We start from the raw sequence: 43,786 nt of genomic DNA, 5'->3' as shown, positions 1-43,786 counted from the left end.
TTGCAACTTCAACCACTTGCGCTTCCGATCTCTCGTTAGCGGGAGGCGAATTCTACAGCGTTAGTCGCTGCTGTCAACACCTCTTTTTCTCCGCTTTCGACCGAGAAGATCGAGCCGTCAATAAGGCGACAACATCATGCCCTACCAACTCCTTCTGGCTTCGATAAACTGAAGCGTAACCGCTGTCGAAAACTGCGTAACTCGTTGTTTACCAAGGAGTTTTCCGTTTCGACTGCGCCGGAAGTGGGGCGAATTATAGACGTCCAGGATCTGCCGTCAACCTCTAATTTCACATTTCTGTCATATCGGTCAAAACAGCCCGAAAACACAAAGGCCGACCTCAAGAGGTCGGCCTTCTGCCCTTCTACTTACAAGCTAGGGAATGCGAATTGCGAAGCTTCATGGCTTGCCCGTTGCGGCCAGCGCTGGGTAATAGCCTTGCGACGCGTATAGAACCGCACGCCATCCGGGCCATAAGCATGCAGATCGCCGAACAGCGAACGCTTCCAGCCGCCAAAGCTGTGATACGCCACTGGCACCGGCAACGGTACGTTGACGCCGACCATACCCACTTCGATCTCATCGCAGAACAACCGCGCCGCTTCCCCATCACGGGTAAAGATGCAGGTGCCATTGCCATACTCGTGATCATTGATCAGTTGCATCGCCTCTTCCAGGCTGTTGACCCGGACGACGCACAGCACCGGCCCGAAGATCTCTTCTTTATAGATGCGCATCTCTGGCGTGACGTTATCGAACAAGCAGCCACCCAGGAAGAAGCCGTCCTCATGACCGGCCACGCTCAGACCACGACCGTCCACCACCAGCTTCGCACCGGCGGTTACGCCGTCTTCAACATAACCGCTGACCTTGTCCCGCGCCTGACCGGTGACCAGAGGCCCCATGTCCAGGCCACAAGTTGTACCAGCGCCGATTTTCAGTGCCTTGATCTGCGGTGTCAGTTTGGCCACCAACGCATCCGCCACCTGGTCACCGACACACACGGCCACCGAAATCGCCATGCAGCGCTCACCGCACGAACCGTAAGCGGCGCCCATCAACGCGCTGACCGCGTTATCCAGATCCGCATCCGGCATCAATACCGCATGGTTCTTCGCCCCGCCCAGCGCCTGGACGCGTTTGCCGCGCTTGGTGCCTTCGGCGTAGATGTATTCGGCAATCGGCGTCGAACCGACGAAGCTCAACGCTTTGACTTCCGGCGCTTCAATCAGTGCGTCCACTGCGGCCTTGTCGCCATGCACCACACTCAGCACGCCTTTCGGCAGGCCGGCTTCCAGTAACAATTGAGCGATCAGCAGCGTGGAGCTTGGATCGCGCTCGGACGGCTTGAGGATAAAGCAGTTGCCACAGACGATCGCCAACGGATACATCCACAGCGGCACCATGGCCGGGAAGTTGAACGGGGTAATGCCGGCCACTACGCCCAATGGCTGAAAATCCGACCAGGCATCGATGTTCGGCCCGACATTACGGCTGTACTCACCCTTGAGGATTTCTGGTGCCGCGCACGCGAACTCGACGTTCTCGATCCCGCGCTTCAATTCACCGGCAGCATCTTCCAGGGTCTTGCCGTGTTCTTCGCTGATCAGTTGTGCGATGCGGGATTCGTTCTGTTCCAGCAGTTGCTTGAAACGGAACATCACCTGAGCGCGCTTGGCCGCTGGCGTATTGCGCCAGGCCGGGAACGCAGCCTTGGCCGAGTCGATGGCTTTCTGAATGGTTTCGCGGCTGGCCAACGGCAGCTTGTGGATAACCTGGCCGGTGGACGGGTTGAACACATCGGCCGTGCGACCGTCTTCGGTCACCAGTTCGCCATTGATCAAATGCGGGATGAGGCTCATGCGGGGCTCCTGAAATTGTCCACAGGCGTCCTTTGAAAGGACGCCTTTATATAGAAGAGGGAATCAGTCGATCTTGTTCAGCACTTCGCCGACTGCATCGAACAGACGATCAAGGTCCTGCGGCTTGCTGTTGAAGGTTGGGCCGAACTGCAGGGTGTCGCCGCCGAAGCGCACGTAGAACCCGGCTTTCCACAGCGCCATGCCAGCTTCGAACGGACGCACGATGGCATCGCCGTCGCGAGGTGCAATCTGGATCGCACCGGCTAACCCGTAGTTGCGAATGTCGATGACGTTCTTGCTGCCCTTCACACCGTGCAGTGCGTTTTCGAAATGCGGTGCGACTTCGGCCACGCTCTGCACCAGGTTTTCCTTTTGCAGCAGGTCGAGTGCCGCCAGGCCTGCGGCGCAAGCCACCGGGTGCGCGGAATAGGTGTAGCCGTGCGGGAATTCCACCGCGTACTCAGGCGTCGCCTGGTTCATGAAGGTCTGGTAGATCTCGGAGCTGGCAATCACCGCGCCCATCGGGATCGCGCCGTTGGTGACTTGCTTGGCAATACACATCAGGTCCGGAGTGACACCAAAGCTGTCGGCACCGAACATCGAACCGGTACGACCGAAACCGGTGATCACTTCGTCGAACACCAGCAGGATGTTGTGCTGATCGCAGATCTCGCGCAGACGTTTGAGGTAACCCTGCGGTGGAACCAGCACGCCAGCGGAGCCGGCCAATGGCTCGACGAATACCGCTGCGATGTTCGAGGCATCGTGCAGTTCGATCAACTTGAGCAATTCATCCGCCAGCGCGATACCACCCTGCTCCGGCATGCCACGAGTGAAAGCATTGCTCGCCAACAAGGTGTGCGGCAGATGATCGACATCCATCATCGCCTGACCGAACAGTTTGCGGTTGCCGTTCACGCCGCCGAGGCTGGTGCCGGCGATGTTCACGCCGTGATAACCACGAGCGCGGCCGATCATCTTGGTCTTGGTCGCCTGGCCTTTCAGGCGCCAGTAGGCACGCACCATTTTCACCGCGGTATCTGCACATTCGGAACCCGAATCGGTGAAGAACACGTGATTCAGATTGCCCGGGGTCAGGTCGGTGATTTTCTCGGCCAACTGGAACGACAGCGGGTGACCGTACTGGAAGCCCGGCGAGTAATCGAGAGTGCCCAATTGCTTGGCCACCGCCTCCTGGATTTCCTTGCGGGTGTGCCCGGCGCCGCAGGTCCACAGACCCGAGAGCGAATCGTAGACCTTGCGGCCCTTGTCGTCTGTCAGCCAACTGCCCTCGGCCGCCACGATCAGGCGCGGGTCGCGCTGGAAATTGCGGTTCGCGGTGTAGGGCATCCAGTGAGCGTCAAGCTTGAGCTGGCTGGCCAGGGAAGTCGGGGCGTTTTCAGGCACGTTCATGGGCAAAACCTCGCAGGGCAAAATAAGCGGCGTGGAGATCAAAAGCGTTCTTGCAGCTAAATTGCCACGGGGATAAAGTCGATGAAATCCAACTTTTCTAACCTTCAGTCAGACCCGGACTAAACTATGAGTACCCGTCGCCCCGATCCGCTGGCGCAAGTCAGCGACTTTGATATCCGCCTGCTGCGGATTTTTCGCAGCGTGGTGGAGTGCGGCGGCTTCTCCGCGGCGGAATCGGTGCTGGGTATCGGTCGCTCGGCCATCAGCCAGCAAATGAGCGATCTGGAGCAACGCCTGGGGCTGCGCCTGTGCCAGCGAGGTCGCGCGGGGTTTTCCCTGACCGAAGAAGGCCGTGAGGTCTACCAATCTGCGTTGCAGCTATTAAGTGCGCTGGAAAGTTTCCGCACCGAGGTCAACGGCCTGCACCAACACTTGCGCGGCGAATTAACCATCGGCCTGACCGACAACCTGGTCACCCTGCCCCACATGCGCATCACCCACGCCCTGGCCCAATTGAAGGAACGCGGCCCCGACGTGCAGATCCAGATCCGCATGATCGCGCCCAATGAAGTCGAACAAGGCGTGCTCGACGGTCGCTTGCATGTCGGCGTAGTGCCGCAAGCCAGCGCGTTGTCGGGGCTGGAATATCAACCGCTCTACAGCGAACGTTCGTTGCTGTACTGCGCGGTCGGCCATCCGTTGTTCTATGTCGACGATAAACAACTGGACGATGAGCGCCTCAACAGCCAGGACGCCATCGCCCCGACATTCCGTTTGCCCGCCGAGATCCAGGCTCATTACCAGGCGCTCAATTGCACCGCCAGTGCGTCGGATCGCGAGGGCATGGCCTTTCTGATCCTGACCGGGCGCTACATTGGTTACCTGCCGGATCACTACGCCAGCCTCTGGGTGCAGCAAGGCCGTTTGCGCGCACTGAAACCCAAGGCACGTTTTTATGACCTGAGCCTGGCATCGGTTACACGCAAGGGCCGTCGCCCGCATCTGGTTCTGGAGAGTTTTTTGGAGAGTCTGGCGGCTACTCGCTGAAAGCTTGTGGGAGCGGTGCCCAAGGTTTTATCGCCATAGGACTTGTCTGAGGCCCGTGGGTGCGCTATCAACGCATCTGGTTGCACCCATCTACCTGTTCGGAAGTGCCTATGACCTTTGAAGTCCCAGCCCACGGCGGCAAACCCGCCGGCCGCATTCGTCAGAAGAACGAAGAGACCATCATCAAAGCCGCCGAAGACGAGTTCGCCCGTCACGGGTTCAAAGGCACCAGCATGAACACCATCGCGCAAAAAGCCGGGTTGCCCAAAGCGAATCTGCATTACTACTTCACCAACAAACTAGGTTTGTACGTGGCGGTGCTGAGTAACATCCTTGAATTGTGGGACAGCACCTTCAATACCCTGACCGTCGAGGACGATCCGGCAGAAGCATTGACGCGATACATTCGCGCAAAAATGGAATTCTCCCGGCGCCAGCCACAAGCTTCGCGGGTCTTCGCCATGGAGGTCATCAGCGGCGGTGATTGCCTGACCGAGCATTTCAACCAGGACTACCGCACCTGGTTTCAAGGTCGGGCCGCGGTGTTCCAGGCGTGGATCGACGCCGGCAAAATGGACCCGATCGACCCGGTGCACCTGATTTTCCTGCTGTGGGGCAGCACCCAGCATTACGCCGACTTTGCCACGCAGATCTGCCGTGTCACCGGGCGCACCAAGTTGACCAAGCAAGACATGGAAGACGCCGGCAGCAACCTGATTCGCATTATTCTCAAAGGCTGCGGCCTGACGCCGGCTATTTAAGACACCCATGCCTTTTACCCTCAGCGGTTTTTGCGAATACCGCGAAGAGATTCGCAAAAGCCGCTTCATCGCCCTCGCCGCGCCGATCGCCAGCGCAGCCGATGCCCAGGCGTTCATCGAGCAACACAGTGATTTGAACGCCTCGCACAATTGCTGGGCCTGGAAGCTCGGCGATCAATACCGCAGCACTGACGATGGCGAACCCGGTGGCACCGCTGGCCGGCCGATCCTTGCGGCGATTGAAGCGCAGGATTGCGATCAGGTCGCGGTCGTGGTGATCCGCTGGTATGGCGGCATCCAGTTGGGCACCGGCGGCCTCGCCCGAGCGTATGGCGGCAGTGCCAACAAATGCCTGCAAGGGGCACCGAAAGTCGAGTTGATCAGTCGGGTGCCGGTCAGTTGTGCCTGTGCATTTGGCGAGTTGGCGTTGGTGAAGCTTCGGGTCGCGGAGCTGGGTGGTTTGGTGGTGGAGGAAACCTTCACGGCCAATGGTGTGGAACTGCAATTGGCGATTGGCGACGGGCAGATAAGTACGCTGCAAACGCAGCTGGCGGACTTAAGTCGCGGGCGTATTTTGTTGCAGCGTTAAGATCAAAAGATCGCAACCTTCGGCAGCTCTACGCGCCTATGGGCGCTGCGATTTTTTGGGGCACCCCGATTTTCTTTGCTCTCGACACTTGCCCACATCTGCTGTGCACCCGGCTGTGGATAACCTGAGCACATTCTGCTGTAACCCTTCTGTCATGCGGCTTTGCGGGCTTTGCTCATTTTTCGTCCAACTCGCCATCCGCGACGTTTATTCCACGTAAAAACAATCAGTTAGAGTGGTTTATCGCCATTAGAAGAAAGCCCCTCGGTGCTTATGCCCACACGGTCGGCTTGCGCACAGATACTGTGGAACAAGCTGTGGATAACCCGTTCATGGCTGGCGCAGCCCCATGCCTGACAATGCCTGCAGCTTATTGCTCGTTTTTTGACCAATTGATCGCGCGCAAAACCGGAGCCTGATCCAAAACCTTGCCCTCAAGTGGTGCCTCTCCAGGAGTTGGTAGAGGTCGAGGCAGCGTCCGCAACGGCTGTGCCAACAGGCTTTTGCCGATTTCCTGACTCAATGGCCAGGAAATTGCTTTATCCACAGGCATATCCTTTTGCGACCCGAGCCTGTCATGTCCAACCCTGCGCCTCCCCCCGATCAAACACCCCGCCTGCAATTGCGCAGAATCAGCAAACGTTATCCCGGTTGCCTGGCCAACGATGCCATCGACTTGAGCATTGCGCCCGGTGAAATCCACGCCCTGCTCGGCGAAAACGGTGCGGGCAAAAGTACCCTGATGAAGATCATCTACGGCGTCACACACGCCGACTCAGGGGAGATGATCTGGCAGGGCCAGCGCGTGACCATGCGCAATCCGGCCCAGGCCCGCAGCCTCGGGATCGGCATGGTGTTCCAGCATTTCTCGCTGTTCGAAACCCTGAGCGTGGCGCAGAACATCGCCTTGGCGATGGGCGCTGCGGCCGGTACGCCGAAGCAGCTTGAACCGAAAATCCGCGAGGTGTCCCAACGCTATGGCATGGCGCTGGAACCGGAGCGACTGGTCCACAGCCTGTCCATCGGCGAGCGTCAGCGGGTGGAAATCATTCGCTGCCTGATGCAGGACATCCGCCTGCTGATTCTCGATGAACCGACGTCGGTACTGACCCCGCAAGAGGCCGACGAATTGTTCATCACGTTGCGCCGACTGGCCGCCGAGGGCTGCAGCATTCTGTTCATCAGCCACAAGCTCGGCGAAGTGCGCGCGCTGTGCCACAGCGCCACGGTGTTGCGCGGCGGACGAGTGGCCGGGCATTGCGTGCCGGCCGAGTGTTCGGACCGGCAACTGGCGCAGTTGATGGTCGGTGAAGCCGCTGAGCTGATTACTGACTATCCGAAGGTCAGGGGGGCTGACGCGTTTCTGAACGTGACTGGATTGTCCTGGCACAACCCGGACCCGTTCGGCTGCTCGCTCAAGGACATTGATCTCGAGGTGCGCAGCGGTGAAATCGTCGGTATCGCCGGGGTGGCCGGCAATGGCCAGGATGAGTTGCTGGCCTTGCTCAGCGGTGAAGAACAGCTACCGAGGAATGACGGCGCTACGATCTGTTTCGCCGGGCAACCGGTGGCGCACCTGCGGCCGGATGCACGACGCAAACTCGGCCTGGCCTTCGTCCCCGCCGAGCGTCTGGGCCATGGCGCGGTACCGGAACTGAGCCTGGCGGATAACGCCCTGCTCACCGCATTTCAACAAGGGCTGGTCAGCAATGGATTGATCCAGCGCAGCAAAGTCGAGGCACTGGCCGAAGACATCATCCGCCGCTTCGGGGTCAAGACACCCGATGCCCAGGCAGCGGCTCGCAGCCTGTCTGGTGGCAACTTGCAGAAATTCATCCTCGGCCGGGAAATCCTTCAGCAACCCAGGTTGTTGGTGGCCGCGCACCCGACCTGGGGCGTGGACGTCGGCGCCGCCGCGACCATTCACCGGGCGCTGATCGCCTTGCGCGACGCTGGGGCGGCGATCCTGGTGATCTCCGAAGACCTCGACGAACTGTTCCAGATCAGCGATCGCCTCGGCGCCCTGTGCGGCGGCCGGCTGTCGGCACTGCAAGCCACCGTCGACACCCGCCTGATCGATGTCGGCGGCTGGATGGCCGGCCAGTTCGATGCACCCCAATCACCTGCACCCGTAACGTTTTAACGGAGTTTCACATGCTGCTTTCTCTCGAACCCCGTGGCCAGCAATCGCGCCTGATGTTGTGGTGCTCGCCGTTGCTGGCGGCTGTGTTGACCCTGGGCTGTGGCTCATTGTTGTTTATCGCGCTGGGCCACGACCCATTGCTGACCTTGCACACCCTGTTGATTGCACCGATCAGCGACCTGTATGGCGTCTCCGAACTGTTGGTCAAAGCGTTGCCGATCCTGCTCTGTGCATTGGGCCTGGCGGTGGCGTATCAGGCACGGATCTGGAACATCGGCGCCGAAGGTCAGTTGCTGCTCGGCGCCTTGGCCGGCAGTGCATTGGCGGTGAACATCATCGACCTGCAAAGCCGTTGGGCGCTGGTGTTGATCCTGCTCACCGGCACCCTGGCCGGTGCCGCGTGGGCCGGGCTGACGGCATGGCTGCGTACACGCTTCAACGCCAATGAAATCCTCACCAGCATCATGCTCAATTACATCGCTTTGAACCTGCTGCTGTTCTGCGTTCACGGGCCGCTGAAGGATCCGGCCGGGTTCAACTTTCCGGAGTCGGCGATGTTTGGCGATGCCAGTCGTTTGCCGCTGCTGATGGAGGATGGTCGGGTCCATGCGGGCGTGTATTTCGCCTTGCTCGCGCTGGTTGCGGTGTGGGTGTTGTTGCAGAAGAGCTTTGTCGGTTTCCAGATCAAAGTGCTCGGGCTGGACAAGCGCGCGGCGGGTTTTGTCGGCTTTCGCGAGAAGCGGCTGATCTGGCTGGCGCTGTTGATCAGCGGTGGCCTGGCGGGGCTGGCCGGGGTTTGCGAAGTCACCGGGCCCATCGGCCAACTGGTGCCGCAGGTTTCGCCGGGTTATGGCTATGCGGCGATCACCGTGGCGTTTCTCGGGCGGCTGAATCCCATCGGCATTCTGCTTTCCAGCCTGTTGATGGCGCTGCTGTACATCGGTGGCGAAAGCGCGCAGATGAGCATGAACCTGCCGCAAGCCATCACTCAACTGTTCCAGGGGATGATGCTGTTCTTCCTGCTGGCCAGTGACGTGCTGATTCTCTACCGACCACGTTTGAACCTGCGCTGGGTACGGCGCACCTCGACCACCGCCGTACAAGCAGGAGCCTTGTGATGGATATCGATCTGCTGAGCAATATTTTCTATGCCATGGTTCGCTGTGGCACACCGCTGTTGTTGGTGGCGTTGGGCGAGTTGATCTGCGAGAAGAGCGGCGTCCTCAATCTTGGGCAGGAAGGCATGATGCTGTTTGGGGCGGTGATCGGTTTTATCGTCGCCCTGAACAGCGGCAACCTCTGGCTCGGCGTGTTGCTGGCGATGTTCGCCGGGATGCTGTTGTCGTCGCTGTTCGCCCTGGTGGCGCTGGTGTTCAACGCCAACCAGGTGGCGACAGGGTTGGCATTGACGATCTTCGGCGTGGGCCTGTCAACCTTCGTTGGCGCTGCGTGGGTCGGCAAACCGCTGGCGGGTTTCGAGCCGCTGGCGATTCCTTATCTGAGTGAAATTCCGCTGATCGGGCGGATGCTGTTTGCCCAGGACCTGCTGGTGTATCTGTCGTTTGCCCTGTTTGCGCTGGTGGCCTGGGTGATTGTGAAAAGTCGCGTCGGGTTGATTATTCAGGCGGTCGGCGAAAGCCCGGACGCCGCCAGTGCAATGGGCTTGCCGGTGTTGCGCGTGCGTACGCTGGCGGTGCTGTTTGGCGGGGCGATGGCGGGATTGGCTGGGGCATATTTGTCCCTGGCCTATACGCCGATGTGGGCGGAGAACATGAGCGCCGGTCGCGGCTGGATTGCCCTGGCGCTGGTGGTGTTTGCCAGTTGGCGAGTGTGGCGGTTGCTGCTTGGAGCTTATCTGTTCGGTCTCGCCAGCATCCTGCATTTGGTGGCGCAGGGCTTGGGGCTGGCGATTGCGTCGAGTCTGCTGGCGATGCTGCCGTATGTCGCGACCATTGTGGTGTTGGTGCTGCTGTCCCGGGATGCCGTGCGCACACGATTGTATGCGCCGGTGTCGTTGGGGCAGCCGTGGCGGGCGGGGCATTAAGTGGTGGCCCGCGAAGGCGTACGAACAGGCAACGCTTGGGCCACACCCCACATCAGTTCAAAGAACAGGAAAATCACCAATAGCGAACTCGCCCCACGGGCCAGCGCATAAGCCTGCCAGGCCGAAAACAGAAACCTCCCCACCGCGTCATATCGCCCAAACATCTGCTGCGGATCGCGAATCCGCAGCACGGCCCATACGCACACAATCGAGCCCAACAGATTCGCCATCAACATGTGCACCGGCTCGAACGGCGGTAGCTCGCCGGGCAGATTGAAAGTCTGACTCAGGTTTAACAGCACGCCATGCAACGCCGCAAAACTCCACGGCGTGGCAAATGCCGCCGTGACGATCAGGTCGTACCATGCGCTGCCACGCACCAGTTGACGATATTGCGTTGAAGTCCACATTGGCATTGCTCCATACATTCAGGGAGCAACAAGGCTAAAGCCTGGAGTATGCTCCAGGGTCAAGCCCTCTCGAGACATCAAGGAAGCCATTCATGTCCACGGCAAAAACCGCACTCATCATCGGCGCCTCCCGGGGACTGGGCCTCGGTCTGGTGAAAACCCTGCTGGCCGACGGCTGGCAAGTCACCGCCACCGTGCGCAACCCACAGGGTGCCGAAGCCTTGCAGGCGTTGGGCAAGGTACGGATCGAAAAACTCGACATGGACGACCAGCAAGCGGTCATCGCCCTCAGCCAACAGCTCAAGGGCGAGGTGTTTGACCTGTTGTTCGTGAATGCCGGGGTCAAGGGGCCGGAGGTCCAGACGCCGGGTGGCGCGACCCTGGCCGAGGTCGGTCAACTGTTCTTCACCAACGCCGTGGCGCCGATCAACCTGGCCCAGCGTTTCGTCGGGCAGATTCGTGAAGGCAGTGGCGTGCTGGCGTTCATGAGTTCGGTGCTGGGCAGCGTGACCATGCCCGACGCGCCGGAGCTGGCGCTGTACAAGGCCAGCAAAGCGGCGCTGAACTCGATGACCAACAGCTTCGTCACGCAATTGGGCGAACAGAAACTCACCGTGCTGTCGCTGCACCCAGGCTGGGTGAAGACCGACATGGGTGGCGAAGGTGCCGACATCGATGTGGAAACCAGCACCCGCGGGTTGATCGACCAGGTGAATGCGTATGCCGGCAAGGGCGGGCATCATTTTGTGAACTACCGGGGTGAAACCATTCCCTGGTAACACTACCTCCCTGTGGGAGCTGGCTTGCCCGGCTCCCACAGGCTTTTGCATCGTCTGGTCGCGTGAGGCTTGCCCGTAACACGGTTTTGTTCGAAACTCCGCACCTCGCCCCCCGCGGCGACCCTGGATCAGCAGACAGGGCAACACTGAGCTGGCAACCCTGAACCCCACTTTCAGAGGAGCCGGCCACTATGCCTGCGACCCGTACCTGGTTAAAAAATCCCCTCGCCATTTTCACGGCCAACGCGCTCGATGCCCGTGGCGGTCTGGTGCTGCAAGACGGTTTGATCGTCGAAGTGCTCGGCGTCGGCCAGCAACCGTCAGCACCCTGTGGACAAGTCTTTGATGCCCGCGAACATGTGATCTTGCCGGGGCTGATCAACACCCATCACCACTTCTATCAAACCCTGACCCGCGCCTGGGCGCCGGTGGTCAATCAGCCATTGTTCCCGTGGTTGAAAACCCTCTATCCGGTCTGGGCCCGGCTCACGCCGGAAAAACTCGCCCTCGCCACCAAAGTCGCCTTGGCCGAGTTGCTGCTGTCCGGCTGCACCACCGCGGCCGATCACCATTACCTGTTTCCGGAAGGCCTGGAAAATGCGATCGACGTGCAGGTCGAGAGTGTCCGCGAACTGGGCATGCGCGCCATGCTCACTCGCGGTTCGATGAGCCTTGGTGAAAAAGACGGGGGGCTGCCGCCGCAGCAGACCGTGCAGCAGGGCGAGGTGATTCTCGCCGACAGCCAACGCTTGATTGCCGAGTACCACGAACGGGGTGACGGCGCGCAAATCCAGATCGCTTTGGCGCCCTGCTCGCCATTTTCAGTAACCCCGCAAATCATGTCTGCCAGCGCCGAACTGGCGAACACCCTCGACGTGCGCCTGCACACTCACCTGGCCGAAACCCTGGATGAAGAAGACTTCTGTCTGCAACGCTTCGGCCTGCGTACCGTGGATTATCTGGACAGCGTCGGCTGGCTCGGCCCACGCACCTGGCTGGCCCACGGCATTCATTTCAACCCCGACGAAATCGCCCGCCTCGGCGCGGCCGGCACCGGTATTTGCCATTGCCCGAGTTCGAACATGCGCCTGGCTTCAGGGATTTGCCCAACCATCGAGTTGACCGACGCTGGCGCGTTGCTGGGCCTGGGCGTGGACGGTTCGGCGTCCAACGACGCCTCGAACATGATGCTCGAAACCCGACAGGCGCTGTACATCCAGCGCCTGCGTTATGGCGCGCAGAAGATCACCCCGGAACGCGTATTGGGCTGGGCCACCAAGGGTTCGGCGCAGTTGCTCGGGCGCAGCGACATCGGCGAACTGGCGGTGGGCAAGCAAGCGGATCTGGCGCTGTTCAAACTGGATGAACTGCGCTTCTCTGGCAGCCATGATCCGGTGTCGGCGCTGCTGCTGTGCGGCGCGGACCGGGCAGACCGGGTGATGATCGGCGGCAAGTGGCGGGTGATCGATGGGCAAGTCGAGGGGCTGGATCTGAAAGGGTTGATCGCCGATCACAGCCAGGCGGCTCGGCAGTTGATCGCCGGCGTCTAAGTCGACGCAGACCTATTGCGGGAGACACTCGCACCAGCGGATGGCGTGAATTCGCGAGGGTGCACCGGGATGGTTCTGTGGTGGTCGTTAGGGCCCCTTCGCGGGCAAGCCTCGCTCCTACAGGAATTGTGCCTATCGCGGGATTGGGTGCAACGCAAAACCTGTAGGAGCGAGGCTTGCCCGCGAATGCCGTTATGCGGCCACGGATTTTGTTGTCCTGTTGGTCAGCAATTTGCATTGACCCGATACACCTCACAACAAAATGGAGTTCCAGTTCATGCACAAACGTCCGTTGAAGCAGCTGCTTTGCGCTGTCGCCGCAGCCATCGGTCTGAGCGCCAGCCTGACCGCCAGTGCTGCCGCCCCGCTGAAAGTCGGCTTCGTCTATATCGGCCCGATCGGTGATCACGGCTGGACGTATCAGCATGAACAGGGGCGCAAGGCACTGGCAGAGAAGTTCGGTGACCAGATCACCACCAACTACGTGGAGAACGTCGCCGAAGGCGCCGATGCCGAGCGGGTGATCCGCAACATGGCCAAGGACCAGTACGACCTGATCTTCACCACGTCTTTCGGCTATATGAACCCGACCCTGAAAGTTGCCAAGCAATTTCCCAAGGTGACCTTCGAACACGCCACCGGCTACAAGCAGGACAAGAACCTCGGCACTTACCTGGCACGCACTTACGAGGGCCGCTACGTCGGCGGTTTCCTTGCGGCGAAGATGACCAAGACCAAGAAAATCGGCTACGTCGCGTCCTTCCCGATTCCAGAAGTGATCCGCGACATCAACGCCATCCAGCTGGCGCTGAACAAGTACAACCCGGGCACCGAGATCAAAGTGGTGTGGGTCAATTCCTGGTTCGATCCGGGCAAGGAAGCCGACGCCGCCAATGCGCTGATCGATCAGGGCGTGGACGTGGTGTTCCAGCACACCGACAGCCCGGCGCCGATCCAGGCAGCAGAACGGCGTGGCGTGTATGCCGTCGGCTATGCATCGGACATGGCGCACTTCGGGCCGAAAGCGGTGTTGACGTCTATCGTCAACGACTGGGGCCCGCACTACATTCAGGCGACCCAAAGTGTGCTCGACCATGCATGGAAATCCCAGGATTACTGGGGCGGTTTGCAGGAAGGCACGGTTGAGCTGCCAATCAGCGACCTGGTGCCGGCCGCAGTGAAAGCCGAAGCCGAGCAGATCATTGCCGACATCAAGAGCGGCGCGCTGCATCCGTTCACCGGGCCGATCAAGGATCAGGCCGGCGTGGAGAAAATCCCGGCGGGCGTGAGCGCGACCAATGCGCAACTGGCGTCGATGAACTACTACGTGGAAGGCATGAAGGCCGAGATGCCGAAGTAACTCCGGTCAGGAACACAAAACCCTGTGGGAGCGGACTCGCTCCCACATAACAGCTCATCTGCAGGATGCAGGACTTCGCATGAACCAACTCCCGATCATCGACATCGCCCCGCTCTACAGCGATGACGCTCAAGCCTGGCAATCGGTCGCCACAGACATCGACTGCGCCTGCCGCGAATGGGGCTTTTTCTATATCAAGGGCCACCCGATCGCCCCGTCGCGCATCGAGGCCGTGCTCGACCATGCCCAACGCTTCTTCGCCCTGCCCGCCGCCGAAAAACTCAAGATCGACATCACCCGGACCCGCCACCACCGCGGCTATGGCGCCATCGCCACCGAACAACTCGACCCGAGCAAACCCAGCGACCTGAAAGAAACCTTCGACATGGGCCTGCACCTGCCCGCCGATCATCCCGAGGTGCTGGCGGAAAAACCCTTGCGTGGGCCCAACCGTCATCCGTCGATGCCCGGTTGGGAAGCGCTGATGGAGCAACACTACGTCGACATGCAAGCACTCGCGCAAACCCTGCTGCGAGCCATGACCCTGGCATTGGGTATCGAGCGTGACTTCTTCGATAGCCGTTTCAAAGAGCCGGTCAGCGTGCTGCGGATGATTCATTACCCGCCACGTCACACGGCCAGCTCCTGCGATCAGCAAGGCGCCGGCGCCCATACCGATTACGGCTGTATCACCCTGCTCTACCAGGACGCCGCTGGCGGTTTGCAAGTGCGCAACGTAAAAGGCGAATGGATCGATGCACCGCCGATCGAAGGCACGTTCGTGGTCAACCTCGGTGACATGATGGCGCGCTGGAGCAACGACCGCTACCTGTCGACGCCACATCGGGTGATCAGCCCGCTTGGAGTGGATCGGTACTCGATGCCGTTCTTTGCCGAGCCACACCCCGACACCCCCATCGAATGCCTGCCCGGTTGCCAGGACGAACAGCATCCGGCGAAGTATCCGGCCACCACTTGCGCCGAATTCTTGCTCTCGCGCTTTGCCGACACCTACGCTTATCGACGGGAACAGGAAGCCGTGTAATGAACCGGCTGGTCAGGTTTTACTCATTGTTTCGGCGGGCATCTGTAGAATGCCCCCATTGCACTTGATGAGATTTCAAAAATGTACGACTGGCTGAACGCTCTGCCCAAGGCAGAATTGCACTTGCACCTGGAAGGTTCGCTGGAGCCTGAGCTGCTGTTCGCCCTGGCCGAACGCAACAAGATCGCCCTGCCGTGGAACGACGTCGACACCCTGCGCAAGGCCTACGCCTTCAACAACCTGCAAGAATTTCTCGACCTGTATTACCAGGGCGCCGATGTGCTGCGCACCTCCCAGGATTTCTACGACCTGACCTGGGCCTACCTGTTGCGCTGCAAGGAACAGAACGTGATTCACACCGAACCGTTCTTCGACCCGCAAACCCACACCGACCGTGGCATCCCGTTCGAAGTGGTGCTCAACGGCATCGCCGCCGCATTGAAAGATGGCGAGCAGCAACTGGGGATCACCAGCGGTTTGATCCTCAGCTTCCTGCGCCACTTGAGCGAAGACGAAGCGCAGAAAACCCTCGACCAGGCGCTGCCGTTCCGTGATGCATTCGTGGCCGTGGGCCTGGACAGCTCTGAAATGGGCCACCCGCCGAGCAAGTTCCAGCGCGTATTTGACCGTGCCCGCCACGAAGGCTTCCTGACCGTGGCCCACGCCGGTGAAGAAGGCCCGCCCGAGTACATCTGGGAAGCCCTCGACCTGCTGAAAATCCAGCGCATCGACCACGGCGTGCGCGCCATCGAAGACGAGCGCTTGATGCAGCGGATCATCGATGAGCAGATCCCGCTGACGGTGTGCCCGTTGTCGAACACCAAGCTCTGCGTGTTCGATCACATGTCCCAGCACAACATCCTCGACATGCTCGAACGCGGCGTGAAGGTCACGGTGAACTCCGATGACCCGGCGTACTTCGGTGGCTATGTCACCGAGAACTTCCACGCGCTGTACACCGATCTGGGCATGACCCAGGATCAGGCCAAGCGTCTGGCGCAAAACAGCCTGGATGCGCGGTTGGTGAAACCTTAAAGGTCACCCGATAAACCTGTGGGAGCGGGCCAGCCCGCTCCCACAGGTTCGGTGATTAATTGATGATCACCGGCTCGCTCAATTCTTCCAATGTCTTGCCCCGGGTTTCCATCCCGAAGATCCACACCACTGCCGCCGCAATCGCAAAGCACATCGCCCCCAACGCAAACACCCCGCCCTGCCCCGTCATCGGGAACACCAGCCCGGTCACCATTGGCCCGAGCAGCGAACCCACGCGGCCGATGGCCGAAGCGAACCCCGAGCCCGTAGCCCGTGCCGACGTCGGGTACAACTCCGGGGTATAGGTGTAGAGCACCGCCCACATGCCGAACAGGAAGAACTGCATCAGCAGTCCCGAGGAGATCAACAGGCTGACGTTGCCGCCGAACACCGCGCTCTGACCATAAAGAAACGCCATCCCCCCGCCGCCGAGCAAGGTCACGACGCACACCGGTTTGCGCCCCCAACGCTCCACCAGCCAGGCGGCCATGAGGAACCCGGGAATCCCGCCGAGGGAAATCAGCACCGTGTAATACACCGACTGGGTCACGGCGAAACCCGACTGTTGCAGCAGCGCACTGAGCCAGGACGTCAGGCCATAGAAACCCAGCAAGGCGAAGAACCACACGCTCCAGATCATCATCGTGCGCCGGCGATATTGCACCGACCAGATTTCCCGCAGCGCGGAGAAGAAGTTGCCCGGTTGACTCGCCACCCGTGGCAGGCGAATCGGCTCAGGCAGATCCGAACGGCCCAATGAAGCCCGAACCCGTTCTTCAATGCTGTGTAAAACCGTGTCCGCTGCATCATGATGCCCGGCCTGTTCCAGCCATCGCGGTGACTCAGGAATGAAAAAACGAATCGCCAGGACGAACACCGCCGGCACCGCCAACACCAGAAAGATGTCGCGCCAGCCAATCACCGGCAACAGGAAGTACGACAGCACCCCGGCCGCGACGAAACCGAGCGGCCAAAAGCCGTCCATCAATGCGATGTAACGCCCACGACGCTTGGCCGGAATCAGCTCCGACAGCATCGACTGCGCAATTGGAAACTCCATGCCCATGCCGATCCCCAAGAGGATTCGGAACAACGTCAGCATTTCGACGTTCTGCGCCGTGGAACACAGGTAGCTGGCGATGCCCCACAACACAATGCTCCACTGGAACACCGGTTTGCGCCCGAAGCGGTCGGCCAGCATGCCGGACAGCGAGGCACCCACCACCATGCCGAAGAAACTCGAACTGGCCAGCAACCCGGCCTGCGCCGTGCTCAGGCCGAACTCGGTTTTGATCGAGCCTAGCAGGAAGGTCATCATCGCCAGGTCCATGGAGTCGAAGAAAAACGCCAAGGCAATGATGATGAAAATGATGCGGTGATAACCACTGATGGGCAGCCGTTCCAGTCGTTCCGCCGCGCTGAAGCTTCGTGTTTCCATGCCACCTTCCCCCAATCTGAAAGTCCCCGGATCGAGTGTGCGCGATAGTGACTGGGGGTTATTGCTGGATACGACCTGCCCACAGCTCTGAACGACGCCTGAAGCCCAGAATCCCGAACATCGCCCCCCAATGGCTCTAAAGCGCCATTTCCAGCTCGGTTTCCTTGGCGAAATGATGGATTTCACGTTGCCCCGTGGCCGTGATTTGCAAGGCTCGCGAATCGCTGGGCAGGCTCAACCAGCCGGACTGCATGAACAGTTGCAACAAGGCAGCCCCCAAGGAACCACCCATGTGCGGGCGTCTTTCGCTCCAGTCCGGGCACGCGCAGGCGACTCTGCCGTTGCGGTGGGCCAGCGCCTGGATGAACACACCGCGTGCTGCCAATTGCGTGGAACCCTTGTGAGTGATCATGACCCGCTGATCGAGCTGCTCGATCCAGCCGGCATCCAGCAGACGCTGGTAAAGATCGGCGGCCAGGGTACCGCCCAGATGGTCGTCACAAAGCCTGGCCCGTAGCAGTGACGAAGGCGCCGCCTGAGGTTTGGCGATAGGACTCGTACGTTTGAACACCTCTGGAATATCCCGAGGCGCGCTGGCCAGGGTAGCACTGGCCAGGGCTTCTATCGCGGCGCCGACTTCGGGCGCGGCAAGCCGGAAAAACCGTTTGCGCCCACGGGTTTCGACTTTCAACAGACCGCCGGTGGACAAGCGCCCCAGATGCGCACTGGCCGAAGACGGCGACAGGCCCGCCAGCAACGCCAGCTCCTCAGTGTGCCGTGCCGTGCCGTCCATCAAGGCCCACATCATTGCGCTGCGCTTTGGGTCAGCCAGCAACGTGGCAATCTGGCTGATGCAAGGTGCATGTTCCATGTATTCACTCCCTGTTGAATCGTTTCGTCTACTGCTCAGAGACATCTTGACCAGTAATGTGTCCTCGGCCAAGACGCGAAAACCGCCATAAGCCGGGCAAAGCCACCCGCTCACCCAGGCCATTGCTTCGCGGGTGCAGCGAAGGTCCGGTGATGACCGTAGGGTCTGACCGACTCGAACGTGGACTCGCCATTGCGAGATCGACGGCGCGTACATGAGGCGGGCGCTAGTATAAGCGGGTTAACCGCCGGTTCCTGCCCTCGGGAATCCATTGGTGGTGATAGTTCCTGACAGAAATTTCGCTATTTGCCTGCGACTAATGATCGACACCCGATATCGTCGGAAATTGACTGCTTATCCGAGCGCATCGGCTGGCAAGCATTTCCCGCAAAAGGTTCACCGGCTTACTCAATTGCGCGCGATGGGCGCACAGTAAATTCAGCGGTGCGCGCTCACAGAGCAATTCAGGCATCAGCACTTTCAAGCGGCCGGCGAGCACATCGGCGGCGACATCGAGCCAGGACTTATACGCAATCCCCGCTCCCGCCACGGCCCACAGCCGCACCACATCGGCATCGTCACTGAAGCGATCGCCGCTGACGGTCAGGCTCACCTCGCGTTTGCCGTCGTGAAAACTCCAGTGATCGTGGACCCGGCTACCGAGCATAAACAGCAGGCAATTGTGCTGCGCCAATTGCTCCAGCTGCCGTGGTTCGCCATGTCGGGCCAGATAACTCGGCGCAGCACACAGCACGCGACGGTTCTGCGGCGCGATGGGCAACGCCACCAGGCTCGAGTCTTCCGGCTCGCCGTAGCGCAAGGCGATGTCCACCGGTTGGCGGAACAGGTCGGCGATGCGGTCGCCCAGCAGCAACCGTACAGTGAGTTTCGGATGCTCGCGCTGAAACTCGTCGAGCCATGGCAACAGCAGGTTGCGCCCGAAATCCGAAGGCGCCGACAGCTGCAAAATCCCACTGACCTGATCCTGCCCACTGGCCAGCAAACGGCGGCCCTCATCGAGATTGCTCAAGGCGGCCCGGGCGTACTCCAGAAAGCCCTCGCCTTCGGCCGTCAGGCGCAGGCTACGGGTAGAGCGGGTGAGCAAGCGTGCGCCAAGTTGTTGTTCGATGCGCTTCAACGCCGCGCTGGCCACCGCCGCCGACATATCCATCCCCCGTGCCGCCGCCGACAGACTCCCCAGGTCCGCCGCTCGAACGAACAACTGCAAGTCATCGAAACGCAACATCTTCAGCCCCGATTATCAAAAAAATGTTGAAAGAGACTGCTCTTTTAGCGGGTTTTATCTTGCAGAGAAATAGCCAATCATCTGTGCCATCGAAATCATCTCTCTCCCAGGACCCCACTATGAAAGCCATTGCCTACTTCGCCTCCCTGCCGATCAGCGACGAAAAATCCCTGCAAGATATCGAACTGCCAGAACCGGTCGCCGGCCCGCGCGACCTGTTGGTGGAGGTCAAAGCCATTTCGGTCAACCCGGTGGACACCAAGATTCGTCAGAACGTGCAGCCTGAAGGTGGCGCGGCCAAAGTGCTGGGCTGGGACGTGGCGGGTGTGGTCAAGGCTGTTGGCAGCGAAGTGACCTTGTTCAAGGCCGGCGACAAAGTGTTCTACGCCGGCTCCATCGTCCGTGCCGGCGGCAACAGCGAGCTTCATTTGGTGGATGAGCGCATCGTCGGCCATATGCCCAAGACCCTTGGTTTCGCCGAAGCCGCCGCCCTGCCGCTGACCGCCATCACCGCGTGGGAACTGTTGTTCGAACGCCTGCAAATACGCGAAGGCAAAACCGATGAGGGTCAGAGCCTGCTGATCGTCGGTGCCGCCGGGGGCGTTGGTTCAATCCTCACGCAATTGGCCAGCCAGCTCACCGGGTTGAAAGTCATCGGCACCGCGTCCCGTGCCCAAACCCAGAGTTGGGTGCGTGACATGGGCGCCGATCAGGTGATCGATCATAGTCAGCCGCTGAGTGAAGCACTCAAACGTGCCGGGTTCGAGCATGTGACCCACGTTGCCAGCCTGACCCAGACTGACCAACACCTGGATCAATTGGTGGAGGCATTGGCGCCGCAAGGCAAACTGGCGCTGATCGATGATCCGAAGGCGCTGGACGTGACCAAGCTCAAACGCAAGAGCCTGTCGCTGCACTGGGAGTTCATGTACACCCGCTCGCTGTTCGAAACCGCCGACATGATCGAGCAACACAAACTGCTCAACCGCGTCGCCGGGCTGATCGATGCCGGCACACTGAAAACCACGGTCGGTGAGCACTTCGGAACCATCAACGCCGCCAACCTGCGTCGCGCCCATGAACGGCTGGAAAGCGGCAAGTCCAAGGGCAAGATTGTGCTTGAAGGGTTCTGACCCGAAGATCAAAAGATCGCTGCGCCAGCGATCTTTTGCCGTCAGTCAGAGAGTTGATCGTTGTCACAATTGCGATCGTATTCAGGTCTACAATCGAAAACTCTGCGAACAATCTTTTACGTGATGTCTTTTGCGAGACGTCTTTCACAAGAGGAACTCAGCAATGAAGATCCTGATAAAAGAATTGGCAACATCCCGCTGGCAGGTTCGCCTGGATCAACACGCTGTGACGTTCCGTAGTGAAGCCGAAGCCCTGGCCTTCACTAAAACGCTTGAAGCGCGCTTGCTCGCGCCCCATCAGATTCCCGGCCGTCAGCAGCGCACTGCTGGCTGAGTCCGTCCTCAGGCCTGGGCTTGTTCCAACGCCCGGGCATTCTGCAAACGCCGGGTGAGCATCGCCACGCTCACCACCACAATTGCGCACAGGCTGATGACCATGGCCATCGGCATGGCACTGCCATCGTGCAAAACACCCACCAGCGCCGCGGCCCCGGCGGCGACGCTGAATTGCAGGCAACCGAGCATCGCCGAGGCACTGCCCGCCCGTGCGCCCTGGCCGCTCATCGCGCAGGCCGAGGCGTTGGGCACGATACAACCCAGGCTGGCGATGCAGACAAAAAGCGGAATCAGCAACGGCCACAAGTGCGCAGGGTGCAGCGAGCTGACCGCCAACAGGGCCAGGCCGCCCGCCAGGTAGAGCCAGACAGTGCGCGCCAGCAAGAAGGCTGGACCGCGTCTCGCCAGCAACCGGGCATTGACCTGGGCCACCAGGATGAACCCCGCCGCGTTGATCCCGAACAGCCAGCCGAAATGCTCGGCCGGCACACCATAGAGTTTGATGAAGACGAACGGCGAGCCCGCGATGTAGGCAAACATCCCGGCGATAGCGACACCACCGGTCAGGGCATGACCGAGGAATATCGGGTCCGCCAGCAACCGACCGTACTGGCGTAGTGCGCCCGACAACGGTTGGCGCGGCACATGGGCCGGTAGACTTTCCGGTAGCCCGAGAGCCACCGCCAACCCGGCCAGCGCACTGAAACCGGTCAGCACAAGAAAGATCGACTGCCAACCCGTCGTGTTGACCAACAACCCGCCCAGCATCGGCGCAAGAATCGGCGCCAGGCCCATCACCAGCATCAACTGCGAAAAGACCTTCGCCGACCCCACCGCATCGCATTTATCGCTGACCACTGCCCGGGCGATCACCATGCCCGCGCAACCACCCAGCGCCTGGACAAAGCGGGCACCGATCAGCCACTCAAGACTCGGCGCGTAAGCACAGGCCAATGAGGCCACGGTGAATAAACCGACACCGGTCAGCAAGGGAAGCCGTCGCCCAAAGCGATCCGCCACCGGGCCGTACGCCAGTTGGCCGATGGACAGCCCTAGGAAATAGGCTGCCAGGGTCAGTTGAACGTGTTTTTCGTCGGTGCCGAAAGCGAGCGCCATCGCCGGGAAGGCCGGCAGGTAGAAATCGATCGCCAGCGGGCCGAAAGCGCTCAAGGCGCCGAGAATCAAGATTGTGCGCAGGTTCATCAGGCGTCCAGGTTGGGCAGACAGGTTAGCCATGGATCGGCAGGCTGACAGTCTAGCCGGGCGTGGACGCCTTGAACATTCCGATAGGTCGCTAACTATTAAAAATAGCTCAGGCCTGTTTTACCCCGTAACCCTCTTCAGTGATGGCGGCGATTACCTGATCGGCTGTCAGCGCACTTTCTACGCCGACTTCTTTTGCCGCCAGATCGATGCGTACGCTGGCTGCCGGATCCTTGGCTTGCAGCGCCTCAGTGATAGCCTTGACGCAGTGACCGCAGGACATGCCTTCAACGTTGAACACTTGCATGGGACGTCTCCTTTAATGAAGTCCTTTCATGAAGCCCTTAATTAAGGCTTGCGCGCAGTCTCGAGCTTGCCACCATGGCAAGGTCAAGTTCTGAATCAAGCTGCCGGGCTGGCAATCGGCGTCGCGCTCGGCCAAGCTGCGTCCATCTATGACTCGACATCAGGAGATTCAGCCATGCGCTGGTCAGCTCTCAGCCTGTTTGGCTTCCTCAGCCTCTTTGCCGCGACACCTTCGGTTCAAGCCGCCGGGGAGGACTACGGCGTGCTGATCATTTCCCGCGAGCGTCTGGAAGTGTCGACTTCCTGCGAGATCGGCGTGTACATCCAGGATCAGTTGGCCGGGCGGCTGTTCCAGGAACAGAGCACCTCGTTCAACCTGCCGCCGGGCAATGTGTCCCTGCGCCTCAAACTGCTGCCGGGCCAGGCGCCGGGCTGCAACCCGGGCATGCTCGCGCCGGGGTCGCAGGACATCAAACTCAAGGCTGGGGATGTGTTGAAGTTCCGGATTGCGATGACGCAGGAAGGGATGTACCTCAAGCCTGCGGCTTTGGAATACTGAGTCGGCTGCGATCTTTTGATCTGAGACATGGCACTTGACCTTGCCAGCATGGCAAGGTTGATCCTGTAGGCAATTTCTACAGGGAGCGTGACCGATGTCCGAATCCACCACTTTCGATCTGCCGATTGCCGGCATGACCTGCGCCAGTTGCGCCGGGCGTGTCGAGCGAGCCTTGAGCAAAGTCATCGGCGCCACGGCCGTCAGCGTCAACCTGGCCACCGAACAGGCCCGGGTGCAAGCGCCCAGTGACAGCCTGCCGGCCTTGATGGACGCCGTGCAGCGGGCTGGTTACAGCGTGCCGCAGCAGACCCTTGAATTGAGTATCGACGGCATGACCTGTGCATCTTGCGTCGGCCGCGTCGAACGGGCGCTGACCAAGGTGCCGGGGGTGAAAAGTGTCAGCGTCAACCTGGCCAACGAACGGGCGCACCTTGAGCTGCTCGGCCAGGTCGATCCGCAAACCTTGATCGGCGCCGTGACCAAGGCCGGTTATTCCGCCCGCGTCTGGGAAGTCGAACACCCGCAAACCGATAATCAGCAACAACGCCTGCAGCGCGAACGCTGGGCCTTGCTGGCGGCCATCGCCCTCGCCTTGCCGCTGGTGCTGCCGATGCTGCTGCAACCTTTCGGTGTGCACTGGATGCTCCCGGCGTGGGTGCAGTTCGCGCTGGCAACGCCGGTGCAATTCGTATTCGGCGCCCGCTTCTATGTCGCTGCGTGGAAAGCCGTGCGCGCCGGTGCCGGCAACATGGATTTGCTGGTGGCTCTGGGCACCAGCGCCGGCTACGGCTTGAGCGTTTACGAGTGGGCCACCGCTGCCGGTCGCATGCCACACCTGTATTTCGAAGCCTCGGCGGTGGTGATTGCCTTGGTGTTGCTGGGCAAATACCTGGAAAGCCGCGCCAAGCGCCAGACCGCCAGCGCCATCCGCGCCCTCGAAGCCTTGCGTCCGGAGCGAGCCATTCAAGTGATCGACGGCCGCGAGCAGGAGGTTGCGATCAGCGCTTTGCGCCTCAACGATCTGGTTCTGGTAAAACCCGGCGAGCGCTTCCCGGTGGATGGCGAAGTGGTGGAAGGCCAGAGCCACGCCGATGAAGCATTGATTAGCGGCGAAAGCCTGCCGGTGCCCAAAGCTCCGGGGGACAAGGTCACCGGCGGTGCGATCAACGGTGAAGGTCGGCTGCTGGTGCGGACCATGGCGCTCGGCGCAGAAACCGTGCTGGCGCGGATCATCCGCCTGGTCGAAGACGCGCAGGCGGCGAAAGCGCCGATCCAGAAACTGGTGGATAAAGTCAGCCGGGTGTTCGTGCCTGTGGTGCTGCTGATTGCACTGGCGACCCTGGTTGGTTGGTGGCTGTATGGCGCGCCGCTGGAAACTGCATTGATCAACGCCGTCGCGGTGTTGGTGATCGCCTGTCCTTGTGCGCTTGGGTTGGCCACACCGACCGCAATCATGGCAGGCACCGGTGTGGCGGCGCACCACGGAATTCTGATCAAGGACGCCGAAGCCCTGGAGCGCGCCCACGAAGTCAGCGCCGTGGTGTTCGACAAGACCGGCACACTGACCTCGGGCACGCCGCGCATCGCACATTTGAGTGCCATCGAGGGTGACGAAGCCGCCTTGCTGCAAATGGCCGGCGCCCTGCAACGGGGCAGTGAGCACCCGCTGGCCAAGGCGGTGCTGGATGCCTGCGCCGAACGCGGCTTGACCGTGGCCGATGTCAGCGACAGTCAATCGCTGACCGGGCGCGGCATTGCCGGCAGCCTCGATGGTCGGCGATTGGCCCTGGGCAATCGGCGTTTGCTGGAAGAAAGTGGCTTGAATGCCGGACCACTGGCTGACTCCGCAAGCGCTTGGGAAACCGAAGGCCGGACGCTGTCCTGGTTGATCGAGCAAAGCCCCGAACCTCGGGTGCTGGGCCTGTTCGCCTTCGGTGACACGCTCAAGCCCGGCGCCCTGCAAGCGGTGCAACGCCTAAGCGCCCGCAATATCAGCAGCCACCTGCTGACCGGCGATAACCGCGGCAGCGCCAAAGTCGTCGCCCAAGCGCTGGGCATCAAGGATGTTCACGCCGAAGTACTGCCGGCGGACAAAGCCGCCACCGTCGCCGCCCTGAAAAAAACCGGCGTGGTGGCGATGGTCGGCGACGGCATCAACGACGCCCCGGCCCTGGCTGCTGCTGACATCGGCATTGCCATGGGCGGCGGCACCGATGTCGCCATGCACGCTGCCGGTATCACTCTGATGCGCGGTGACCCACGGCTGGTGCCGGCGGCGCTGGAGATCAGCCGCAAGACCTACGCGAAAATTCGCCAGAACCTGTTCTGGGCCTTCGTCTATAACCTGATCGGCCTGCCACTGGCGGCATTCGGCTTCCTCAACCCGGTGCTGGCCGGCGCGGCCATGGCGCTGTCGAGCGTCAGCGTGGTGAGCAATGCGTTACTGTTGAAAACCTGGAAGCCCAAAGACCCGGAGGACAACCGATGAACATTGGCCAAGCGGCCCGCCAGAGCGGTCTGAGCGCGAAGATGATCCGCTATTACGAATCCATCGGCCTGCTCAAGGCGGCCCATCGCACCGACAGTGGCTACCGGGTCTATGGCGACGACGACCTGCACACCCTGGCGTTCATCAAGCGCTCTCGGGACTTGGGTTTTTCACTGGAAGAAGTCGGCAAACTACTGACCCTCTGGCAGGATCGCCAGCGCGCCAGTGCCGATGTGAAGGCCTTGGCCCGTCAGCACATCGATGAGCTGAACCAGAAAATCCGCGAACTTGGTCAGTTGCGCGACACCCTGCAAGACCTCGTAGAACACTGCCACGGCGACCACCGCCCGGACTGCCCGATTCTCAAGGAGCTGGCCTCGGGTTGCTGCGTCGAACCCGCTCATTCTTGAGCGCCAACCCCTTCACCACCAGCAACAGGGTGAGGGGAATGCCGTGGAACAACAACACCACCGCGCCGGGTGTCCACCAGGAATAGAACGGCGCGGCGATCAACATGCCGACGCCGAACCCGGTCATTTGCAGCAGCGTCAGAAAACTGAAAATCGGCAGGCGCAGGCTGTCCGGTTCACGTTGCAGGCGCGACATCAGGCCAACCTCCGAGAACCCGTCGCCTATCCCGGCGGGCAACGAAAACAGCAGCAAACCGTACAGGGTCTGCTGCTGAAACGTCAGGATGAAACCGCAGGACATCAGCAACACGCCAAAGAAAAATCGCCGCTCAAGGTGCGCGTTGTCCGTGCCTTTCAGGCGACTGGCGATTCGCGCACCGATGAACTTGCCGCAGGCCCACACCGCCAGCATCAGGCCCAGGGTGGTGCTGGCCGACTCGGGTGTGAGCAGTTTTGAAATGATTGGAAGACCGACGTTGTGCGCGGCGCTGCCCAAGGTGTCGGCCATGGCGACGGCCAACATCGCCGCCAGTACCGGCGCCGTGCGCAAACCCTGGCGCAAGGCCTGCCATTCGCCCTGTTTGTGAAGAGGTTCATCACAGCTGGGGGCCGGTCCGCAAAACCGCAGTGGCACAATCAGCAGCGCTGCCAGCAGGTACGTGACCACGTTCAATGCAAATACTGTTTCAAAGCCAAATCCCGCCACCAACAACCCAGCCACCAGACTCCCGCTGACCATCGCCGCAGACGACGCTGAGGTTATCCAGGCGTTGGTCTTGAGTAATTGCGCCTCTTCGATCAGGTGCGGCAATTGGCTGTTGAGGCCGATGGCGAACATCGAATTACCAAACCCCAGGCCGAACGCGATCAGCGGCAATAGCAACGCTTGTTGGCTGACCGGCAGCACCAGCAGCAGACCCAGCAAACCGGCACGCAGCAGATCGAAGGCAATCAGCGGCAGGCGCCCGGCCCAGCGGCGATAGAACCGGGTACCGATCAGGCTGGCCAGGATACCCCCGGCGACACGGCTGGCGAGGAAGATGCCGACGCTCATGGCGCTATTGCTGAGCAGGTAGACGTAGGTAGCCAGGGCGACCATGTTGAGGAAAGCGCCGAAGTCCGAAATCAGCCGGGCGGCGATGATCAACTGAGCATTGCGGATGGAGTTCACATTCAGTCCTTGAGTGTGCGGGGTATTGCTGGTGTAAAAAACCCGGCCAAAGCCGGGTTTTGGGTCAACCGATCACTGCATCCACGGCGGAGGCGGTTCTTCGGCTTTGCTCGGTGGCGCATCGTCCGCCGCCCGAATCGCTTGGCGACGCTCTTCATCGAGACGGGCCGCCTCGATCTCGCGCATGATCCCGCCGACGTCCGCCAGTTCTTCCGGCTCGTCGAACTCGCCGGTCAACACGCTGGCCGGGTGCAAGGTACCGGCTTCGTACAATGCCCACATTTCCTTGGCGTACTTGGTGCGTTTCAACTCCGGTGCAAAACGACCGAAGTACGACGCCATGTTGCCCACGTCCCGCTCAAGCATGCTGAACGCGTGGTTGTTACCCGCCGCATCCACTGCTTGCGGGAGGTCGATGATGACCGGGCCGGTCGGCGTCAGCAGCACGTTGAACTCGGACAGGTCACCGTGCACCAGACCGGTACACAACATCAGCACGATTTGCGAAATCAGATAGGCGTGATATTCGCGTGCCTGATCCGGCTCCAGCACCACATCGTTCAGACGCGGCGCGGCATCGCCGTACTCGTCGGCCACCAGCTCCATCAGCAGCACGCCTTCGAGGAAGTCATACGGCTTGGGCACCCGCACCCCGGCACTGGCCAGGCGGAACAGCGCCGCCACTTCGGCGTTCTGCCAGGCGTCTTCGGTTTCCTTGCGGCCAAACTTGGAGCCCTTGGCCATTGCGCGAGCCTGCCGGCTGTTGCGCACCTTGCGACCTTCCTGATACTCGGCCGCCTGACGAAAACTGCGTTTGTTCGCCTCCTTGTAGACCTTGGCACAACGCAGCTCGTTGCCGCAGCGCACCACATAAACAGCTGCTTCTTTACCACTCATGAGTGGGCGCAGCACCTCGTCGACCAGACCGTCCTCGATCAGGGGTTCAATGCGTTTTGGAGTCTTCATCAGCTTTTATTGTGGGTCCTTTATTACCAAACACGCGAAAGTCATTCGTTATACGGCAATCCTCTCATTCGGGGGAGGGGTTGCCGACCTATGAACGTTCCCATGAACATCAAGAAGCACACAATGTGCCGGATTAATCAGGCAAAACTCATCGACCGCCCCGGATCATAGCTGAGCGAGAACCACTTGTTGACGACGGAGTGCCAAGGTATTTGCGACAGAATCTAACCTCGATCCCTGGCGTTCGCAGGATTTTTCTCAAAAGACCTCAATTTCCCCGCGCTTCAGCCGAAGTCATTAGAGAGAAAAGGAATTGTCTGACAATCGCCTCAACAACAATCAAGAAGGCGCGCTCAAGGATCGGGGCGTATCAAACGTTTTCGGCTGCCAATAATCCGCGAGTCATCAGTACTGCGTGGGCCTACAAGAAAAACTGGAGCGCGGATGAACATCAAACAGAAGTTGACCTGGGCGTTTGCAATCATCGCCTGCTTGCCCGTGGTGCTGGTCGCCACCCTCGTCGTGCTGAACTTGCGCAGTGATGCCAAGGACAATTTTGTCGACGGCAGTGGCCGCGAGATTCGTCAGGTCAGCAATGCCATGCAACTGTTCTTTGATGGCATCAGCCAGAACGTTGACTACCTGGCCACCCAACCGCTGATCAAGAACTCCGACGACAGCCTCAAAACCTACATGAGCGCCAACGCCGAGAGCATTCCCCAAGGCGAAATGGACAAGAAGGTCTTCGCCCTCCTCCAGGACCTTGGCAACAGCCACCCGGCCTACGCCTATGCGATTCTCGGGACGGCGGCGGGCGGTTACGTGTCCTGGCCGGACGATGCGAAGCTGAGCAATTACGACCCGCGCCAGCGCCCTTGGTACAAGGCGGCCCAGGCCAAGCCGGGCAAGCCGCTTCGCACCGAGGCCTATTACTGGGCCCAGGATGACGCGACCTACGTCAGCACCGTGCGCACCATCGATAACAAACTGGGCAGCAATGGCGGCGTGGTCAGCATCGACGTGACGCTCAAGCAGCTCACCGAAATCGTCAAACAGATCAAACTCGGCGAAACCGGCTACCTGATGCTGGTGGAAAACACCGGCACCATACTGGTCGATCCCAAGCAGCCGGAACACAACTTCAAAGCACTGAGCAGCCTCGGCGACGGTTACGCGCAACTCGGCAAGGCCGGCAAAGGGCTGGTAGAGGTTGAGCTCAATGGCGAGCGCTACATGGCCAACGTCTGGCCGTCGGAGCAACTGGGCTGGACCTTTATCGGCCTGATCAAGCAGACCGACGTGATGAGCTCGGCCACTCAACTGACCTGGCTGATCGCGATCATCGCGGCGGTACTGGCGGTGTTCTTCGCCATCGTCGGCGCCAGTTTCGCCAGCTTGATCGTACGGCCGATCCGCAGCGTGGCCAGCGGTCTGGAAGGCATCGCCCAGGGCGAAGGCGACCTGACCAAGAACCTGCACATCCGTGGCAGCGATGAAACCGCGCAACTGGCCAACTGGTTCAACCAGTTTCTGGCGGCGATCCGCAACCTGATTCAGAGCATCGGCGGCGCCGCGACCAAGATCCTCGCCACCTCCAAGAGTTCGACCCAAGTGTCCAGCGACATGGCCGAAGCCGCCGGGCGTCAGCGTGAAGCGGTGGACATGGTGTCCACGGCGTTCCACGAAATGGTCGCCACCGCCAACGAAGTCGCGCGCTCTTGCAGCCAGGCCGCCGAGTCGGCCGACAGCGGTCAGCGCCAGGCCCGTGAAGGCCAGCAGCAGATCGATGCCGCGGTGAGCAGTGTCGATCGCTTGAGCCAGGAAATCGAACAGTCGGCACAATCGATGCAACAGCTTGAGCGCGACAGCAACGACATTCAGTCGATCCTCGGGACCATCCGTTCCATCGCCGAACAGACCAACCTGCTGGCCCTGAACGCGGCCATCGAAGCAGCCCGGGCCGGTGAACAGGGTCGTGGCTTTGCGGTGGTGGCGGATGAAGTTCGCGCCCTGGCCAAACGAACTGCCGATTCCACGGCGGAAATCGACGGCCTGCTGGGCAACCTGGCCAAACGCACCAGTCAGGTGACGCAACAGATGCACGCGAGCCTGGAGGTGTCTCAGCAATCGGTGACCCGCATCGGTGAAGCGCGCAGCAGCTTCGGGCAGATCCGTGAGTCGGTGGATGTGATTCGCGACATGAATACTCAAATCGCCACGGCGGCTGAGGAACAGCATCAGGTGGCCGAGGACATCAATCGGCATATCAGCCAGATTCATGGCGATGCGCAGTTGGTGGCGGAATTGGCAAACTCGGCGCGGCTGGATTCTCAGAGCCTGGCAGGGTTGTCGAATGAGCTGGACGGGTTGGTTCGCCGCTTCAGGACCTGAAGTCACTGATCCAACTGGTCGAAACCGATACCTGTGGCGAGGGAGCTTGCTCCCGCTCGGCTGCGAAGCAGTCGTAAACCGGCAAACGCGGAATATCTAATGCACCGCGTTGGCTGAATTGGGACCGCTTCGCGCTCCAGCGGGAGCAAGCTCCCTCGCCACAATTACTGCTTGAACAACTCCCCGGGGGTAAACCCGAACAACCCCTTGAACGCCGCAATAAACGCCGACGTCGAGTCATACCCGCAAGACAGCGCGGCATTGGTCACGCTGTCCCCCTCCTCCAGCAAACTCAACGACGACAGCAGCCGCATGCGCTGCCGCCAACTGCGGAAGCTCAACCCGGTCTCGCGCTGAAACAGCCGCATCAGGGTTTTCTCCGACATGCCCAAACGCTCGGCCCATTCCTGCAAGGTCACCGTGCACTCGGGACTTTCGATCAGTTCGTTGCACAAACCCAGCAGTCGCTCATGCCGGGGCAGCGGCAAGGAAAACCCCACCTCCGGCAGACTCGCCAACTGATCGAGCAGCACGCCCACCAATCGCGCCTCCTGACTGTCGCCCTGTGGATACTCCACCGGCAACTGGCAAAAGCGCTTGATCAGCTCCCGGGCCAAAGGCGTGACTTCCAGCACCCGGCAACGCCCGTCCGCCCATTGGCAGTCCTCGCGGCGCACATACAGGCTGCGCATTTCGGCACGCATCGAGGTCACGACCTGATGTTCGAGATCCGCCGGAATCCAGATGCCCCACTGCGGCGGCGCAAAGAAACTGCCCTCGGCGGTATGCACGCCGAGAACGCCGCTGATGGCGTAGGAAAACTGCACCCAATCATGACGATGAGGCGGCGTCCACGAACCGGCGTTCAGGCTTTCCGCCCGCGCATACAACGGACGCGGCAACACCGTCAGCGCCGGGATGGTCCGCTCGAGGGTAAGTTGTCCGTTAGTCGGCATTGATTGGCCTTATGTCGCAAGACGGCTGATAGGGCCGACGTTAGGCTAAGTCATCAATTCTTACAAATGGATTCGGTGCCGGTTATGCATGCCTTCAAACACCTTAAACGCGTGGTCACCGACTGGTTCTTGTGCGGCATGCTGATCGCCACGCTGCTGGCGTATTTCTTCCCGACCTTCGGCGCTACCGGCGGCGGGATGCACGCTGAGTATGTAATCAACATCGGCGTGTTCCTGGTGTTCTTCCTGCACGGGATCAACCTCTCCAGCGAGCAGATCCGCCACGGGCTGAAGAACTGGAAGCTGCACGTGATGGTTCAAGTCTTCACCTTTGCGGTGTTTCCGTTGATCTGGCTGCTGAGCGACACACTGCTGGGCTCACACATTCCATCGTTGCTGATGCTCGGTTTCCTCTACCTCTGCGCCCTGCCCTCGACCATCTCTTCGTCCGTGGCCCTGACCGGCAGCGCGGGCGGCAACGTACCGGCGGCGATTCTCAACGCGAGCCTGTCCAGCGTCTTGGGGATTTTCCTGACACCGTTGCTGGTGAGTTTCGTGGTCGGCAGCGGCGCTGACGGCATCGACCTGGGTTCAACCCTGCTCGACCTGTGCGCGATGCTGTTGTTGCCGCTGGTACTCGGGCAATTGCTGCGGCCATGGCTGGGCAGGTTTTTCGCTCGGCACAAGCGCTACACCAACATCGCCGACAAGCTGGTGATCCTGCTGCTGGTGTACTCGGCGTTCTGCAACTCGATGGTCTCGGGGATGTGGCAGCAACAGGGCAACAGCGTGATTCTCACGGCGTTGATTGGCAGCGCGATTCTGCTGGCGATCATCCTGTGGATGACCACCCGCACCGCCCACGCGCTGAAGTTCAGCCCCGCCGACGAGATCGCCGCGGTGTTCTGCGCCAGCAAAAAATCCCTGGCGGCCGGAGCACCGATGGCGGCGTTGATCTTTGGTGCCAACCCCGGCCTTGGGTTGATCCTGCTGCCAATCATGATCTACCACCCGTTGCAACTGATCGTGTGCTCGGTGATGGCCGAGGGTTACGCCAACCGCAACCGGCAACTGGCCGCGCAGCAAAACGCCGCAGTGCTCAGCCCTCAATAATCAGCGCTCGATAATCGCCGTCACGCCCTGACCGCCGGCGGCGCAGATCGAGATCAACCCTCGGCCCTTGCCCGCCGCGTCCAGCAGCTTCGCCAGGTTGGCGACAATGCGTGCACCGGTAGCGGCAAACGGATGCCCGACGGCCAGCGAACTGCCTTTGACGTTGAGGCGACTGCGGTCGATGGAACCCAGCGCCGCGTCGAGGCCCAGGCGGGTTTTGCAATACTCCGGATCTTCCCAGGCCTTCAACGTACACAGCACCTGCGCGGCAAACGCTTCGTGGATTTCGTAGTAATCGAAATCCTGCAAGGTCAGGCCGTTGCGCGCCAGCAATCGCGGCACCGCATACACCGGCGCCATCAGCAGCCCTTCGGCACCGTTGACGAAATCCACCGCCGCCGCCTCGCCGTCACGCCAATAGGCAAGCACCGGCAAACCGCGCACCTTCGCCCATTCCTCACTGCCCAACAGCACCACCGACGCACCATCGGTGAGTGGCGTGGAGTTGCCCGCGGTCAGGGTGCCCTTGGCACTTTTCTCGAAGGCCGGTTTCAGTGAGGCGAGTTTTTCCAGGGTCAGCTCCGGGCGCAGGTTGTTGTCCCGAGTCAGGCCGAGGAACGGCGTCATCAGATCGTTGTGCCAGCCTTCGGCGTAGGACGCCGCCAGTTTCTGATGGCTTTCGAGGGTCAGCCGATCCTGCTCGTCACGCGGGATGCCCCAGGTCTGGGCCATCAATTCACAGTGTTCGCCCATCGACCGGCCGGTGCGCGGCTCGCCGATACTTGGAAAGTCCGGGATCAGGTGTCGGGGACGCAATTGCAGGAAGGTTTTCAGTTTGTCAGCGGTGCTTTTGGCGCGGTTGGCTTGCAAGAGAATCTTGCGCAAGTCTTCGTTGACGCCGATCGGCACGTCCGAGGCCGTGTCGACGCCGCCGGCAATGCCGCATTCGATTTGCCCCAAGGCGATTTTGTTCGCCACCAGCAATGTTGCCTCCAGCCCCGTACCGCAGGCCTGCTGGATGTCGTAGGCCGGCGTCGTCGGCGACAAACGCGAGCCCAATACACATTCGCGGGTCAGGCCGTAGTCGCGCAAATACTTGAGCAAGGCCCCGGCGGCCACTTCGCCCATGCGCACACCGTGCAGGTTATAGCGCTCGATCAGGCCTTCCAGCGCTGCGGTGAACATCGCCTGGTTACTGGCAGTGGCGTACGGCCCGTTGGACCGGGCAAAAGGAATACGGTTACCACCGATAATCGCGACGCGACGCAGCTGAGTCATGAAAAAAGCTCCTTCTGATAGTCAATGGTGAACACACATCCCTGTGGGAGCGGGCTGCAATTCCTGAAAGACCTGCTAAACCCAAGCTCAAACCAACCTGCAATGTTCAAGCGTAGGCCTTATCTCGTGGATCGAACGACTAATTGCCATTCCTGGTCCACACTTTTAACCCCGGCTTCTGGAGCGTGATTCATGTCTGACCGCTATATCGACTTCGCCAATTCGTCCATCGGCCATCGTGTGGTCGGTGCCCTGGGTCTGCCGTCGCCGGTACGGCTGGAACGCTGGCAAGCAGGCCGATTGCGGCCTGTCGAGGGGGCGCTGTTGATTGGCGGTGGCCCGCTGACGGAAAAAGTCAGCACCCTCGCCAACCGCTTGACCGACACGATTTACAGCTACGGCACCGACCCGACCCTGGCCACCGCGTGGATTCCCGGCCACGGCCAGAAACTCAAAGCCGTGGTGTTCGACGCCAGTGACCTGGTGCAGGTCGATCAGCTGAAACAGCTGCGCGAGTTCTTCCAGCCACTGATGAAAAACCTCGATCACCATGCGCACCTGGTGATTCTTGGTCGCGCGCCGGAGACCTTGAGCGACCCGTTCGCCGCCAGCTCCCAACGGGCGCTGGAAGGGTTCAGCCGTTCGCTGGCCAAGGAACTGCGCAACGGCGGCACCTTGCAGCTGATCTATGTCGGCGAAGGGGCCGAAGATCAACTCGAAGGCCCGTTGCGGTTTTTCCTCTCGCCCAAAAGTGCGTTCATTTCCGGACAAGTCATACGTTTGAAGGCGTGTGCGACGCAGGTGATGGACTGGACACGCCCCTTGTCAGGGCGCAAGGCACTGGTAACCGGGGCAGCCCGGGGCATCGGCGCCTCGATCGCCGAAACCCTGGCCCGGGACGGCGCCGAGGTGATCCTGCTCGACGTGGCGCCGGCCAAAACCGATCTCGACGCCCTGGCCGCTCGCCTCGGCGGACGCAGCATCACCCTGGACATCTGCGCCGAAAACGCCGCCACGCAACTGATCGAACACTTACCGGACGGCGTCGACATCGTGGTGCACAACGCGGGCATCACCCGGGATAAAACCCTGGCCAACATGACCCCGGAATTCTGGGACGCGGTGCTGGCGGTCAACCTCAACGCACCGCAAGTGCTGACCAAGGCGCTGCTCGACAGCGGCACCCTGCGCGACGACGGCCGAGTGATCCTGTTGGCGTCCATCAGCGGCATCGCCGGCAATCGCGGGCAAACCAATTACGCCGCGAGCAAGGCCGGGCTGATTGGCCTGGCCCAGGCCTGGGCGCCACTGCTGGCAGGGCGCGGCATCAGCATCAACGCGGTGGCGCCAGGGTTTATCGAAACCCAGATGACCGCGCACCTGCCCTTCGGCGTACGCGAAGCCGGGCGGCGCTTGAGTTCGTTGGGCCAGGGCGGCCTGCCGCAAGACGTCGCCGAAGCCGTGGCCTGGATGGCACAACCGGGCACCGGAGCGTTTACCGGGCAAGCACTGCGCGTGTGCGGGCAAAGCGTGTTGGGAGCCTGACCATGACCACCGACTGGCACACACTCAATAGCGAACCGGGCTTGCAGACGCTGTATTTAACAGCGGCAACGCGACGCAAAATCACCGGCACCGCACTGCCTGAGCTGGGTTATCACTGTTGGGTCAACGTCGATCCGAAACGCCTGGCGGCTTATCGCAAGGTGTGTGGTTTTGCCGACAACGGGCTGCTGCCACCGACGTATCCACACATCCTGGCGTTTGCCTTGCAGATGCAGCTGCTCACCGCCAAGGCGTTTCCCTTCCCACTGCTGGGGCTGATTCACTTGAGCAATCGCATCCGCATCTTGCGCCCCATGGGTGGCGTGAGCCGCGTGCGGGTCAGCGTGAAGGTGCAGAACCTGCAACCCCATGCCAAGGGCGCGACCTTCGAGTTAGTGACGACGCTCGACGACCAATTGGGGCTGCTGTGGGAAGCCGAAAGCCAGATGCTCTGTCGCGGGGTCAAACTGGCAGGCGAGCCTGTCGAGCAAGCGTTTGCATCGACGTTGGCGCTGACCGAAGTGGCCCACTGGAAAGCACCGGCGGACATTGGTCGCCGGTACGCCAAAGTGTCTGGAGACTACAACCCGATTCACCTGAGCGCGATCAGCGCCCGACTCTTCGGCTTTCCCAGCGCCATCGCCCATGGCCTGTGGAACAAGGCGCGCACCCTGGCAGCCCTGAGCGATCATTTGCCGACGGCCAACGTCGAAATTGCGGTGCAGTTCAGAAAACCGGTGCGTTTGCCCAGCGAGGTGACGCTGATGTCCAGCGCGGCGGGGTCCAGTGGGGATTTCCAGTTGATGGGGGCCGGGGAGATCGAGCATATGGTGGGGCAGTGGCGGCCGGTTGCCTGATGGATTGTGGTGAGGGGGCTTTCCCCCTCGCCACAGTACGCTCAGGAACTCACCAAACCCCGAGGCTGCGGAAACAAATTATTCAACGTATCCAACAAACGCACGTGATAGATCGGCTTGCGAAACAGATCCAGCACCTGCAACCGCAACATGTCACTCACATCCTCCATATCCGCATGCCCCGACGTCACAATCACCGGCAAATGCTGACGAGCCGTGTGCTCACGCAGACGCTTGATCAACGATATGCCGCTTTCCTCCGGCATCCGCAAATCAGTAATCACCAGCGCAATATCAGGATGACGAGTCAAATGATGCAGGGCGAGCTTGACCGACGTTGCCGTAAAACAAGTAAAACCCTCGCCCTCCAGCAACTCCGCCAGTTCCAGTAACGCATCCTCCTCATCATCGACCAGAAGAAGCTGTTGCCGAGGGAGGGCTGGAGCGTTCATGGGGCAACACCTGCAATGGACTAAGCCTTGACGTTAGAAGCCCTTTGCAGGATTGGCAAATGACTGCCCATTGCCAGTCTTCAAATCAAAGCGCGGCTGAAATCGTGTTGAACATTGCGGTGACCGCCGTGGAGATGGGTGCCACAAACGTTGCCAGCACCACGGCCACCATGCCTGCAATGATTGCGTACTCGATGCCCGAAGCGCCTTCGGTGTCTTTGGCAAGGTCTTTGTAAAAAGCGATTTGGGATTTGATCTTCTGAACCGTTTTAGAGAAGGACATGACGCGTCTCCTGAATGACAGCGGATGTTGCACGACCGCAACATGATTCCCATATGCCAGCATCAGCATTGTCGGCAAACCCATGACCAACAACTGTAAGAACGCATTAATACTTAAGCAGTAACCAGTGCATCGACGTCACAAAACATCATCTTGAGCATTGGCCGTTATTTTTTGTCAGATATTTCCAGCCCCGTAATGGCATTTTGCTTTACCTGCGCTACCGTCAAATAGCGAAACAGTCCCACGTTCATAACTGCCTGATTACGAAGTCATCTCGTTAGAAGGCTTGGGGGCGTTACGCCGCAGGAAAGGGGGAGAGCCTTCATGAACAGCCGCGTCACCCTGGGCCTGGCCGGGCTGTTTCTGGCAGGCGCCATCATTGCCGGTTACTGGGGGCTGGCGCTGAGTCGCCAACCGGCCCCCGAGCCTGTCGCGCAAATCGGCACATCAACGCCCTCGATACAGGTCTCGGTGGACGACCCGACCCGCCAACCGGTGGTGGTGCTGCTGCGTGATATCGCACCGTTCGAGCAGATCACCGCCGCCGACGTGACCCTGGAAAAACTGCGTACCGCCCCGGTGGGCTGCCTGACCCGTCTCGAACAAGCCATTGGCCGTACACCCTGGCGCGCGCTCACCGCCGGCAGTTGGCTCAATGATCAGAGTTTCGAAGCCGGCGGTACGCTGGCGCGGATGATCCGCGCCGATGAACGCGCCCTCGCCGTGGCGGCGGATGATGTGATCAATGTCGGCGGCCAATTGAGCCCCGGCGATTATGTCGATGTGCTGCTGTTTCTGCGCATGGACACCAACAACCTCCAGCAGTCGGCCCAGGTCGTGGTCCCGGCGTTGCGCGTACTCGGGGTCGGCGAGCAGTTGGGGCTGACGAATGATGGCAAGCCTGCCAACCCGGCACTCAGCCATGAAGAGAAACTCAAGCAGGAACAACTGCGCACCAGCGCCCGCACCGTGTTGCTCGCCGTCCCTGAATCCCTCTTGAGCCGCCTGATGCTCGCGGCGCACGTCGGGGTTTTGCGTCTGGCTGTGCGCAGCGCCGAGGAACAACGCCTGAGCCAATACTGGGCCGGCCGTGGTGACTCATCGGCGAGCCTGGCCAACGCCAACCGCGAGCTGGTGCAGTTCAGTCAACTGGCCCTGGCCGGCACTCCACAATCCCCCGCCCCCAGAGGCGCAGCACCTCGCAAGCCGAGCGTGGAAGTCATTCGCGGCAATGCCGTCACCCAACAAACGCCCTGAATCGAGCGAGGACTCTCCATGCGCAGATGTTTCACGCCGCACTTCCTCGAAAACGGCCACGTCGATAAACACGGCGGATTATCGCAATGAGCCAAAGCCAGAACCTGAGCCAGACCTTCCTCGCGATCACACGCAACAACACCGACTTCGAGTGGCTGCAAGGGGCGCTCGCCCCTTTGGGTCGAGTGATCAGCGCCGGTGGCGGCAACCTCGACGAGCTCCTGACACTGGTGGACGTGACCTTCGCCAGCCTGGTGTTCGTGGGCCTGGACCATGAGCATGTGGTGGCCCAGAGCGCGTTGATCGAAGGTGCCCTGGAAGCCAAACCGATGCTGGCGATCGTGGCCCTGGGCGACGGCATGGACAACCAACTGGTGCTCAACGCCATGCGTGCCGGTGCGCGGGATTTCGTCTCTTACGGCTCGCGGTCCAGCGAAGTCGCCGGCCTGGTGCGACGCCTGAGTAAACGCCTGCCGACCGTGGCGCCGAACACCCAACAGATTCCGCAAGGTGGCCTGACCGTACTTTACGGCGCGCAGGGCAATGGCGACGGCGCGTTGCTCGCCAACCACCTGGCGCACGTGGTGCAAAAGAGCGGCCAGCAAACGCTGTTGCTGGATCTGGGGCTGCCCCGTGGCGACAGCCTGGCCTTGCTGGGGTTGGAGAGTTCGTTTCATTTCGGCGATGCATTGCGCCACCTCAGGCGCCTCGACGCAACGCTGATCGACAGCGCCTTCACTACCTGCGACGCCGGGCTGCGAATCCTCGCCTACGCCAGCAACGATGAACCGCTCGAACAGACCAGCGCCGCCGAGCTGTACATGCTGCTCAGTGCCTTGCGCCAACATTTCCAGCACATCGTGGTGAACCTCACCGGCCAGTCGGACAGTGAAGCATTGCGCACCTTCGTCAGCCATTGCGACAAGTTGCTGTGGTACACCGATCAAAACGTGCTCGACTGCCGACGCAACCTTGAGGTGCTCAGCCGCTGGCGCGAAAAAGGCCTGAAGCTCGACCACGCCAGGTTGCTGGTGGACCGCTATCTGCGCAGCGTCCCGCCGGACTCCGACACCTTGGGCAAAACTTTCGGCATGGAGGTGATCGCGGTGTTTGCCTACAGCCCGGAAGTGCGACTCAACGCCAAGAATCAAGGGCTGAGCCTGTTCGAGCTGGCCCCGCGCGAGGGCCTGACCCAAAGCCTGCGCGCCCTCGGCGAGCAGCTGGCCAAACGCTCCGAAAGCCCGGATAAGCCCAAGGCCGGCTGGTTCAACCGGTTGAGGGGCGTGCAATGAGCGGGGAAAAACTCTTCGGCGCGCCTTCGCACGGGCCGACCGGCAATACCGACCACGAAGGCCTGAAACTGGTGCTGCACCGCTACATCATCGACGCCATCGAAGAGTCCGGGAAAAACCTGCTGGAAGGGTCGCGGCCCATACTGTCGCAGTTCGTCACCGACAAAGTCGCCGAATACATCGCCCGTCTGCACCTGGCGATTTCCCGCTACGAGATGGAACGGCTGGCGGAAGAAATCGTCGACGAACTCACCGGTTTCGGTCCGCTGGAAGTGCTGCTGCGCGACTCGGCGGTGACCGAAATATTGGTCAACGGCCCGCACCGGGTGTTCGTCGAACGTGAGGGAGTGTTGCACCTCAGTGACCTGCGGTTCATCGACGACCACCACGTCGAGCGGGTCATGCAACGGATTCTCGCGCCCCTGGGCCGACGGCTCGATGAGTCTTCGCCGATGGTCGATGCGCGCCTGCCCGATGGCAGCCGGGTCAACGCGATCATTCCACCGATTGCCCTCGACGGCCCATGCCTGTCGATTCGGAAGTTCCGCAAGGACATGCTCAAAAGCACCGACCTGATGGCGATGCAAACCATCGACCAGGCGATCTTCGAGTTCATTCAGGAGGCTGTGGGCAAGCGTTGCAACATCCTGGTCAGCGGCGGTACCGGCACCGGCAAGACCACACTGCTGAACATTCTCAGCCAATTGATCGCCCCTCACGAACGGCTGGTCACCATCGAAGACGTCGCCGAACTGCAACTCGGCCATCCTCACGTGGTGCGCCTGGAAACCCGGCCGCCGAATGCCGAAGGCCACGGCGAAGTGAAGGCCAGCGACCTGATTCGCAACGCGCTGCGGATGCGCCCGGACCGGATCATCCTCGGCGAGATTCGCGGCGTCGAAGTGGTCGACGTGCTCACCGCCATGAACACCGGGCACGACGGCTCCATGAGCACCGTGCACGCCAACAACGCCCAGGATGCGCTGTTGCGCCTGGAGACGCTGGTGGGCCTGACCGGGCGGCTCATTGCCGAACGTACCCTGCGGCAAATGATTTGTGCGGCGCTGGACGTAGTGATCCAACTGACGCGCCTGCCCGATGGCCGCCGCTGCGTCAGCGAAGTGGTGGAGGTCGTCGGTATTCGTGACGACGTCTACGTGACCAACACCCTGTTCCGCTTCGACCGACACACCGGCCGCGGTTTTCTGCGCGAGGCGGCCAACCCCGCCGGCGACAAACTGCGTCGCGAGTCGGCGCTCTCTCCCTTGGCGTATTGAGGGTCACGGCATGCTCAAACCGGCGCTGCTCATCCTGCTTTGCCTGACGCTGTTGGGGGTGTCGATCCGTTTGTTCTACAACAGTCTGCGCCAGGCCGGCATCGACCGAACCCTCGGCCGCCTGACCCAAGGGCAACCGCAACTGACCGTGGCGAAATCATCCTGGTCTGGCCTGGAACGGACCTTTCTACGCGCCGGCCTCGGGCGCCCCACCGAGCGCATCGGGTCGTGGCTGCTGCTCTGGGCCTTGGGCGCCCTGCTGGGGTTTGCCCTCGCGGGCTGGATCGGTTTGTTGATGTTGCTACTGGTGCCGCCCCTGGCTCTGCGGCTGTACATCAGCTGGCGATATCAGCGCCGACTCAAGCGCATGATCGAACAACTGCCGACGCTGCTCGACCACACCGTGCGCAGCCTGAAGTCCGGACGCACCCTGGCCGATGCAGTGCTGGCCGCCATCAACGCCGCCGAAGCGCCACTGAAAGACGCCATGGCTCGGGTTCAACGCAACGTGCACTTGGGCGTCAGCCTGCCGGACGCCATCTCGGACCTCGCCGAGCTGTATGAGAAAGACGAGTTTCGCCTGTTCGCCCTGGGCCTGAAGGTCAATCACCGCTACGGCGGCAATGCCAGTGAACTGTTTGAAAACCTGATCAAAATGATCCGCGAACGAGACCAGGCTGCGCGCCAACTGCGCGCCATGACCGGCGAAACCCGCGTCACGGCCGTGGTGCTGGGGCTGATGCCTGTGGGGCTTGCCGGTTACTTTTTGGTGTCCAATCCGAAATACCTGTTGGCCATGTGGAACAGCGGCTCGGGGCAAATGATGCTGGCGACCGCGTTCGGCTTGCAGGTCGTGGGCTGCCTGGCGCTGTGGCGCATGTTGCGAAGCGTATGAAAATCGCCCTGCTGCTGAGCGCACTGCTGTTTCTGGCGGCCACGCTGTTGCTGCTCAGTGGCCTGCTGGACCAGCACCGGCGTGCGCGCCAGGTAGCCCAACGGCTGGACGGCAAACCGCTGAGCGACCATCGCGTCAGTCACTGGCTACAACTGCTGGGCGACAGCCGCATCGGTCAGCGTTCGATCCAACTGGACAACGAAACCCAGACCCTGCTCAACCGCCTCGGCTGGCGCAGCGCCCGACAACGCTCGCTGTTCGCCGCCTGCCAGATCGGCACACCGGTGCTGGCGTTGGCCCTGTGCCTGTTGATCCAGGGCCTGTTCTTCCCGCAGGTGAACAACCACTGGATCACTCCAACCCTCGCCACAGCCCTCGGTTACCTGCTGCCCAAACGCTTGCTGGCCGCCGCCGCGCAGCAGCGGCAAAAACAACTGGCGATCGAGGTATCAACCTTCATTCCACTGCTGCGCATCCTGTTCGAATCCGGCATGGCGGTGGAACAGTCACTGCGAGTGTTGAGCGTTGAAGGCAAACAACTGCTACCGACCCTGACCCACGAATTGCGCCTGATACTGGCGCGGGTCGATTCCGGTCTGGAACTGGGCGAAGAACTGAACAAGGCCACCCAATTGCTCGCGGTGGACGAATTCACCGACACCTGCGTGATCCTTCAACAACTGATTCACCAAGGCGGCGGCGCGATGAAATCACTGCTGGCGCTCAAGCTGCTGCTCGATGACCGACGCCTGACACGCTTGCAGGAATACATCTCCAAAATGTCCGCAAAAATGTCCGTGGTGATGATGTTGTTTCTCTTCCCGGCGTTGCTGATCGTGCTGGCCGGACCGAGCTTCACCGCGCTGGCGCGGGCGTTTGGTTCTTGAAAGACCGCTGATCCTGCAGGAGCGAGCCTGTGGTGAGGGGCCCGCTCCTGCAAGGGGTCAGCTGTGTGGCGCGGCTTTTGGTACGTCGACGTTATCCAGCACCCGATTCACCGCCAGCTCGGCCAGCATGATGACCTGCTGAATCGCCAGGAGCGTATGCCGCTGCGGGGCGTCGACATAAGCGGCGATGTCGCTGGTCATAACGCTGGCTGAGGCTAGTGATTCGCAGACATGGGCGAGCAGGCTTTCGTTGTCCATGTCCGGGGCGACCAGAAACATCCTGCTTGGCTTGCGGCCTTCGGGTTGTTTGGGTGGTGGCTTGAGGTAGTGGTCGAGCGCGCGTTCGGCGGCTTCGTTGAGTTTTTTCGAATCGAGGGATTCGTAGGGCGAAACGTCGTCAGTTTCAGGGGGATTTGGTGTGGCTTTGAACATGATTACACCTCCGGGATGAAATGGAGCCACTTCCAAATTGCCGCGACGCAATTTGGGGTGGCAGCTGTACGCGGGTTCGCGGACCGACCCCTGAGGCTTGCTCGGCATACCCGAAGGTATCCCGCGCACAGTCGCCATGACACGAAACGACAGACACCAAAAAGTGTTGTTGTTCGGTGGAGCGATTATGCCTCAAGAATCGAGCCGCGACGCCCGGTCGCTGAATTGTCAGCGACGGACAAAGGCTAGAGACGCCGCTTCCGACGGGCAACCTGAAAAACATGTGGGAAGGTTCTGACGTTTTTACCGACCAATAAACATCGTTGCCTGTAAGGCCGTCTTCGCGGACAAGTCGGATCGCCGCACCGCTCGCTCCTACAAGTGGGTCGGTGTATGTCTGGGAGAGATTGGTCGGCTGTCAGGCCGCCAGGATCAAAAGATCGCAGCCTTCGGCAGCTCACAGGGGAGCGGCATACACCCGCCAAACTACAGGCCGAGCGTTAGCTCGCCTGCCGCTTTTGATCTTGATTCACCCGCCCCTTCGGGAGGCTGAGTGGAGGTGTTCATCTGGGGATTGGCGCGCAGCGCCGTTCGACGCAGTCGAACACATCGCATGTAGGTTGAAGCGAAGCCAACCGTAGGGCGATGCCCCCAGATGGATACCGGAGCGAAGGAACCCCGAGCCTTAGCGAGGGGCCGGACG

The 43,786-nt window shown here is 60.9% G+C and carries 41 protein-coding genes and 1 pseudogene; 26 read left to right on the top strand and 16 right to left on the bottom strand.

Translation table 11 applies throughout. The features are described 5' to 3' along the window. Positions 1–368: 368 nt before the first annotated feature. Both F475_RS29665 and F475_RS29660 read right to left on the bottom strand, forming a co-directional pair. Entirely contained in the window at positions 369–1,862 is a 1,494-nt protein-coding gene (locus F475_RS29665; protein WP_086944018.1) for a CoA-acylating methylmalonate-semialdehyde dehydrogenase, read from the bottom strand. A 63-nt stretch (positions 1,863–1,925) separates the two neighbouring features. Further along, positions 1,926–3,275 carry an aspartate aminotransferase family protein gene (locus F475_RS29660; protein WP_018928366.1) on the bottom strand — a complete coding sequence of 450 codons (1,350 nt, stop codon included), beginning with the start codon at positions 3,273–3,275 and terminating at the stop codon, positions 1,926–1,928. 126 nt (positions 3,276–3,401) lie between these two features. Between F475_RS29660 and F475_RS29655 the strand changes: the two genes are divergently transcribed. From F475_RS29655 to F475_RS29645, 3 genes are all read left to right on the top strand, one after another. After that, entirely contained in the window at positions 3,402–4,322 is a 921-nt protein-coding gene (locus tag F475_RS29655; protein WP_007940170.1) for a LysR family transcriptional regulator, read from the top strand. Positions 4,323–4,432: 110 nt separating this feature from the next. Then, positions 4,433–5,083 carry a TetR/AcrR family transcriptional regulator gene (locus tag F475_RS29650; RefSeq protein WP_018928367.1) on the top strand — a complete coding sequence of 217 codons (651 nt, stop codon included), beginning with the start codon at positions 4,433–4,435 and terminating at the stop codon, positions 5,081–5,083. A gap of 7 nt (positions 5,084–5,090) precedes the next feature. Continuing rightward, positions 5,091–5,672, top strand: coding sequence for a YigZ family protein (locus tag F475_RS29645; protein ID WP_019582316.1), 582 nt, complete (start codon positions 5,091–5,093; stop codon positions 5,670–5,672). A 370-nt stretch (positions 5,673–6,042) separates the two neighbouring features. On the opposite strand, the gene F475_RS30375 is transcribed toward F475_RS29645, so the two are convergent. Further along, positions 6,043–6,219, bottom strand: a complete 177-nt coding sequence (locus F475_RS30375) for a hypothetical protein (protein ID WP_155944815.1) — start codon at positions 6,217–6,219, stop codon at positions 6,043–6,045. 30 nt (positions 6,220–6,249) lie between these two features. Between F475_RS30375 and F475_RS29640 the strand changes: the two genes are divergently transcribed. From F475_RS29640 to F475_RS29630, 3 genes are read left to right on the top strand one after another with little or no spacing between them, the layout of a single operon-like run. Then, positions 6,250–7,815: an ABC transporter ATP-binding protein gene (locus F475_RS29640; protein WP_064616090.1), complete on the top strand. Its 1,566-nt coding sequence runs from the start codon at positions 6,250–6,252 to the stop codon at positions 7,813–7,815. 11 nt (positions 7,816–7,826) lie between these two features. Then, positions 7,827–8,933, top strand: a complete 1,107-nt coding sequence (locus F475_RS29635; RefSeq protein WP_111455413.1) for an ABC transporter permease — start codon at positions 7,827–7,829, stop codon at positions 8,931–8,933. Beyond that, on the top strand, positions 8,933–9,859 hold the full coding sequence (locus tag F475_RS29630; RefSeq protein ID WP_019582313.1) for an ABC transporter permease: 927 nt from the start codon (positions 8,933–8,935) through the stop codon (positions 9,857–9,859). The genes F475_RS29635 and F475_RS29630 overlap by 1 nt, the downstream gene beginning before the upstream one ends. Here the strand turns inward: F475_RS29630 and F475_RS29625 are convergent. Beyond that, positions 9,856–10,269: a hypothetical protein gene (locus tag F475_RS29625; protein WP_111455412.1), complete on the bottom strand. Its 414-nt coding sequence runs from the start codon at positions 10,267–10,269 to the stop codon at positions 9,856–9,858. The genes F475_RS29630 and F475_RS29625 overlap by 4 nt on opposite strands. A gap of 92 nt (positions 10,270–10,361) precedes the next feature. On the opposite strand from F475_RS29625, the gene F475_RS29620 reads away from it, so the two are divergent. The 5 genes from F475_RS29620 (at position 10,362) to F475_RS29600 (ending at position 16,038) form a co-directional block, all read left to right on the top strand. Further along, positions 10,362–11,048 (top strand): SDR family oxidoreductase, encoded by a 687-nt coding sequence (locus tag F475_RS29620; protein ID WP_105340361.1) that lies wholly within the window; start codon positions 10,362–10,364, stop codon positions 11,046–11,048. A 191-nt stretch (positions 11,049–11,239) separates the two neighbouring features. After that, the gene (locus tag F475_RS29615) at positions 11,240–12,598 is read left to right on the top strand and encodes an 8-oxoguanine deaminase (protein WP_111455411.1); all 1,359 of its coding nucleotides are present in this window, start codon (positions 11,240–11,242) and stop codon (positions 12,596–12,598) included. Positions 12,599–12,875: 277 nt separating this feature from the next. After that, complete coding sequence (locus tag F475_RS29610; RefSeq protein ID WP_111455410.1) at positions 12,876–13,958, top strand: BMP family ABC transporter substrate-binding protein; 1,083 nt, start codon at positions 12,876–12,878, stop codon at positions 13,956–13,958. Positions 13,959–14,037: 79 nt separating this feature from the next. Then, the gene (locus F475_RS29605) at positions 14,038–15,003 is read left to right on the top strand and encodes a 2-oxoglutarate and iron-dependent oxygenase domain-containing protein (protein WP_111455409.1); all 966 of its coding nucleotides are present in this window, start codon (positions 14,038–14,040) and stop codon (positions 15,001–15,003) included. Between the two features lie 81 nt (positions 15,004–15,084). Next, positions 15,085–16,038 carry an adenosine deaminase gene (locus F475_RS29600; protein WP_018928377.1) on the top strand — a complete coding sequence of 318 codons (954 nt, stop codon included), beginning with the start codon at positions 15,085–15,087 and terminating at the stop codon, positions 16,036–16,038. A gap of 55 nt (positions 16,039–16,093) precedes the next feature. Here F475_RS29600 and F475_RS29595 read toward each other — a convergent pair whose 3' ends face one another. The 3 genes from F475_RS29595 to F475_RS29585 all read right to left on the bottom strand — a co-directional run bounded on the left by F475_RS29595 (position 16,094) and on the right by F475_RS29585 (position 19,593). Then, positions 16,094–17,476 (bottom strand): MFS transporter, encoded by a 1,383-nt coding sequence (locus F475_RS29595; RefSeq protein ID WP_111455408.1) that lies wholly within the window; start codon positions 17,474–17,476, stop codon positions 16,094–16,096. 136 nt (positions 17,477–17,612) lie between these two features. Next, positions 17,613–18,347 carry a helix-turn-helix transcriptional regulator gene (locus F475_RS29590; RefSeq protein ID WP_064616086.1) on the bottom strand — a complete coding sequence of 245 codons (735 nt, stop codon included), beginning with the start codon at positions 18,345–18,347 and terminating at the stop codon, positions 17,613–17,615. Between the two features lie 316 nt (positions 18,348–18,663). Continuing rightward, positions 18,664–19,593, bottom strand: coding sequence for a LysR family transcriptional regulator (locus F475_RS29585; protein WP_111455407.1), 930 nt, complete (start codon positions 19,591–19,593; stop codon positions 18,664–18,666). Positions 19,594–19,712: 119 nt separating this feature from the next. On the opposite strand from F475_RS29585, the gene F475_RS29580 reads away from it, so the two are divergent. Beyond that, complete coding sequence (locus F475_RS29580; RefSeq protein WP_086944025.1) at positions 19,713–20,726, top strand: zinc-binding alcohol dehydrogenase family protein; 1,014 nt, start codon at positions 19,713–19,715, stop codon at positions 20,724–20,726. Between the two features lie 163 nt (positions 20,727–20,889). Beyond that, complete coding sequence (locus F475_RS30540) at positions 20,890–21,060, top strand: hypothetical protein (protein WP_018928382.1); 171 nt, start codon at positions 20,890–20,892, stop codon at positions 21,058–21,060. 8 nt (positions 21,061–21,068) lie between these two features. Here F475_RS30540 and F475_RS29575 read toward each other — a convergent pair whose 3' ends face one another. Next, entirely contained in the window at positions 21,069–22,265 is a 1,197-nt protein-coding gene (locus tag F475_RS29575) for a multidrug effflux MFS transporter (protein ID WP_019582302.1), read from the bottom strand. A 109-nt stretch (positions 22,266–22,374) separates the two neighbouring features. After that, entirely contained in the window at positions 22,375–22,572 is a 198-nt protein-coding gene (locus F475_RS29570) for a heavy-metal-associated domain-containing protein (protein WP_111455406.1), read from the bottom strand. A gap of 174 nt (positions 22,573–22,746) precedes the next feature. Here F475_RS29570 and F475_RS29565 point away from each other — a divergent pair, with 174 nt between their 5' ends. The 3 genes from F475_RS29565 (at position 22,747) to cueR (ending at position 26,028) form a co-directional block, all read left to right on the top strand. Next, entirely contained in the window at positions 22,747–23,130 is a 384-nt protein-coding gene (locus F475_RS29565; protein WP_018928385.1) for a hypothetical protein, read from the top strand. 94 nt (positions 23,131–23,224) lie between these two features. Next, a complete protein-coding gene (locus tag F475_RS29560) occupies positions 23,225–25,618 on the top strand; it encodes a heavy metal translocating P-type ATPase (protein ID WP_111455405.1) in 2,394 nt (797 codons plus the stop codon). Next, complete coding sequence (cueR, locus tag F475_RS29555; RefSeq protein ID WP_007940146.1) at positions 25,615–26,028, top strand: Cu(I)-responsive transcriptional regulator; 414 nt, start codon at positions 25,615–25,617, stop codon at positions 26,026–26,028. Before F475_RS29560 ends, cueR begins: the two co-directional genes overlap by 4 nt. Here the strand turns inward: cueR and F475_RS29550 are convergent. Together F475_RS29550 and F475_RS29545 are read right to left on the bottom strand one after the other, a co-directional pair. Further along, a complete protein-coding gene (locus F475_RS29550; RefSeq protein WP_096481218.1) occupies positions 25,982–27,199 on the bottom strand; it encodes an MFS transporter in 1,218 nt (405 codons plus the stop codon). The two genes, cueR and F475_RS29550, sit on opposite strands and share 47 nt — an antisense overlap. A gap of 72 nt (positions 27,200–27,271) precedes the next feature. Continuing rightward, a complete protein-coding gene (locus F475_RS29545; protein ID WP_018928388.1) occupies positions 27,272–28,165 on the bottom strand; it encodes a PA4780 family RIO1-like protein kinase in 894 nt (297 codons plus the stop codon). Positions 28,166–28,609: 444 nt separating this feature from the next. Here F475_RS29545 and F475_RS31215 point away from each other — a divergent pair. Next, positions 28,610–29,698 (top strand): annotated as a pseudogene (locus F475_RS31215) (cache domain-containing protein); the annotation flags it as partial. A 90-nt stretch (positions 29,699–29,788) separates the two neighbouring features. Further along, positions 29,789–30,556: a methyl-accepting chemotaxis protein gene (locus tag F475_RS31210; RefSeq protein WP_370694472.1), complete on the top strand. Its 768-nt coding sequence runs from the start codon at positions 29,789–29,791 to the stop codon at positions 30,554–30,556. A gap of 164 nt (positions 30,557–30,720) precedes the next feature. Here F475_RS31210 and F475_RS29535 read toward each other — a convergent pair whose 3' ends face one another. Beyond that, positions 30,721–31,512, bottom strand: a complete 792-nt coding sequence (locus tag F475_RS29535) for a helix-turn-helix transcriptional regulator (RefSeq protein WP_018928390.1) — start codon at positions 31,510–31,512, stop codon at positions 30,721–30,723. An 84-nt stretch (positions 31,513–31,596) separates the two neighbouring features. Here F475_RS29535 and F475_RS29530 point away from each other — a divergent pair, with 84 nt between their 5' ends. After that, complete coding sequence (locus F475_RS29530; RefSeq protein ID WP_111455404.1) at positions 31,597–32,625, top strand: bile acid:sodium symporter family protein; 1,029 nt, start codon at positions 31,597–31,599, stop codon at positions 32,623–32,625. Here F475_RS29530 and F475_RS29525 read toward each other — a convergent pair whose 3' ends face one another. Beyond that, positions 32,626–33,903, bottom strand: coding sequence for an acetyl-CoA C-acetyltransferase (locus tag F475_RS29525; RefSeq protein WP_111455403.1), 1,278 nt, complete (start codon positions 33,901–33,903; stop codon positions 32,626–32,628). A 192-nt stretch (positions 33,904–34,095) separates the two neighbouring features. Between F475_RS29525 and F475_RS29520 the strand changes: the two genes are divergently transcribed. Together F475_RS29520 and F475_RS29515 are read left to right on the top strand one after the other, a co-directional pair. Next, on the top strand, positions 34,096–35,448 hold the full coding sequence (locus F475_RS29520; RefSeq protein WP_111455402.1) for a 3-oxoacyl-ACP reductase: 1,353 nt from the start codon (positions 34,096–34,098) through the stop codon (positions 35,446–35,448). A gap of 2 nt (positions 35,449–35,450) precedes the next feature. Next, on the top strand, positions 35,451–36,305 hold the full coding sequence (locus F475_RS29515; RefSeq protein ID WP_111455401.1) for a MaoC/PaaZ C-terminal domain-containing protein: 855 nt from the start codon (positions 35,451–35,453) through the stop codon (positions 36,303–36,305). Positions 36,306–36,346: 41 nt separating this feature from the next. Here F475_RS29515 and F475_RS29510 read toward each other — a convergent pair whose 3' ends face one another. Together F475_RS29510 and F475_RS29505 are read right to left on the bottom strand one after the other, a co-directional pair. After that, on the bottom strand, positions 36,347–36,757 hold the full coding sequence (locus F475_RS29510) for a response regulator (protein WP_111455400.1): 411 nt from the start codon (positions 36,755–36,757) through the stop codon (positions 36,347–36,349). Positions 36,758–36,842: 85 nt separating this feature from the next. Further along, complete coding sequence (locus F475_RS29505; RefSeq protein WP_111455399.1) at positions 36,843–37,040, bottom strand: Flp family type IVb pilin; 198 nt, start codon at positions 37,038–37,040, stop codon at positions 36,843–36,845. Positions 37,041–37,367: 327 nt separating this feature from the next. On the opposite strand from F475_RS29505, the gene cpaB reads away from it, so the two are divergent. The 5 genes from cpaB to F475_RS29480 all read left to right on the top strand — a co-directional run bounded on the left by cpaB (position 37,368) and on the right by F475_RS29480 (position 42,651). Continuing rightward, a complete protein-coding gene (cpaB, locus tag F475_RS29500; RefSeq protein WP_111455398.1) occupies positions 37,368–38,300 on the top strand; it encodes a Flp pilus assembly protein CpaB in 933 nt (310 codons plus the stop codon). Between the two features lie 86 nt (positions 38,301–38,386). Further along, positions 38,387–39,592, top strand: coding sequence for a protein TadZ (locus tag F475_RS29495; protein WP_018928398.1), 1,206 nt, complete (start codon positions 38,387–38,389; stop codon positions 39,590–39,592). After that, positions 39,589–40,869 (top strand): CpaF family protein, encoded by a 1,281-nt coding sequence (locus tag F475_RS29490; protein WP_111455397.1) that lies wholly within the window; start codon positions 39,589–39,591, stop codon positions 40,867–40,869. Before F475_RS29495 ends, F475_RS29490 begins: the two co-directional genes overlap by 4 nt. A 10-nt stretch (positions 40,870–40,879) precedes the next feature. Continuing rightward, positions 40,880–41,764: a type II secretion system F family protein gene (locus tag F475_RS29485; protein ID WP_111455396.1), complete on the top strand. Its 885-nt coding sequence runs from the start codon at positions 40,880–40,882 to the stop codon at positions 41,762–41,764. After that, positions 41,761–42,651 (top strand): type II secretion system F family protein, encoded by an 891-nt coding sequence (locus F475_RS29480; RefSeq protein ID WP_064616076.1) that lies wholly within the window; start codon positions 41,761–41,763, stop codon positions 42,649–42,651. The genes F475_RS29485 and F475_RS29480 overlap by 4 nt, the downstream gene beginning before the upstream one ends. 57 nt (positions 42,652–42,708) lie before the next feature. Here the strand turns inward: F475_RS29480 and F475_RS29475 are convergent, their stop codons facing one another. Then, positions 42,709–43,083, bottom strand: coding sequence for a DUF6124 family protein (locus F475_RS29475; protein WP_019651888.1), 375 nt, complete (start codon positions 43,081–43,083; stop codon positions 42,709–42,711). Positions 43,084–43,786 lie beyond the last annotated feature (703 nt).

The sequence above is a fragment of the Pseudomonas sp. URMO17WK12:I6 genome, from assembly GCF_003253625.1.
GTDB lineage: Bacteria > Pseudomonadota > Gammaproteobacteria > Pseudomonadales > Pseudomonadaceae > Aquipseudomonas.
The sequence above is the reverse complement of the archived record's forward strand: the minus strand, read 5'-3'. Positions and strand labels throughout refer to the sequence as shown.

Bases quoted from the DNA above. Each gene is read 5' to 3' on its own strand.
- F475_RS29665 (WP_086944018.1), bottom strand. From the start codon at position 1,862: ATGAGCCTCATCCCGCATTTGATCAATGGCGAACTGGTGACCGAAGAC.
- F475_RS29660 (WP_018928366.1), bottom strand. From the start codon at position 3,275: ATGAACGTGCCTGAAAACGCCCCGACTTCCCTGGCCAGCCAGCTCAAG.
- F475_RS29655 (WP_007940170.1), top strand. From the start codon at position 3,402: ATGAGTACCCGTCGCCCCGATCCGCTGGCGCAAGTCAGCGACTTTGAT.
- F475_RS29650 (WP_018928367.1), top strand. From the start codon at position 4,433: ATGACCTTTGAAGTCCCAGCCCACGGCGGCAAACCCGCCGGCCGCATT.
- F475_RS29645 (WP_019582316.1), top strand. From the start codon at position 5,091: ATGCCTTTTACCCTCAGCGGTTTTTGCGAATACCGCGAAGAGATTCGC.
- F475_RS29640 (WP_064616090.1), top strand. From the start codon at position 6,250: ATGTCCAACCCTGCGCCTCCCCCCGATCAAACACCCCGCCTGCAATTG.
- F475_RS29635 (WP_111455413.1), top strand. From the start codon at position 7,827: ATGCTGCTTTCTCTCGAACCCCGTGGCCAGCAATCGCGCCTGATGTTG.
- F475_RS29630 (WP_019582313.1), top strand. From the start codon at position 8,933: ATGGATATCGATCTGCTGAGCAATATTTTCTATGCCATGGTTCGCTGT.
- F475_RS29625 (WP_111455412.1), bottom strand. From the start codon at position 10,269: ATGTGGACTTCAACGCAATATCGTCAACTGGTGCGTGGCAGCGCATGG.
- F475_RS29620 (WP_105340361.1), top strand. From the start codon at position 10,362: ATGTCCACGGCAAAAACCGCACTCATCATCGGCGCCTCCCGGGGACTG.
- F475_RS29615 (WP_111455411.1), top strand. From the start codon at position 11,240: ATGCCTGCGACCCGTACCTGGTTAAAAAATCCCCTCGCCATTTTCACG.
- F475_RS29610 (WP_111455410.1), top strand. From the start codon at position 12,876: ATGCACAAACGTCCGTTGAAGCAGCTGCTTTGCGCTGTCGCCGCAGCC.
- F475_RS29605 (WP_111455409.1), top strand. From the start codon at position 14,038: ATGAACCAACTCCCGATCATCGACATCGCCCCGCTCTACAGCGATGAC.
- F475_RS29600 (WP_018928377.1), top strand. From the start codon at position 15,085: ATGTACGACTGGCTGAACGCTCTGCCCAAGGCAGAATTGCACTTGCAC.
- F475_RS29595 (WP_111455408.1), bottom strand. From the start codon at position 17,476: ATGGAAACACGAAGCTTCAGCGCGGCGGAACGACTGGAACGGCTGCCC.
- F475_RS29590 (WP_064616086.1), bottom strand. From the start codon at position 18,347: ATGGAACATGCACCTTGCATCAGCCAGATTGCCACGTTGCTGGCTGAC.
- F475_RS29585 (WP_111455407.1), bottom strand. From the start codon at position 19,593: ATGTTGCGTTTCGATGACTTGCAGTTGTTCGTTCGAGCGGCGGACCTG.
- F475_RS29580 (WP_086944025.1), top strand. From the start codon at position 19,713: ATGAAAGCCATTGCCTACTTCGCCTCCCTGCCGATCAGCGACGAAAAA.
- F475_RS30540 (WP_018928382.1), top strand. From the start codon at position 20,890: ATGAAGATCCTGATAAAAGAATTGGCAACATCCCGCTGGCAGGTTCGC.
- F475_RS29575 (WP_019582302.1), bottom strand. From the start codon at position 22,265: ATGAACCTGCGCACAATCTTGATTCTCGGCGCCTTGAGCGCTTTCGGC.
- F475_RS29570 (WP_111455406.1), bottom strand. From the start codon at position 22,572: ATGCAAGTGTTCAACGTTGAAGGCATGTCCTGCGGTCACTGCGTCAAG.
- F475_RS29565 (WP_018928385.1), top strand. From the start codon at position 22,747: ATGCGCTGGTCAGCTCTCAGCCTGTTTGGCTTCCTCAGCCTCTTTGCC.
- F475_RS29560 (WP_111455405.1), top strand. From the start codon at position 23,225: ATGTCCGAATCCACCACTTTCGATCTGCCGATTGCCGGCATGACCTGC.
- cueR (WP_007940146.1), top strand. From the start codon at position 25,615: ATGAACATTGGCCAAGCGGCCCGCCAGAGCGGTCTGAGCGCGAAGATG.
- F475_RS29545 (WP_018928388.1), bottom strand. From the start codon at position 28,165: ATGAAGACTCCAAAACGCATTGAACCCCTGATCGAGGACGGTCTGGTC.
- F475_RS31210 (WP_370694472.1), top strand. From the start codon at position 29,789: ATGGCCGAAGCCGCCGGGCGTCAGCGTGAAGCGGTGGACATGGTGTCC.
- F475_RS29535 (WP_018928390.1), bottom strand. From the start codon at position 31,512: ATGCCGACTAACGGACAACTTACCCTCGAGCGGACCATCCCGGCGCTG.
- F475_RS29530 (WP_111455404.1), top strand. From the start codon at position 31,597: ATGCATGCCTTCAAACACCTTAAACGCGTGGTCACCGACTGGTTCTTG.
- F475_RS29525 (WP_111455403.1), bottom strand. From the start codon at position 33,903: ATGACTCAGCTGCGTCGCGTCGCGATTATCGGTGGTAACCGTATTCCT.
- F475_RS29520 (WP_111455402.1), top strand. From the start codon at position 34,096: ATGTCTGACCGCTATATCGACTTCGCCAATTCGTCCATCGGCCATCGT.
- F475_RS29515 (WP_111455401.1), top strand. From the start codon at position 35,451: ATGACCACCGACTGGCACACACTCAATAGCGAACCGGGCTTGCAGACG.
- F475_RS29510 (WP_111455400.1), bottom strand. From the start codon at position 36,757: ATGAACGCTCCAGCCCTCCCTCGGCAACAGCTTCTTCTGGTCGATGAT.
- F475_RS29505 (WP_111455399.1), bottom strand. From the start codon at position 37,040: ATGTCCTTCTCTAAAACGGTTCAGAAGATCAAATCCCAAATCGCTTTT.
- cpaB (WP_111455398.1), top strand. From the start codon at position 37,368: ATGAACAGCCGCGTCACCCTGGGCCTGGCCGGGCTGTTTCTGGCAGGC.
- F475_RS29495 (WP_018928398.1), top strand. From the start codon at position 38,387: ATGAGCCAAAGCCAGAACCTGAGCCAGACCTTCCTCGCGATCACACGC.
- F475_RS29490 (WP_111455397.1), top strand. From the start codon at position 39,589: ATGAGCGGGGAAAAACTCTTCGGCGCGCCTTCGCACGGGCCGACCGGC.
- F475_RS29485 (WP_111455396.1), top strand. From the start codon at position 40,880: ATGCTCAAACCGGCGCTGCTCATCCTGCTTTGCCTGACGCTGTTGGGG.
- F475_RS29480 (WP_064616076.1), top strand. From the start codon at position 41,761: ATGAAAATCGCCCTGCTGCTGAGCGCACTGCTGTTTCTGGCGGCCACG.
- F475_RS29475 (WP_019651888.1), bottom strand. From the start codon at position 43,083: ATGTTCAAAGCCACACCAAATCCCCCTGAAACTGACGACGTTTCGCCC.